This window comes from Desulfovibrio sp. SGI.102 (genome assembly GCF_050314315.1).
In the GTDB taxonomy this organism is placed as follows: domain Bacteria; phylum Desulfobacterota; class Desulfovibrionia; order Desulfovibrionales; family Desulfovibrionaceae; genus Desulfovibrio.
Genome location: NZ_JBNPNC010000001.1, coordinates 1 through 55,059, shown reverse-complemented (window position 1 = coordinate 55,059; position 55,059 = coordinate 1). Strand labels below are relative to the sequence as shown.

General features: G+C 64.7%; 52 protein-coding genes, 4 tRNA genes and 1 pseudogene (1 of these 57 only partly in view). 7 read left to right on the top strand and 50 right to left on the bottom strand.

Annotated features, from left to right (window positions below; all coding sequences use genetic code 11):
- From nusG to ACQRCJ_RS00235, 11 genes are all read right to left on the bottom strand, one after another.
- A protein-coding gene (nusG, locus tag ACQRCJ_RS00285; RefSeq protein ID WP_006003618.1) for a transcription termination/antitermination protein NusG crosses the window boundary here: on the bottom strand, window positions 1-147 show its start. The gene continues 429 nt to the left of window position 1, outside the view; only the first 147 of its 576 coding nucleotides appear in the window; its start codon is at window positions 145-147; the stop codon falls past the left edge of the window.
- 8 nt (window positions 148-155) lie between these two features.
- Window positions 156-392, bottom strand: a complete 237-nt coding sequence (gene secE, locus ACQRCJ_RS00280; protein ID WP_006003620.1) for a preprotein translocase subunit SecE — start codon at window positions 390-392, stop codon at window positions 156-158.
- A gap of 23 nt (window positions 393-415) precedes the next feature.
- A tRNA-Trp gene (locus tag ACQRCJ_RS00275) sits at window positions 416-492 on the bottom strand.
- A 45-nt stretch (window positions 493-537) separates the two neighbouring features.
- On the bottom strand, window positions 538-687 hold the full coding sequence (gene rpmG, locus ACQRCJ_RS00270; RefSeq protein WP_072334080.1) for a 50S ribosomal protein L33: 150 nt from the start codon (window positions 685-687) through the stop codon (window positions 538-540).
- Window positions 688-691: 4 nt separating this feature from the next.
- Window positions 692-1,885, bottom strand: coding sequence for an elongation factor Tu (gene tuf, locus ACQRCJ_RS00265; RefSeq protein ID WP_168935186.1), 1,194 nt, complete (start codon window positions 1,883-1,885; stop codon window positions 692-694).
- Window positions 1,886-2,058: 173 nt separating this feature from the next.
- Window positions 2,059-2,134: transfer RNA gene (locus ACQRCJ_RS00260), tRNA-Gly, on the bottom strand.
- 145 nt (window positions 2,135-2,279) lie between these two features.
- A tRNA-Tyr gene (locus tag ACQRCJ_RS00255) sits at window positions 2,280-2,365 on the bottom strand.
- Between the two features lie 259 nt (window positions 2,366-2,624).
- Window positions 2,625-3,893: a PqqD family peptide modification chaperone gene (locus ACQRCJ_RS00250; RefSeq protein WP_419008837.1), complete on the bottom strand. Its 1,269-nt coding sequence runs from the start codon at window positions 3,891-3,893 to the stop codon at window positions 2,625-2,627.
- Between the two features lie 2 nt (window positions 3,894-3,895).
- Window positions 3,896-4,300, bottom strand: coding sequence for a hypothetical protein (locus ACQRCJ_RS00245; RefSeq protein WP_289615854.1), 405 nt, complete (start codon window positions 4,298-4,300; stop codon window positions 3,896-3,898).
- A gap of 347 nt (window positions 4,301-4,647) precedes the next feature.
- Window positions 4,648-6,084: a sodium:solute symporter family protein gene (locus tag ACQRCJ_RS00240; RefSeq protein WP_427799153.1), complete on the bottom strand. Its 1,437-nt coding sequence runs from the start codon at window positions 6,082-6,084 to the stop codon at window positions 4,648-4,650.
- A gap of 47 nt (window positions 6,085-6,131) precedes the next feature.
- Window positions 6,132-6,569 (bottom strand): MarR family winged helix-turn-helix transcriptional regulator, encoded by a 438-nt coding sequence (locus ACQRCJ_RS00235; RefSeq protein WP_427799152.1) that lies wholly within the window; start codon window positions 6,567-6,569, stop codon window positions 6,132-6,134.
- A gap of 369 nt (window positions 6,570-6,938) precedes the next feature.
- Here ACQRCJ_RS00235 and ACQRCJ_RS00230 point away from each other — a divergent pair, with 369 nt between their 5' ends.
- Both ACQRCJ_RS00230 and ACQRCJ_RS00225 read left to right on the top strand, forming a co-directional pair.
- Window positions 6,939-8,726, top strand: a complete 1,788-nt coding sequence (locus ACQRCJ_RS00230; protein ID WP_427799151.1) for a 3'-5' exonuclease — start codon at window positions 6,939-6,941, stop codon at window positions 8,724-8,726.
- A gap of 117 nt (window positions 8,727-8,843) precedes the next feature.
- Window positions 8,844-8,919, top strand: a tRNA-Thr gene (locus tag ACQRCJ_RS00225).
- A gap of 224 nt (window positions 8,920-9,143) precedes the next feature.
- Here the strand turns inward: ACQRCJ_RS00225 and ACQRCJ_RS00220 are convergent.
- From ACQRCJ_RS00220 to yqeB, 25 genes are all read right to left on the bottom strand, one after another.
- The gene (locus ACQRCJ_RS00220; RefSeq protein ID WP_006003800.1) at window positions 9,144-9,824 is read right to left on the bottom strand and encodes a phosphoribosylaminoimidazolesuccinocarboxamide synthase; all 681 of its coding nucleotides are present in this window, start codon (window positions 9,822-9,824) and stop codon (window positions 9,144-9,146) included.
- 452 nt (window positions 9,825-10,276) lie between these two features.
- Window positions 10,277-11,638 (bottom strand): alanine/glycine:cation symporter family protein, encoded by a 1,362-nt coding sequence (locus ACQRCJ_RS00215; RefSeq protein ID WP_304014807.1) that lies wholly within the window; start codon window positions 11,636-11,638, stop codon window positions 10,277-10,279.
- A gap of 721 nt (window positions 11,639-12,359) precedes the next feature.
- On the bottom strand, window positions 12,360-12,824 hold the full coding sequence (locus ACQRCJ_RS00210) for a hypothetical protein (protein ID WP_168935431.1): 465 nt from the start codon (window positions 12,822-12,824) through the stop codon (window positions 12,360-12,362).
- A 335-nt stretch (window positions 12,825-13,159) separates the two neighbouring features.
- The gene (gene prmC, locus ACQRCJ_RS00205) at window positions 13,160-14,008 is read right to left on the bottom strand and encodes a peptide chain release factor N(5)-glutamine methyltransferase (RefSeq protein ID WP_297138176.1); all 849 of its coding nucleotides are present in this window, start codon (window positions 14,006-14,008) and stop codon (window positions 13,160-13,162) included.
- A 101-nt stretch (window positions 14,009-14,109) separates the two neighbouring features.
- Window positions 14,110-16,578, bottom strand: a complete 2,469-nt coding sequence (gene lon, locus ACQRCJ_RS00200) for an endopeptidase La (protein WP_427799169.1) — start codon at window positions 16,576-16,578, stop codon at window positions 14,110-14,112.
- Window positions 16,579-16,634: 56 nt separating this feature from the next.
- Window positions 16,635-17,327 carry a JAB domain-containing protein gene (locus ACQRCJ_RS00195; protein WP_168935428.1) on the bottom strand — a complete coding sequence of 231 codons (693 nt, stop codon included), beginning with the start codon at window positions 17,325-17,327 and terminating at the stop codon, window positions 16,635-16,637.
- A gap of 164 nt (window positions 17,328-17,491) precedes the next feature.
- Window positions 17,492-18,478, bottom strand: a complete 987-nt coding sequence (gene holA / locus ACQRCJ_RS00190) for a DNA polymerase III subunit delta (protein WP_303930527.1) — start codon at window positions 18,476-18,478, stop codon at window positions 17,492-17,494.
- A 120-nt stretch (window positions 18,479-18,598) separates the two neighbouring features.
- Complete coding sequence (gene leuS / locus ACQRCJ_RS00185) at window positions 18,599-21,112, bottom strand: leucine--tRNA ligase (protein WP_427799150.1); 2,514 nt, start codon at window positions 21,110-21,112, stop codon at window positions 18,599-18,601.
- Window positions 21,113-21,127: 15 nt separating this feature from the next.
- Window positions 21,128-21,601, bottom strand: a complete 474-nt coding sequence (gene nusB, locus ACQRCJ_RS00180) for a transcription antitermination factor NusB (RefSeq protein WP_168935425.1) — start codon at window positions 21,599-21,601, stop codon at window positions 21,128-21,130.
- A 3-nt stretch (window positions 21,602-21,604) separates the two neighbouring features.
- Entirely contained in the window at window positions 21,605-22,075 is a 471-nt protein-coding gene (ribH, locus tag ACQRCJ_RS00175; RefSeq protein WP_006003824.1) for a 6,7-dimethyl-8-ribityllumazine synthase, read from the bottom strand.
- A 9-nt stretch (window positions 22,076-22,084) separates the two neighbouring features.
- Window positions 22,085-22,747, bottom strand: coding sequence for a riboflavin synthase (locus ACQRCJ_RS00170; RefSeq protein ID WP_168935424.1), 663 nt, complete (start codon window positions 22,745-22,747; stop codon window positions 22,085-22,087).
- A 3-nt stretch (window positions 22,748-22,750) separates the two neighbouring features.
- Window positions 22,751-23,893 carry a bifunctional diaminohydroxyphosphoribosylaminopyrimidine deaminase/5-amino-6-(5-phosphoribosylamino)uracil reductase RibD gene (ribD, locus tag ACQRCJ_RS00165; protein WP_204625031.1) on the bottom strand — a complete coding sequence of 381 codons (1,143 nt, stop codon included), beginning with the start codon at window positions 23,891-23,893 and terminating at the stop codon, window positions 22,751-22,753.
- Window positions 23,886-24,365: a deoxycytidylate deaminase gene (locus ACQRCJ_RS00160; protein ID WP_040368923.1), complete on the bottom strand. Its 480-nt coding sequence runs from the start codon at window positions 24,363-24,365 to the stop codon at window positions 23,886-23,888. Before ACQRCJ_RS00160 ends, ribD begins: the two co-directional genes overlap by 8 nt.
- A 247-nt stretch (window positions 24,366-24,612) precedes the next feature.
- Window positions 24,613-25,851 carry a serine hydroxymethyltransferase gene (gene glyA / locus ACQRCJ_RS00155; RefSeq protein ID WP_168935421.1) on the bottom strand — a complete coding sequence of 413 codons (1,239 nt, stop codon included), beginning with the start codon at window positions 25,849-25,851 and terminating at the stop codon, window positions 24,613-24,615.
- Between the two features lie 21 nt (window positions 25,852-25,872).
- Window positions 25,873-27,120, bottom strand: coding sequence for a beta-ketoacyl-ACP synthase II (gene fabF / locus ACQRCJ_RS00150; protein ID WP_168935420.1), 1,248 nt, complete (start codon window positions 27,118-27,120; stop codon window positions 25,873-25,875).
- A gap of 120 nt (window positions 27,121-27,240) precedes the next feature.
- Window positions 27,241-27,477: an acyl carrier protein gene (gene acpP, locus ACQRCJ_RS00145; protein ID WP_006003837.1), complete on the bottom strand. Its 237-nt coding sequence runs from the start codon at window positions 27,475-27,477 to the stop codon at window positions 27,241-27,243.
- A 65-nt stretch (window positions 27,478-27,542) separates the two neighbouring features.
- Window positions 27,543-28,295, bottom strand: coding sequence for a 3-oxoacyl-[acyl-carrier-protein] reductase (fabG, locus tag ACQRCJ_RS00140; protein WP_006003839.1), 753 nt, complete (start codon window positions 28,293-28,295; stop codon window positions 27,543-27,545).
- A gap of 62 nt (window positions 28,296-28,357) precedes the next feature.
- Window positions 28,358-29,344, bottom strand: a complete 987-nt coding sequence (locus ACQRCJ_RS00135) for a beta-ketoacyl-ACP synthase III (protein ID WP_168935419.1) — start codon at window positions 29,342-29,344, stop codon at window positions 28,358-28,360.
- A gap of 15 nt (window positions 29,345-29,359) precedes the next feature.
- Window positions 29,360-30,394: a phosphate acyltransferase PlsX gene (plsX, locus tag ACQRCJ_RS00130; protein ID WP_072334025.1), complete on the bottom strand. Its 1,035-nt coding sequence runs from the start codon at window positions 30,392-30,394 to the stop codon at window positions 29,360-29,362.
- Entirely contained in the window at window positions 30,394-30,576 is a 183-nt protein-coding gene (gene rpmF / locus ACQRCJ_RS00125; protein WP_006003844.1) for a 50S ribosomal protein L32, read from the bottom strand. Before rpmF ends, plsX begins: the two co-directional genes overlap by 1 nt.
- Before the next feature lie 107 nt (window positions 30,577-30,683).
- Entirely contained in the window at window positions 30,684-31,235 is a 552-nt protein-coding gene (locus tag ACQRCJ_RS00120; protein WP_427799149.1) for a YceD family protein, read from the bottom strand.
- An 83-nt stretch (window positions 31,236-31,318) separates the two neighbouring features.
- A complete protein-coding gene (locus ACQRCJ_RS00115) occupies window positions 31,319-31,948 on the bottom strand; it encodes a LysE family translocator (RefSeq protein WP_168935417.1) in 630 nt (209 codons plus the stop codon).
- Window positions 31,924-32,217, bottom strand: a complete 294-nt coding sequence (locus ACQRCJ_RS00110) for a GIY-YIG nuclease family protein (RefSeq protein WP_168935416.1) — start codon at window positions 32,215-32,217, stop codon at window positions 31,924-31,926. Before ACQRCJ_RS00110 ends, ACQRCJ_RS00115 begins: the two co-directional genes overlap by 25 nt.
- Window positions 32,204-32,689, bottom strand: coding sequence for a hypothetical protein (locus tag ACQRCJ_RS00105; RefSeq protein WP_168935415.1), 486 nt, complete (start codon window positions 32,687-32,689; stop codon window positions 32,204-32,206). The genes ACQRCJ_RS00110 and ACQRCJ_RS00105 overlap by 14 nt, the downstream gene beginning before the upstream one ends.
- Before the next feature lie 12 nt (window positions 32,690-32,701).
- A complete protein-coding gene (gene yqeB / locus ACQRCJ_RS00100) occupies window positions 32,702-33,511 on the bottom strand; it encodes a selenium-dependent molybdenum cofactor biosynthesis protein YqeB (RefSeq protein WP_304038251.1) in 810 nt (269 codons plus the stop codon).
- 149 nt (window positions 33,512-33,660) lie between these two features.
- Between yqeB and ACQRCJ_RS00095 the strand changes: the two genes are divergently transcribed.
- Window positions 33,661-34,317, top strand: coding sequence for a tetratricopeptide repeat protein (locus ACQRCJ_RS00095; protein WP_427799148.1), 657 nt, complete (start codon window positions 33,661-33,663; stop codon window positions 34,315-34,317).
- A 425-nt stretch (window positions 34,318-34,742) separates the two neighbouring features.
- On the opposite strand, the gene ACQRCJ_RS00090 is transcribed toward ACQRCJ_RS00095, so the two are convergent.
- The 6 genes from ACQRCJ_RS00090 to ACQRCJ_RS00065 form a co-directional block, all read right to left on the bottom strand.
- Entirely contained in the window at window positions 34,743-35,747 is a 1,005-nt protein-coding gene (locus ACQRCJ_RS00090; RefSeq protein ID WP_168935412.1) for a hypothetical protein, read from the bottom strand.
- Window positions 35,748-36,311: 564 nt separating this feature from the next.
- A complete protein-coding gene (gene recJ / locus ACQRCJ_RS00085; RefSeq protein ID WP_297138663.1) occupies window positions 36,312-38,042 on the bottom strand; it encodes a single-stranded-DNA-specific exonuclease RecJ in 1,731 nt (576 codons plus the stop codon).
- Between the two features lie 105 nt (window positions 38,043-38,147).
- Window positions 38,148-38,840: an orotidine-5'-phosphate decarboxylase gene (pyrF, locus tag ACQRCJ_RS00080; protein WP_006003862.1), complete on the bottom strand. Its 693-nt coding sequence runs from the start codon at window positions 38,838-38,840 to the stop codon at window positions 38,148-38,150.
- 19 nt (window positions 38,841-38,859) lie between these two features.
- A complete protein-coding gene (gene gmk / locus ACQRCJ_RS00075) occupies window positions 38,860-39,477 on the bottom strand; it encodes a guanylate kinase (RefSeq protein WP_168935409.1) in 618 nt (205 codons plus the stop codon).
- Between the two features lie 73 nt (window positions 39,478-39,550).
- Window positions 39,551-40,429, bottom strand: coding sequence for a YicC/YloC family endoribonuclease (locus tag ACQRCJ_RS00070; protein ID WP_204674027.1), 879 nt, complete (start codon window positions 40,427-40,429; stop codon window positions 39,551-39,553).
- 145 nt (window positions 40,430-40,574) lie between these two features.
- The gene (locus ACQRCJ_RS00065) at window positions 40,575-40,871 is read right to left on the bottom strand and encodes an FmdB family zinc ribbon protein (RefSeq protein ID WP_168935407.1); all 297 of its coding nucleotides are present in this window, start codon (window positions 40,869-40,871) and stop codon (window positions 40,575-40,577) included.
- A gap of 204 nt (window positions 40,872-41,075) precedes the next feature.
- Here ACQRCJ_RS00065 and ACQRCJ_RS00060 point away from each other — a divergent pair, with 204 nt between their 5' ends.
- Entirely contained in the window at window positions 41,076-41,657 is a 582-nt protein-coding gene (locus ACQRCJ_RS00060; protein WP_040368924.1) for a DJ-1/PfpI family protein, read from the top strand.
- Window positions 41,658-41,926: 269 nt separating this feature from the next.
- Here the strand turns inward: ACQRCJ_RS00060 and ACQRCJ_RS00055 are convergent, their stop codons facing one another.
- On the bottom strand, window positions 41,927-42,415 hold the full coding sequence (locus ACQRCJ_RS00055; RefSeq protein ID WP_289615836.1) for a hypothetical protein: 489 nt from the start codon (window positions 42,413-42,415) through the stop codon (window positions 41,927-41,929).
- Between the two features lie 380 nt (window positions 42,416-42,795).
- Window positions 42,796-44,142 carry a MiaB/RimO family radical SAM methylthiotransferase gene (locus ACQRCJ_RS00050; protein WP_304026450.1) on the bottom strand — a complete coding sequence of 449 codons (1,347 nt, stop codon included), beginning with the start codon at window positions 44,140-44,142 and terminating at the stop codon, window positions 42,796-42,798.
- Between ACQRCJ_RS00050 and ACQRCJ_RS00045 the strand changes: the two are divergent.
- Window positions 44,133-45,050: pseudogene (locus ACQRCJ_RS00045) on the top strand (M15 family metallopeptidase); the annotation flags it as partial. The gene ACQRCJ_RS00050 and the pseudogene ACQRCJ_RS00045 overlap by 10 nt on opposite strands.
- Before the next feature lie 324 nt (window positions 45,051-45,374).
- On the opposite strand, the gene pgl reads toward ACQRCJ_RS00045, so the two are convergent.
- The 6 genes from pgl to ACQRCJ_RS00015 all read right to left on the bottom strand — a co-directional run bounded on the left by pgl (window position 45,375) and on the right by ACQRCJ_RS00015 (window position 51,081).
- Window positions 45,375-46,124 (bottom strand): 6-phosphogluconolactonase, encoded by a 750-nt coding sequence (gene pgl / locus ACQRCJ_RS00040; RefSeq protein ID WP_168935403.1) that lies wholly within the window; start codon window positions 46,122-46,124, stop codon window positions 45,375-45,377.
- Window positions 46,125-46,336: 212 nt separating this feature from the next.
- Complete coding sequence (locus tag ACQRCJ_RS00035; RefSeq protein ID WP_303931756.1) at window positions 46,337-47,092, bottom strand: class I SAM-dependent methyltransferase; 756 nt, start codon at window positions 47,090-47,092, stop codon at window positions 46,337-46,339.
- Between the two features lie 160 nt (window positions 47,093-47,252).
- Window positions 47,253-48,374: a metallophosphoesterase gene (locus ACQRCJ_RS00030; RefSeq protein WP_303994785.1), complete on the bottom strand. Its 1,122-nt coding sequence runs from the start codon at window positions 48,372-48,374 to the stop codon at window positions 47,253-47,255.
- A gap of 122 nt (window positions 48,375-48,496) precedes the next feature.
- Window positions 48,497-48,877, bottom strand: a complete 381-nt coding sequence (locus ACQRCJ_RS00025) for a RidA family protein (protein ID WP_006003888.1) — start codon at window positions 48,875-48,877, stop codon at window positions 48,497-48,499.
- A gap of 24 nt (window positions 48,878-48,901) precedes the next feature.
- Window positions 48,902-50,128, bottom strand: coding sequence for an aromatic amino acid transporter (locus tag ACQRCJ_RS00020; RefSeq protein ID WP_006003889.1), 1,227 nt, complete (start codon window positions 50,126-50,128; stop codon window positions 48,902-48,904).
- Window positions 50,125-51,081 carry a bile acid:sodium symporter family protein gene (locus ACQRCJ_RS00015; RefSeq protein ID WP_303953471.1) on the bottom strand — a complete coding sequence of 319 codons (957 nt, stop codon included), beginning with the start codon at window positions 51,079-51,081 and terminating at the stop codon, window positions 50,125-50,127. Before ACQRCJ_RS00015 ends, ACQRCJ_RS00020 begins: the two co-directional genes overlap by 4 nt.
- Before the next feature lie 251 nt (window positions 51,082-51,332).
- On the opposite strand from ACQRCJ_RS00015, the gene ettA reads away from it, so the two are divergent.
- Together ettA and ACQRCJ_RS00005 are read left to right on the top strand one after the other, a co-directional pair.
- A complete protein-coding gene (gene ettA / locus ACQRCJ_RS00010) occupies window positions 51,333-53,015 on the top strand; it encodes an energy-dependent translational throttle protein EttA (RefSeq protein ID WP_006003892.1) in 1,683 nt (560 codons plus the stop codon).
- Window positions 53,016-53,311: 296 nt separating this feature from the next.
- The gene (locus ACQRCJ_RS00005; protein ID WP_427799147.1) at window positions 53,312-54,904 is read left to right on the top strand and encodes a DUF4139 domain-containing protein; all 1,593 of its coding nucleotides are present in this window, start codon (window positions 53,312-53,314) and stop codon (window positions 54,902-54,904) included.
- The last annotated feature ends 155 nt before the right edge of the window (window positions 54,905-55,059 follow it).

Sequence of the window (55,059 nt, the reverse complement as noted above, 5' to 3'; positions counted from 1 at the left end):
CTGGATGAGGCCATTGTCCTCGCCGGAATCCATCATCGCCTTAATGGTCTTCTGCACGCGCTGCTCGAAACCGGAGTAGGTGTGCACGATGTACCAGCGAGACTTCTTCCCCAGTTCGGAGTTCTCGTCGATAACGGGAGTGTTCATATGTGCCTTTAGGAGAGGATGCTCTTGATGATGGCCGAAAGCCCCAGATCCACGAGGCCAAGCACGATCGCCATGACGGCAACAAAGCCCAGAACCGCAAACGTCGCTTTGCGCGTTTCCTTGAGCGTAGGCCACGTAACCTTACGCAGTTCGCCGCGAGAATCTTCGATATATTGCGCCAGGCGGGAGATGGGGTTGGGGGTCTGTTCGGTCTTGGAGTCGGCTTGCGCGGATTTCTTTACCATGGTGCTTCCCACAAGATAAAAAATGGCAGGGCAGGAGGGATTCGAACCCCCAACTTGCGGTTTTGGAGACCGCCGCTCTAGCCGTTAGAGCTACTGCCCTGCGTACCGTCAGGGGGGAGGGGTGCTCCCCCCTGCGGAAGTATTGTTACCTGGTTTCTCTGTGAAGCGTGTGCTTCTTGTCCCAGGGACAATATTTTTTCATTTCCAGACGCCCGGTGGTGTTCTTCTTGTTCTTCCGGGTGCTGTAGTTGCGACGCTTGCACTCAGTGCAGGCAAGGATGATATTCACTCTCATGGTACTACTCGATGATTTCGGTCACCACGCCGGAGCCCACGGTACGGCCACCTTCACGGATGGCGAAGCGCAGACCGGCTTCCATGGCGATGGGGGCGATCAGTTCCACCAGGAACTGGCTGTTATCGCCAGGCATGACCATTTCCACACCTTCGGGCAGGTTGATCACACCGGTGATGTCGGTGGTACGGAAGTAGAACTGAGGACGATAGCCGGAGAAGAACGGGGTGTGACGGCCACCTTCTTCCTTGGACAGGACGTACACTTCAGCCTTGAACTTCTTGTGGGGCGTGATGGACTTGGGAGCAGCGAGCACCTGGCCACGTTCCACTTCGTCACGCTTGGTGCCGCGCAGCAGCACACCGATGTTGTCACCAGCTTCGCCCTGGTCCAGCAGCTTGCGGAACATTTCCACGCCGGTGCAGGTGGTCTGGGCGGTGGGCTTGATACCCACGATTTCCACCACGTCGCCGACCTTGATGACGCCGCGTTCCACACGACCGGTCACCACGGTACCGCGGCCGGAGATGGAGAACACGTCTTCGATGGGCATCAGGAAGGGCTTGTCGATGTCGCGTTCGGGATCGGGGATGAAGTCGTCGCAGGCCTGCAGCAGGTCGATGATGCACTTGGCTTCAGGGGCGTCGGCGCTTTCGCATTCCAGGGCCTTCAGGGCGGAGCCGCGGATGACGGGCACGTCATCACCGGGGAAGTCGTAGGAAGACAGCAGTTCGCGCACTTCCAGTTCCACCAGTTCCAGCAGTTCTTCGTCGTCCACCAGGTCGCACTTGTTCAGGAACACGACCAGCTGGGGCACACCCACCTGACGGGCGAGCAGGATGTGCTCACGGGTCTGGGGCATGGGGCCGTCGGTGGCGGCCACCACCAGGATGCCGCCGTCCATCTGGGCGGCGCCGGTGATCATGTTCTTGATGTAGTCGGCGTGGCCGGGGCAGTCCACGTGAGCGTAGTGACGCTTGTCGGTTTCATATTCCACGTGGGCGGTGGCGATGGTGATGCCGCGTTCCTTTTCTTCGGGAGCCTTGTCGATCTCGTCGTAAGAAACGAAGCTGCCTTCGCCCTTCAGACCGGCGATCTTGGTGATGGCGGCGGTCAGAGTGGTCTTACCATGGTCGATGTGGCCGATGGTACCAATGTTAACGTGGGGCTTTTTGCGTTCGTATTTTTCCTTGCCCATTGTACGTCTCCCTGAGGATAAAATTTGTTGCGGTTACTGTACTTTCAACCTTGAGCATGGTTTCGAACGCCTGCTCCCGGTTTCTTGCCACTGCCCGCATAAGTCCCTGTGTTGTTGCCCAGGGAACGTGCTTTGACAGGAAAAAGGATGACTGGAAGGGAAAAATGCAGGAATGGAGCGGGAAACGGGATTCGAACCCGCAACCCTCAGCTTGGAAGGCTGATGCTCTAGCCGTTGAGCTATTCCCGCATCCTCGATGCGCGTTGTTTTGCAGGTCAGCGAACTGGCCCCCGGGTTTCGGCATTGCCCGGTACTGCACCGTAGTTCCCGACAGTCTACCTGTCTCCTACAGCCAAGGCAGTTGTTAGCATGTGCCACACTTCTTATTCAGAAGTGGTGGAGGGGGGTGGATTTGAACCACCGAAGTCTTACGACGACAGATTTACAGTCTGTTCCCTTTGGCCACTCGGGAACCCCTCCACTCTGAGTTGCAAGCGATGTTGGCTTGCAAGATTTTCAGTCTGGCGTGGGCTTGTCCGGCTTTGCTTCCGGTGCCCTGCTGCCCCGTTCGGCTTTCGCTTTCGTGAGGCATTCGTCAGCAGCAAGGATGTGTTTACGGAAAACCGGCCCCTTTGGCAAGCACTTTTTTGCATTTTTTCGATTTTTTTTCGTCAAAAAAATAAAAAGTAAATAAAAACAATATATTATTGGTACGCCTAAAAAGCCCGTTTTCCTTGCTTCAGGGGCTTTTATGGGCTTTTTCGATCAAGCGGGCTTTAAAAAGGGCCTGAAAAAGTTGTTTCAGCTCGTGCCGGATGCGTGTTTTGGGGACGTCAGGGAAGGTCTCGGCCAGCAGGGAAAGAGCCTCGTCACGTGAAAGGGGAGCGGAAAGCAGCTGCCAGACCACGGCTCCGGTGCCATCGAGACGAAAGATGTGGTTACCGTGGCTGTCCGTGAGGAAGATGCTTTGTCCTGCCTGCCGGCAACTCAGGCCCGGGCGCTGCTGCCACAGTGTCCTGCTGTCCCCCGCGTCGCCGACGGGCTCGGCTGCGGGAGGCCGGCCGGCTGAGGGACGAGCACAAGAGGCAGAAGAATCCGTCACAGGAGGAAAATCCGCAGGCAGGAGCGCAGCCGGGGGCAGCAAGGACGCCTGCTGTGCGAGGAGCTCTGCGGCTTCATCCAGGTCATCATAGCGGAGGATACGGCAGGGCAGGGTATCCAGCAGTTGCGAGCCCAGCCTGAGGACCTCCGGTGCACCGCCGTCGGGGATCAGGAAACGGGCCAGCACGTTGTCCATGCCGGTGGCGGCAGGGGCGGGCAGAAGAACAGCCCGGCTGCCGGGTGTGCGTTCCAGCAGGATCACGGCATCCGGGCCGTGGCGTTCGCCCCAGGGCGCCAGATCGTCCGGGGAGGGGGTCAGGTAGCCATAATAGCGATCACGTATGCCCGGACGTTCGTTCATGAAGCGTTTCAGAACTGGGGAAGAGGGCAGGGGCAGGCGCAGGCGGGGAGCTACGCCGAAGGAAAAGATTTTTCCCTGATGGAGACCCAACAGGTCGTCACCGAGCCCCCGGGCTGCATCGGCCATGAGACGGGTGACCAGCGTGCTTTTCCCGGCGCGGTTGTCGCCGCAGAAGATCAGGGTGCGCCCGTGCAGGCACACGGCTGCGGCATGGAGGGAAATCAGGCGGGGGCAGGCATGACAGCAGGCGGCCACCAGCTCGATGGCCAGGCTGCACAGCAGACAGGCCCGGGAGGGCTCGTAGCGGGGAGCGGGCAGCCAGGGAGAGCGCAGACGATAGCCGCGCCCCTGTGGAGTGATGGCCAGCAGGGGCGCAGTTTCGTGCAGGCCGGATGGCAGCGTCCCGGAGATGGTCGGGAGCCCTGCTGGTTGCGGGGCGTGCGGCCAGAGCCGGAAAAAAGCATCCAGTGCGGGTAGCAGGTCTTGGCAGTCATGCAGTCGCACGGCTCCCGGTACACCGGCAAAAAAGACGTCCTGGTGCGCCATGCCTAGTAGCGATCCGGCCGGAAGCCCCCCAGGGCGTCATTAAACGTGTCGCGCAGGCGATCCCCGGCCTCACGGTGCCAGCCTTCATTATAGCGGCCGTCGTAGCGACCGTCGTAACGGTCGTCATAACGGTCACGGTAATCATAGTTGCGGGAGGGGCGGGAATGACGGCGCGAGGGACGGCTGCGGCGGCTGCGCCTGGAGTAGCGGCTGCGCCGGGAATAATGGCTGCCGCGGGTATAGCGGCTACGGCGCCGGTGCGAGGGGCGGGAGTGGGCCTCGGCCTCATTGACGCAGAGCAGGACCGGCGTGGCATAGAGCAGGCCCGTGGCGACCAGACCGGCCAGGAAGGAACGGCGCTTGCTGCGGAGGCTGTCTTCGGAAGGGGCGGACGATTCTGTCTTCATAATGCCCTCCTGCCCGAGAGCGGGTCAGGTAAAAGTATCCTGAATAGCAGACGAAAAACGGCCTGTCAGAGATTGTGCCAGCAAAGCGGGGCCTTGCCAAGGGGGCTCCGCAAGTCTGACGGAGCCAGTCTGCTGCGGCAGGCATGAGCAAAGCGTCAGGGCGTGGCATGGCCGTACGCCCTGTGCCGGCATTTTATCGTCAAGGTATCGTCCGCCAAAGGATGCGGCTTTGCAGGGCATCCTTCCGGTCTGCTTCCATGTGCCGTGGCCGGTGGGGTGCCGGACATATCGCGGTGGCTCCCGCTGCGGGCTGCGTCCCGGCAGGCGCGTCACGGCACGGCATGCCGTCAGCAGGCCTGTTGCCGGGTCCGGGCCAGAAAGGCGTCGGCCTTGTGGTATTCCGGCTCATCCAGCAGGCTGGTCACGGTAAAGACCAGCAGGGAGAGGCAGACGCCCAGGATCACCTGCAGGGCCGACTGCTGCTCCCAGAAGGCGGGCAAGGGCATCCCCAGGAAGATGGTCAGATTGTACAGGCAGTAGGCCAGGCCGCAGAGCATGGAGCACAGGGCGCCCCTGCTGGTGCCGCGCCGCCAGAAAAAGGCCAGGACAAGCGGTACGAACACGCCGGTGGTGATGATGTCCGAGGCTATCCAGGTGATCTCGAAGATGGAACGGATGCGCAGGGAGATGAGGATGCCCACGGCCACGATGACCAGCGTGGCCAGCCGGGACAGGCGCAAGCGGGTCTTTTCGTCGTAGCTGCCGGGGAGCAGGTCCATGACCAGGGTCATGGCGCCGGTGTTGATGAGGGAGTCCATGGTGGACATGATGGCCGCCGAGATGCCCACGAAGACCACCGCCGCCAGCAGGGGCGACATGGAGCTTTCCACCAGGGCGGTGACCACGCCGCCCTTGGGCAGGGTGTCGAACAGGACGATGCCCGCCATGCCGGTAAGGACCACGATCAGGTACAGCGGGATGTAGACGAAAAAGCTCATGACCGTCATGCGCCGGGCGTCCCGCGTGTCGCGTGTGGCCGAGATGCGTTGCCAGACATTGGCCTGGATCATCCACGAGCAGCCGAAGGTGATGACGTACATCAGGTATTTGAGGGCGCCTGCGGTCAGGCTCATGAATTCCGGCCTGCCGCTGCGGGCCGCCGCCTCGGCGATGGGGCCCAGGCCGCCGCATTCCTGCATGGCCACCACGAAGACGGCCAGGGCGGACAGGAGCAGCAGCACGAACTGGATGATGTCCGTGAGCACCACGCCGCGAAAGCCCCCGAACATGGAATAGACCAGCACGATGAGCGTCCCGGCCAGCACGCCGCCCTCATAGCCCATGCCGAGGAAGGTCCCGAAAAAGTCCCCCACGGCCACCATCTGCGAGGCAGCGGAGAACAGCATGAAAAACAGGATCATCAGCGCCAGCAGCCGTGCCACGGGGCGGGAATAGCGGGTCTCCATCATGGCCCCCTGGGTCAGATAGCCCACGCTGCGGATGGCCCGTGCCCCCAGGCCCATGAGCAGGGTGGCCACCAGCACGGGCACGCCGTAGTACCAGAAGGCCCCCATGCCGTCGGCAAAGGCCAGATCCGCCGTGGACAGGGCCGAGCCCCCGCCCCACCATGAGGCGATGAAGGTGATGGACAGGGCCCAGAACGGCAGGCTGCGCCCGGCAAAGAAATAGTCTTCCACGTCGCTGTTCTTTTTTTCCTTGAGGACGACCAGCAACAGGATGACAAAATAGAGGACGAGCCCGATAAGGGAAGCGGTCTTGAGCATGGGATTCCGCGAATGGCTGAAAGTGGCGGGGCGTTGGGGACAGAGGATCAGCGGGCCAGATTGCGCAGGAGGCTGTCCAGCACAGCCATGCAGACGGCCTGATCCGTGGGCGGGATATCCTGCCAGAGCCTGCGGTGCAGTGCCGTGGAGATGTCCGTCTGGACATGGCGCAGGGCCTCGCCCCTGTCGCTCAGGGACACGAGCTGCACCCGTGCGTCCTGCGGCGAGGGACGGCGCCGGCAGTAGCCGCGCTCCTGCAGGGTATCCACCAGGCCCGTGACCGTGTTTTTTTTGCGGCCTATGCGCCGGGCCAGCGTGCTCATGGGCTGGGGGGATTCCTTGAACAGGGCATGGAGCACGGCCCCGTGGGCGGGCAGCAGATCGGTGATGCCGCGCCGGGCAAGTTCGTCGCAGATATGCTGGTTGGCCCGTTCCCGGATACGGGAGAGCAGGTCGATGATGTCATCAGGTGAAGTGGCAGGCATGGGGCCTCCGTGCAGGAATTCGGGCGTTTTTAGTTCGTGGGCGAACTAATGTCAACGGAAGAAGGGCAGCCGTCAGAGCTGCCCGATGGAATGCATCCTTTTCTTTTCCATTTTATGGAGCGGACAAGCGGGATAACAGGCAAAACAAGGAGGTCCTCATGGATAGGAACAGGCCTGTGTTTCCCTGTCCGCATTGCGGTTCCCGCCACACGACGCTGAGCCGGGCAAGCCTGTCTTTTTTGCCGGAATGGCTGCGCCGTCTGTTGCCCATATCCGGGACCTGTCCTGCGCAGGGCAGGATCATCCTCGCTTGCAAGGATTGCGGGAAAAGGTTCGTCATGTATATCATGTAGGGGGAGGGCCCCTGCCATGGCGACCATGTTTCCTGCTGATGTGACGTCGTTCCTGACGACCGGCGAAGAAGCAACGTACAGTTTTCTGCAACGCACGGCCCGGCCGGACGGCAAATTCCTGTGCTGGTACGCGCCGGATATCGAAGAGCGCGAGCCGGACTTCATCCTGCTGTCGCCCGATTGCGGCCTGGTGGTGCTGGAGGTCAAGGACTGGCTCATCGACCAGCTGCTGGAAGTGGACGGCAAAAGCGTGCTCCTGTCGGTCAACGGCCGGGAGGAACGGCGCAAGCAGCCTTTGGCCCAGGCGCGGGAATATGTGGGCAGCCTGCTCACCCTGTTGAACAAGCACGCGCCCCGCATGGCGGACGGCAAACCTTTGCTGCCCTGTCCCGTCACCGGCGGGGCGGTGTTGCCGCACATCAGCCGTGAGGAATTCCGGGCGGCCGGTCTGGGCGAGGTCATGGAGGAGGGCCGGATCATCTTCTGGGATGAACTGCACGAGGAGTCCCCGCTGCGGCGGGATGCCTCGGGCCGCAGTTTCGCGTGCTGGCTCGCGGAGCATTTCCCGCCCCTGTTCCCTTTCCAGCTCTCGGGTTCCCAGATCGACTGGCTGCGGGCCCGGATCTTCCCCGTGGTGCGGCTGGAACTGCCCGTACGCGGCGGGACGCATGCCTCGGCCCAGGACGAGACCATCCGCGCTCTGGACCGCGACCAGGAAAATCTGGCACGCGGCATGGGCGCCGGGAAACAGCTCATCATCGGGCCGTCCGGCAGCGGCAAGACGCTCATTCTGGCGCATCAGGCCTGGAACCTGCCGCGGGTGGACAAAAAGATCCGCCGTGTGCTGGTGACCTGCTTCAATCTGTCGCTGGTGGGCTACATCCGCCGCTTGCTGGCCCGCAAGGGCGCCAGCCTTGGCCCGGACGGGGTAGAGGTGGTGCCGTTTTACAGTGTTTGTGAACGTATCCTGGGCGAACCGCTGACCCATGCCGAGGAGAGCGAGTATTACAACATCATCGTGCAGGAGGCACAGGAGCGCCTGCAAGGGGAGCATCCGCTCAAAGGGCACTGGGATGCCATCCTGGTCGATGAGGGGCAGGATTTTTCCCCGGAGATGGCGCACGTCCTGCTGGCCTTGCTGCCGCCGCATGGGGTGCTGACCGTGGCCCAGGATGAACAGCAATGCCTGTACCAGCCGGAGGACAGCGGCTGGGAGAAAATGGGCATCGCCGGTCTGCGGCTGCGCCGTTTGCAACGCCAGTACCGCAACACACGGGCCATCGCCCGGATGGCCTTGCGTCTGCTGCCGGAAGGTGAGCACGTGCCGGAGCTGGCAGGTGCGGAAGGGGAAGCGCCCTGCTGGCTGCAAAGCGCCGATGCGCCTGCGCTGGTGCGCGACGTGGCGGATGCCGTGGCCACTCTGGTACGGGAGGGTGTGCCCATGAGCGAGATAGCGATCCTCTACGCCCATTCCCGCATGGAAGGGCTGGCGTCCAGCCTGCCGGAAAGCCTGCTGGAAGCGGTGGAGGCCCGGGGCGTCATGGCCCGCTGGGTGGCCCGGGATACGACCAGCAAGCGCTATTTCGACATCACCACGGACAGCGTCTGCATTTCCACCATCCACAGCGCCAAAGGTCTGGATTTTTCCCATGTCTTCCTGCTGGGCATGGATCGCCTCCAGCCGGAGAAGCCCCGCCAGCGGCGTCTGGCTTATGTAGGAATGACGCGCGCCCGGGAGCATCTGACGCTGGCTATTTGCGGCCGGGAAGGGCTCGTCCCCGTGCTGACAGCGGCAGAGCGGTAGGCGCTTGAGAGCCGTCTGCTGTCCTTCATATGCTGAGGCAGGAGAGCCGGCCGGTGAAAAGCCCCCTGTGCGAAAGCCCTTGCCAAGCGGTCAGGATTCATCTAAAAGAGGAGAGATGCTGGTGTGGCTCAATCGGTAGAGCAGCTGATTTGTAATCTGCAGGTTATGGGTTCAAGTCCCTTCACCAGCTCCAGGAAAAAGCAAAAAGCCCTTACGGAAAACTCCGTGAGGGCTTTTTTGTTATGGGCTTGTATATGTATGGGTACGGTTGGGTGGAAAGACGCCTGTTCATGCACGTGGAGGGTAGCCTCCTGTTCTCAGACACAAAAAAGCCCGGCATGGAGCATTCCATACCGGGCGAGCCTTGCAGGCGGATGCCGTCAGCCCGTCAGGCCGCGGCGGGGAGGTTCCTGCCGATTAGGCAAAGAACATCTTGGACAGGGTCATGGGATCGATGTACTTGCCGTCCTTGTAGACGCGCATGTTGCCGGAGGCGATCTCGTCGATGAGGATGACCTTGCCGTCGGCGTCATAGCCATATTCGAACTTGATGTCGTACAGGACCAGGCCCTTTTCCTTCAGGTCGTCGGCCACGATCTGGGTGATCTTCTGGGTCATGTCCTTGATGTCGTCGTACTGCTTGTCGGTCATCACGCCCAGGGCCACCAGGGCGTCCTTGGTGACCAGGGGGTCGCCCAGGGCATCGTTCTTGAAGGTGGTTTCCACATAGGCGGGCAGGTCGGCGCCTTCTTCGATGTAATCACCATAACGGCGGATGAAGCTGCCCACGGCCTTGTGGCGGCAGATCACTTCCAGGCCCTTGCCGAAGGGCTTGGCAGGCAGGACTTCCATGGTGGTGTCGGCCAGGTTGGCGCTCACATAGTGGGTCTTGATGCCGGCGGCATTGATCTTTTCGAAGAAGTAGATGGACATGCGCAGGTTCACGTCGCCCACGCCGTCGATGGTCAGGCCCACGGAGTTCTCGCCGGGATCGAAAACGCCGTCCTTGCCGGTGCAGTCATCTTTGAACTTCAGCAGATAGTTGCCGTTTTCCAGGGCATAGACGTTCTTCGTTTTGCCAGTGTAGATGAGCTCCATTTTCGATACCTCCGTGAAGCTATGGTGGGAGAAAAATTTTGCTTCGGCCCGGCAGGGCCGGTCAGAATCAAAAAATGTCCGGTATGCATATAATTATTATAGTGTGAAATCAAGCAGGGAATATGGGGGATATTTTTTACTGCATAAAGGCAATACATTAAGAAAAAGAGTGAGTAAATTTTTTATTTTTTATCTAATTTTATAAAAAAATCCTGTGCGATGGATGAAAAAAAATTCCATAAATGGCATTATTATGTAGTGTTACATTTGTTTTTTCTGTTTTTTGTTGCAGTATGTTGAAAGCATGATGGCTGCATCGGGACCACGCTTTGATTCCCGTACGCTTTTTTCCCTGATGCATGGCCCTGCGGCTGTCTGCGAGGCCTTGAAAAAAAATGAAAAAAGTCCCCTGGCCACGATGGTCAGGGGACTTTTTGTTTCAGGCAGGGACCCTACTTGTTGTCAGCCAGGTTGGCCTGTTCGAATTCGTCCAGGGCCTTGCTCACGACCTTGGCCAGACCGATGAGGGCGATAAGGTTGGGGAAGGCCATGAGGCCGTTGAACATGTCGGCCAGTTCCCACACCAGGTTCACCTGCAGCAGGGAACCCATGACGATGAAGCACATCACCACCACGCGGTAGGGGGTCACGCCGCGGGTACCGAACAGGTACTTGACGTTCTGCTCACCGAAGAAATACCAGCCCACGATGGTGGAGAAGGCGAAGAACAGCAGGCAGATGGCCACGAACTTGATACCAAAGGCACCCAGACCGGTGGAGAAGGCCTTCTGGGTCAGGGCGATACCGGTGGTGGTACCGTCCAGAGCGCCGGTGACGAAGATGACCAGGGCGGTCATGTTGAGCACGACGAAAGTATCGATGAACACGCTGACGATACCCATCAGGCCCTGCTGGGCGGGGTACTGCACCTTGGCCACGGCATGGGCGTGAGGCGTGGAACCCATACCGGCTTCGTTGGAGAACAGGCCGCGGGCCACACCGTAGCGGATGGCTTCCTTGACACCGGCACCGATGATGCCGCCGGTGGCGGCCGAAGGATCGAAGGCGCCCACAAAGATCATCTTGAAGGCGGGGATGATCTGGTCGGCATTGCTGAGGACCACGAACAGGCCGCCGATGACATACAGCAGGGCCATGAGGGGCACCATCTTTTCGGTCACGGCAGCGATGCGGCCGATGCCGCCGAAGAAGACGAAGGCACCGCAGGCGGCGATGATCAGGCCCATGACCAGGGGCGGCACGTCAAAAGCGGTCCTGAAGGCGTCGGCGATGGAGTTGGACTGCACCATGTTGCCGATGCAGCCCAGGGCGATGATGATGGAGACCGAGAAGAACACGGCCAGCTTGTGGCTGCCGAGACCTTTGGAGATGTAGTAGGCGGGGCCGCCGGTGATGTGGCCGGCGTCGTCGCGGGTGCGGTAGACCTGGGCCAGCACGGCTTCGGCAAAGATGGTGGCCATGCCGAAGAAGGCGGCGATCCACATCCAGAAGATGGCGCCGGGACCACCCATGGCGATGGCGGTGGCGGCACCGGCCAGGTTGCCTGTACCCACCTGGGCGGCGATGGCGGTGGCCACGGACTGGAAGGAGCTCATGCCGTGCTTGTCGGCGCGCTTGCCCTTCAGGGAAAGGTCACCGAAGAGCATGCGCACGGCCTGTCCGAACTTGCGGACCTGGATGAACTTCAGCCGGATGGTGAAGTATATGCCCACACCACATAGCAGCGGGATAAGGCAGTACATGCCCCAGATGAAGCTGTTGATGTTGGAGACAAGTTTCGTCAATTCTTCCATGGTTTCCCCCTCAGGCTATCCGGCCTGCATGTCATCCGGCAGGAGAACCCCGTGTCCGTCCGTCGTCTGGCAAGGCATGTCGAATATGGAATGATGGTGTCATGTTCCCGGCAACCTTCGCGAGATTCATGTATGGATGAATGATCTGCATCCATACGGGGCCAAAAAAACAGCGCGTCCTTTTTTCGTTCCGGGGTGGGCCCGGTACGGATGCCGGTACGGTGGTGTCCGGCGGGCAGGGGCGCTGTCGCTGTTCGCTATGGTTGTCGTCGATTTATCTATGCATGTGCGACATTAAACCGTAACGCGGAAAATGTCCATGCCGGAATTGATTGGGAATCATTTCCCAAGCATCGCGTGGAGAGCAAAAAAATATGCGTGATGCCGGCTTGTTGGCTGCCGTTTCTGGAAAAAGTCCTGCCCCGGGATGAGCGGATGGGAGCGCCCTCGCTCTTGCGGTCCGGAGAGGGACATGCAGCCCGTCAGGGACGGGAAAGACCGGGATCAGGGGCCGGGAGGGCGCGTGCCCCGGTAGTGGCGGACGCCGCAAAAAAGATCGCCGTCAGGGGGAAGGCATGGCAGGGCAGGGAAGGAGAGGCGGACGACAGGCGGACGGGGCTGGCGGATCCCGGTGATGGAAAAAATTGACCTGCATTCCCAAAAGGAAAATCAGCAAGGGAAAAAGAAAAAGGGACCGCACGGATGGCAGTCCCCAATGGCATCAGTCCTCGTCCCGGACGCTGCTGCGGCGTCTGCGGCGGGGCTTTTCTTCTTCCACTTCCTCGGGAAGGTCGGGCGTGGAGAGCTGTTCCCGGATGCGGTCGCGCTCTTCCCGGGGCTTGGCCACCAGGCGCAACTGCTTGACCAGCACCTTGCCGATGACCAGCACTTCTTCCACATCGGCCAGCTGTTCGAAGTCCGGGGCATCGGGGCTGAAATCTTCGGGAGCGTCCCGCAGTTCTCCAGAAGTCATCCTGAAAATATACATGACGTGCCTCCGTGGCAGCAGTTTTGAGTTTTTCGTATCCAGCTGGACAAAGGGCGACGTGCGTAACAGGGCCAGCCGTTCTTCCGTCATGGCGCGACAGGGGAAATGCCGGCAGGCCAGACAGGCCAGCAGGGGCCGCTGATGCCCCTTGAGCGGGCAGCGGATGGCTTTTTCCGTGGGGTCTGCGTATCTTCCCATGACGAACACCTTTGCCTTGCTATAGCAAAGAGTGCCTTCCGGGCCTAGCCGGGAAGAGGGAAATTTTTTCGCCGTGCCCGGCCTCGGCGCGCGCGACGTGCCCGGCGGAAGATACGGAGTGCCGGAGTGCTGCCCCGTCCTTTCCGTACAGGGTCGCTGCGGGGAGAGGAGCCGGAAAAATTTTATCAAGATGTGTGCAGCTCGCGGGCGGCACACATCGCAGGCCTCGCCGGCGGCGATGGCGTGTGCAGCAAGGGGAGCGGTGGTGCCTCTTGGTAGTGCCCTGCCGATGCGGGAGGGCAGGGACGCCCGCTGCTGCTGGTTCCTCCGGCGGATCAGTCCCGGCGGGCCCAGGTGCAGCGGTCCAGACCGGCCAGATCCTGCTCGGTGCGGGGCGCGCCGTAACCGGCCTCCATCAGCAGACGGCGCACGGCCTCGCCCTGGCGGTAACCGTGTTCCATGGCGATAAGGCCGCCCGGTTTCAGGGCCTGCTGTCCGGAACGGATGACGGCGTGCAGGTGGCGCAGACCGTCCTGCTCGGAAAAGAGCGCGCTGTGCGGCTCGTGATGCAGGACTTCCGCCATAACCTCGTCTTCTTCCGCAGCGGCGATGTAGGGCGGATTACTGACCAGCACGTCCAGCCCCTGCGGCAACAGCGGCGGCGTGAACATGTCCCCCCGTACCAGGGCCAGACGGTCAGCGGCCTGCAGGCTGCTGATGTTGCGGGCCGCCACGGGCAGGGCCCCGGCGCTGTATTCCAGCAGCAGGCCCCGGCTGTGCGGCAGCTCCAGAGCCAGCGTAATGCCGATGCAGCCCGTGCCCGTGCCCAGATCCGCAAAGCGCACCTCCCCGTGCCCCTCGCATTCCCGCAGCACGATCTCCAGCAGCAGCTCGGTCTCCGGCCGGGGGATGAGGGTCTGCGGGCTGACCTCGAAATCGCGGCCGAAGAACTCGCGCCGCCCGGTGATGTGGGCCAGCGGTTCACCGGCGCAGCGGCGGGTGGTCAGGGCGCGGATGGCGGCGGCTGCGTCGTCCGCCACAGGGGAGGGCATGGCCAGCATCAGGCCGATGCGGTCAAGGTGCAGCACATGGCCTGCCAGCAGGCGGGCCTCCAGCGCGGGGGCGTCCGTGTCTGCGGCGTGCAGGTCGCGGGTCAGCGAGGTCAGCAGTTCCTGAAGGGTCATATCCTTGTCCTGTGTGCGGCTGGGCAAAGCAAAAAGGCCCGGGGCAACGCCATGTCGTCCCGGGCCATCCGCGTCACCGCCTTGCAGGGGCGACAGCGGCGTTATTTCTTTTCCGTGGCCGGAGCGGCTTTCCTGGCACGCGCGGCCGTCTTTTTGACGGGTTCGAAGGCCAGGGCCAGCACATCATCATAAGTGTGCGCGGGGTGGACCTTGATCTTTTTCAGCAGTTCCTTGGGGACCTCTTCCAGATCCTTGACGTTCTGGCTGGGGATGATGACATGCTTGAGCCCGCGTGCCACACCGGCCAGGATCTTTTCCTTGATGCCGCCCACGGGCAGCACCCGGCCCTGCAGGGTGATCTCGCCGGTCATGCAGGTATCGGCCCGCACGATGCGGCCGCTCAGGGTCGAGATCAGGGCCGAGGTCAGCGTGACACCGGCGGAGGGGCCGTCCTTGGGCACGGCACCGGCAGGCACATGGATGTGGATGTCCTGCGTATCGCTGAAGTCCGCGTCGATGCCCAGGCTGTCGGCCCGGCTGCGGATGTAGCTCATGGCGATGCGGGCGCTTTCCTTCATGACGTCGCCCAGCTGGCCCGTGAGCTGCAGGTTGCCCTTGCCCTTCATGCAGGCGCATTCGATGGTCAGCACCTCGCCGCCGGCCGGGGTCCAGGCCAGGCCCAGAGCCATGCCGGGCATGAGGCGCTTGTCCTTCTCGTCTTCGATGAAGCGCGGCGCGCCCAGCAGTTTTTCCACCATGGCGCTGTCCACGGTGAAGCTGCCCTTCTTGCCTTCGGCACGCTGGCGGGCCAGCTTGCGGCAGATGGAGCCCAGCTCCCGTTCCAGGTTGCGCAGGCCGGCTTCGCGGGTATAGCCGCGGATGACGGCGGTAAGGGCGGTATCGTCCATGATGACGTCACCTTCACGCAGGCCGTTCTCCGTCACCTTCTTGGGCAGCAGGTGGCGTTTGGCGATCTCCACCTTTTCCTGCATGGTGTAGCCGGGCAGGCTGATGACCTCCATACGGTCGCGCAGGGGAGGCGGGATGGTCTCCAGATGGTTGGCCGTACACAGGAACATGACCTTGGAAAGGTCGAAGGGCACGTTCAGGTAGTGGTCGCTGAAGGTATGGTTCTGTTCGGGGTCCAGCACTTCCAGCAGAGCGGACGAGGGGTCGCCCCGGAAATCGGAACCCAGCTTGTCCACTTCGTCCAGCACGATGACCGGGTTGCGGGTACCGGCCTGCTTGATGGCCTGGATGATGCGGCCGGGCATGGCGCCGATATAGGTGCGGCGGTGGCCGCGGATCTCGGCCTCGTCATGCATGCCGCCCAGGGACAGGCGCTGGAAATGACGGCCCAGGGCCCGCGCGATGGAGCGGCCCAGCGAGGTCTTGCCCACGCCTGGAGGGCCGGCGAAGCAGAGGATGGGCCCCTTGGACTGGGGATTGAGCTTGCGCACGCTGAGGAATTCCAGGATGCGGTCCTTGATCTTGTCCAGACCGTAGTGGTCCTCATCCAGGATGGCCTTGGCATGAGCGATGTCCAGACGGTCGCGGGAAAGCTTCTTCCACGGCAGTTCCACCAGCCAGTCGAGATAGGTGCGCACCACGTTGGCCTCGGAAGAATCGGCGTGCATGCCGGACAGGCGGCGCAATTGCTTGTCCGCTTCCTTGCGCACGTCCTTGGGCAGACCGGCCTTGTCCAGGGCCTTGCGCAGCTCGTCCAGCTCTTCTTCGCCTTCGGAGGCCGCATCGCCCAGTTCGTGACGGATGGCCTTGATCTGTTCGCGCAGGAAGTATTCCTTCTGCGCCTTGTCCATGCCTTCGCGGGCCGTGCTCTGGATGTGGGCCTGCATGGTGGCCACTTCCACCTCGCGTTCGAGCTGGATGTTGACCAGCATCAGGCGCTCCACGGGGTTCACGGCTTCGAGGATGCGCTGGGCCTCGGCGGTCTTCATGCGCAGGTTGGCGGCGATGAGGTCGGCCAGACGGCCCGGTTCATCCACGCCTTGGAGCACGGCCAGGATGTCCGGGGAGGCCACGCCACGCAGCTGGAGCACCTTTTCGCTCTGCTCACGGGCGGAGCGCAGCAGGGCTTCTATCTTGGCGTCGCGCGGGGGCGTCTCTTCCTGCAGGACGGTGATGCGGGCTTCCAGATAGGGCTCCACACGGTGGTAGCCTTCCACCTTGGCCCGGCTGGCGCCCTGCACCAGGATCTTGATGCGGCCGTCGGGCATCTTGAGCATGCGCATGACCTGCACCACCGTACCGGCAGTGTAGAGGTCGTTGGGGCCGGGATCTTCGGTGGATTCTTCCTTCTGGGTGCAGACCAGCAGGTGGCGGCCCTTCTTGAGGGCGGCTTCCACGGCTTTGACGGATTTTTCGCGACCGATGAACAGCGGCAGGATCATGTAGTTGAACACTACGACATCCCGAACGGGCAGCACCGGCAGCAGGTCGGAGATCTGCTGTTCGCCGGGGGCCGACGCCTGTTCGTCGCCGCTCGTCCCCTGGTCCTGTCCGGCGGCATCCACCGCCTGGCTCAGGGCATCCTGCAACTGGGACAGCATGTCCTCCAGCGGATGGTCGTTCTTTTTCTGATCAGACATATATACTCCCGGACTGCTTACAGGTGTCTGCACTGGCAGATGCTGTAGCAGCCATTATCGGTGACGATCACATGGTCCAGAAAACGCAGCCCCATGTTGACGGCCAGCTCCCGCACGGTATTGGTGAAGATGAGGTCGGGCTGGGAGGGCCGGGTCTGGCCGCCCGGATGGTTGTGCACCAGGATGATGCCGCTGGCCTTGTAGCGCAGGGCAGGCTCCAGTACATCGCGGGGCAGCAAAGGGACGCTTTCCACATTGCCCTGGCGCAGGCGTTCCCAGGCCACGAGGCGGTTGCCCGCATTGACCATGGCCAGCCAGCATTCTTCCTGCTGGCTGCCGGCCAGACGGGCCCGGGCCATCTCGGCCACTGCCTGGGGCGTTGCCACTTCCACCCCCTGCAACAGGGGCGCGGCCGCATGGCGGGCCAGCACTTCGCGCAGTACCTGCCACATGGAGAGCAGGCCGGGGCCGAAACCCGGCACGGCCAGCAGCTGTTCCGGCGGAGCGTCCAGCACGCCGCGGATATTGTGGAAACGCAGCAGCAGTTCCCGGGCCAGCGGTTTGGTATCCTTGCGCGGCTGCCCGTAGCCCAGCAACAGTTCCAGGATCTCATAATCGGCCACGGCCAGAGGCTCGCGAGCCAGTCGCTGACGCAGGCGGCTGCGGTGGCCGCTATGGGGAGAGGCAGAGGATACAGGCATTGCGGTCATAAGGTAAGATGCTTTTTGGCAAGCGCAAGGGGCAGAAAAGAGATTCATTGAGGGGAGGGGGCCCCTCATCTCTGCTGTCGATGCCCGTTGCGACGGAGAAAGCTGCGGGCGACAGCGGAACAAGGGGGGCTTCCCCCAAAAAATCCGTGTGCTTTCAAAAATCCCTAGCGCCGGGCAGCAGAGAAGAGGGCCACAAGATCGGTGGCCAGCTTGTCCAGGCTTTGCTCAGGCGTGCAGCGGCCGCTCTTGATGGCCAGCTCGGCGTCCATGATCATGCCCAGGCAGCGGGCCAGGGCGGCGGGGCCCAGACGGCGTGCCAGCTGTTGCTTGGCGTTGGCTTCGGAGGGATGGAAGCGGACTTTCTCGCCCGCGCAGGCCTGCCAGAGCTGGCGGAACTCGCGGGCCAGCAGGGAGAGCAGGGGAAAGAGCAGGCCTTCCACGTCCTTGCGGCCCCGGGCCAGCTCTTTCCAGACAGCGGCCAGGTTGCCGGCTTCCATATGGCGGATGCAGGCGAAGATATTGCATTCCGGGGCCCAGGAGCTGGTGGCCAGCATGTCCGTGGTGACGGACCAGGGCATGGCCTGCCCGTCATCCGCCGGGCGCAGGAGCAGGAGCTTTTCCAGTTCGTTCTCCACGGCCTGGGCATCGGGGGGCACGGAGGTACAGAACTGTTCGAAGGCGTCGGCCTCGAAGGGGATGCCCAGGGCCTGGGCGCGGTCGCGGACATATTTCTTGATGCTGCGCTCGCTCAGGCCTTCGCTGCGCCAGATCCAGCCCTGCTGGTCGGCAAAGCCCAGGCAGCGCAGCTTGGCGATGTGGGCCGGGATCTTGGGCTGGCCTTTTTCCCAGGCCACTTCCAGGCAGAAGAAAGGCCAGCACTGTTCCGAGGGCCGGGCCAGAGCGGCGGAGATCTTTTTCCAGACCGCGGCGGGCCAGAGATGGGCCTGACGCACCACCAGCAGGCGCGGCGTACCGAACAGCCCCTGGAGGGTGAGCTGTTCCCAGAAGCGCGGCGAAGGCTCCTCGTCCCCCCAGTGGACGTGCCGTTCCCAGCGGCCGCTGTCGCCCTGGGCGCTCACAAGGGCTTCCAGACGGGCCTGCAAAAGGCGGCTGTCCGGGCAGACGAGAAAGGAAAAACCGGGTCTGGGCATGGTACGTCCTGGGTTCGGGATGGAAAACGACGTTGCGGGGAAAAAAGGCGGACGGCATGTCCGGGCCTTCTTCCCCCGCAACGGTTCAGTTCGGTATTGCGGAGCGGGGCTCCCTGCGGGCTAGTTGGCCACCACGTTGACCAGCTTGCCGGGCACCACCACGACCTTGCGGATGGTCAGGCCGCTGGTGTGACGCTGCACGGCGGCGTCGGCCAGGGCCACTTCTTCCATCCGGGCCTTGTCGGCACCGGCGGGCACTTCGATGGTACCGCGCAGCTTGCCGTTGACCTGCAGGGCGATGGTGACGGTATCCTGCACCAGGGCGCTTTCCTCGCACACGGGCCAGGCTTCTTCCTGCAGGGAAGAGGTGTGGCCCATGCGCTGCCACAGTTCCTCGCACAGGTGCGGGGTGATGGGCGAGAGCAGGGTCAGCACCGTGGCCATGGCCGAAGAGAAGACGCGGTTCTCGGCGTCGCTCTTGCCCAGCTTTTCACGGGACAGGTACATGGCGTTGACCAGTTCCATGACCGCGGAGATGGCGGTGTTGAACTGGAAGCGGTTGCCCATGTCCTCGGTGACCTTCTTGACCGTCAGGTGTTCGCGGCGGCGCAGGTCGCGGGCTTCGGGCGTGGTCACGTCGTCGGCACCGGCGCCGCAGGCCTTGACCGCGGACAGGCGCTCGGCCTCGTCCATGAACAGACGCCAGACGCGGTGCAGGAAGCGCGAGGAGCCTTCGATGCCGCTGTCGGACCAGTCGAAGTCACGCTCCGGCGGCGCGGCGAAGAGGCAGAACAGACGCACGGTGTCCGCGCCGTACTTGGCGATCATGGCCGTGGGGTCCACCACATTGCCCTTGGACTTGGACATCTTGCTGCCGTCCTTGAGCACCATGCCCTGGGTGAGCAGGTTGGTGAAGGGCTCGTCCAGGCCTTCGGGGTAGAAACCCAGGTCGCGCAGGACCTTGGTGAAGAAGCGGGCGTAGAGCAGGTGCAGGATGGCGTGTTCCACACCGCCGATGTACTGGTCCACGGGCAGCCAGTACTTGAGGGCGTCCATATCGAAGGCGCTCTCGGTATTGCGGGCGCCGGTGTAGCGGGCGAAGTACCAGGAGGACTCCACGAAGGTGTCCAGGGTATCGGTCTCGCGACGGGCCTCGCCACCGCAGACGGGGCAGGTGCAGTGCACGAAGGAGTCGGTCTCGGGCAGGGGAGAGCGGCCGTCTTCACGCACATGGGCATCCAGGGGCAGGAGCACGGGCAGGTTCTCTTCCTTCTCGGGCACCACGCCGCACTTGTCGCAGTAGATGACCGGGATGGGGGCGCCCCAGTAGCGCTGGCGCGAGATGTTCCAGTCACGCAGGCGGAACTGCGTGGTGGCCTTGCCCTTGCCTTCCTTTTCCAGACGTTCGGCCACGGCCTTCTTGCCGTCGGTGTTGGGCATGCCGTCGAAGTCGCCGGAATTGACCATCACGCCTTCGGTGGTGAAGGCGGCTTCCATGGTGGCGGGGTCGAGGACCTCGCCTTCGGGGCTGATGACCACCTTGACGGGCAGGCCATACTTGCGGGCGAATTCGAAGTCACGCTGGTCGTGGGCGGGCACGCCCATGACGGCGCCGGTACCGTAGTCGGCCAGGACGAAGTTGCCCAGCCACACGGGCACCTGCTGGCCGGTGAAGGGATGGATCACATAGGCGCCGGTGAAGATGCCTTCTTTTTCCAGATTGTCGGACTGGCGCTCCAGACGGTCCATGTTGCGGATGCGGGTCACGAAGGCGCGCACTTCGTCGGCCTTTTCGTAGCCTTCGATGAGCTTTTCCACCAGCGGATGTTCGGGGGCCAGGGTCAGGAAGGTCACGCCGAACACGGTGTCGGGACGGGTGGTGAAGACTTCCAGATGGTCGACGCCGTCCAGGGGAGCGGGCAGGCCGAAGCGCACGGCCGCACCGGTGGACTTGCCGATCCAGTTGCGCTGCATGGAGAGCACGCGGTCGGGCCAGCCGCCTTCCAGCTTCTGCAGGTCCTGCAGCAGTTCGTCACCATAGGCGGTGATGCGCAGGAACCACTGGGTCAGGTCCTTCTGTTCCACATGGCTGTCGCAGCGCCAGCACAGGCCGTCGATGACCTGTTCGTTGGCCAGCACGGTGTGGCAGGAGGGGCACCAGTTCTGGGGCGCCTTCTTGCGGTAGACCAGGCCCTTTTCCAGCAGGCGCAGGAAGAAGCTCTGCTCCCAGCGGTAGTACTCGGGGCGGCAGGTGGCCACTTCGCGGGACCAGTCATAGGAATAGCCCAGACGGCGCAGCTGCGCGCGCATGTTGTCTATGTTGGCATAGGTCCACTTGGCCGGATGGGTGTTGTGCTTGATGGCGGCATTTTCCGCGGGCAGGCCGAAGGCGTCCCAGCCCATGGGATGCAGCACGTTGAAGCCCTGCATGCGCTTGCAGCGGGCCACCACGTCACCGATGGAATAGTTGCGCACATGGCCCATGTGGATGTTGCCCGAGGGGTAGGGGAACATCTCCAGCACGTAATACTTGGGTTTGTCGCTGTGATGGTCGCAGGCAAAGGCATCCTGCTGCTGCCAGCGCTCCTGCCATTTCTGTTCGATGTCCTGCGGGGAATAACGATCTTGCGTCATGACACTTGTCTGCTTTTAGTTGGTGGAATCCTCTCCGGCGGAGAGGGAACCCTTTTCCAGAGCCTTGGCGGCGGCGTCCAGAATACCGTTGACAAAACTGGTGGCGTTGTCTTCGCCGAACTGGCGGGTCAGCTCCAGGGCCTCGTTGATGGCGACCTTGGCGGGGACGTCCTGGCGGTACAGCAGTTCGTACATGGCCAGGCGCAGCAGGGTCAGCTCCACGCGACCCATGCGGTCCACGCGCCAGTTGCGCGAGAAGCGGCTAATGGTCTTGTCCAGCTCATCGCGCCTGCTCCACACGCCCTGCACCAGATCCCAGGCAAAACCGGAAGGCAGCTCGCCTTCTTCGGTCTCCTGATGGTCGGGGGACTGCAGGAAGGCGCGGCGCACGTCTTCCAGCGAGGTGGCGTCGGCGAAGGACAGCCCGTACAGAACCTGAAAAGCCTGGGCGCGTTCGCCCCGGCGGCTGGCGGATTTACCCTTGCTCATGGATTACAGCTGCTCCAGCACGCGGATGGTTTCCAGCATGGCGGCGGCAGCTTCCACGCCCTTGTTGCCGCCCTTGGAACCGGCGCGTTCGATGGCCTGCTCGATGCTGTCGCAGGTCAGCAGGCCGAAGCCGATGGGGGTCTTGTACTGCAGCATCACCTGGGCGATGCCCTTGCTGGCTTCGTTGCACACGTAGTCGAAGTGGGGGGTGGCACCGCGGATCACGGCGCCCAGGGCCACGATGCCGTCATACTTGCCGCTGGCGGCCAGCTTCTGGCAGACCAGGGGCATCTCGAAAGCACCGGGGATGCGCACGATGGTGATGTTCTTGGCATCGAGGCCGTGGCGTTCCAGGTAGTCCAGGGCGCCGCCGGTCAGGCGGTCCACGATGAAGTCGTTGAAACGGGTGGCCAGGATGGCGATCTTGAGGCCTTTGGCATCAAGCATGCCGCTGATGGTAGTGGGATTGCTCATGGTCTGCTCCTAAAGAAAACCGTTTTGCAGTAAAAATTCCTTGTTGATGCCGCTGCTCTTCTGCGGCGTGGCGGGCCCGTCGGCCTGGCACTGCATGATGCGGCGCACGTACTTGCCGATGAGGTCCGTCTCCATGTTCACGCGGCTGCCCGGGCGCCAGTGCAGCATGGTGGTGCGTTTCTGGGTGTCCGGGATGACGTTGACGGTCAGGAAATCCTTGCCGCAGGCATTGATGGTCAGGCTGATGCCGTCCAGCGTGACGGAGCCCTTTTCGATGACTTCCGCCGCGAAGGCCGGCGGGAAGGCCAGCGTGCAGCGCAGGGAAGAACCGGCCTGTTCCACGGAACGCACCGTGGCCACGCAGTCCACATGGCCGCTGACCAGATGCCCGCCCAGGCGGTCGCCCAGGGCCAGGGCCCGTTCCAGATTGACCAGGTCGCCCTTGCGCAGGTCGCCCAGGGTGGTGCGGGAAAGGCTCTCGCCCGAAGCATAGACAGTGAAGGTGGAACCGCTGTGCCGTTCCACGGACAGGCAGGCGCCGTTATGGGCGATGGACTCCCCGTCCACGATATTTTCCAGAGGGAAGAGGGGACGCACTTCCATGCGGCACTCCTGGCCGCTGCGGCGCAGGCCCACGATCTCGCCCTGTCCCTGGATGATGCCGGTAAACATGGTCTACTCCTGAGGAATGGCCGGTCGCAGCTGCAGGTGGACGTCGCCGTCGCACAGGGAGGTGCGGCAGACGCGCAGGTCCAGGGCCTCGGCCATGGTGAGGGGGCTGCGGCCGTCGAACAGGGGCGCGGCCTCGTTGTCGCCCAGGATGCGCGGCGCCAGATGCAGCAGGAATTCGTCGGCAAAGCCCGCTTCCAGCAGGGAAAGGGCCAGATGCCCGCCGCCTTCGCAAAGCACGTAGGGGCAGTGCAGGTCCTCGTACAGCATGTGGAACATGGCCGGGAAGTCCGGGCAGCCGCGCTGCCCGGGGCCAAGGGCCAGCACGCGCACGCCCATCTGGCGCAGGGCGTGGGCCGCCGTGGAGGCCGCCGCCGCAGGCGAGCAGAGGAAGACCGCCTGATGGGGACGCTCCTTGAGCAGATGGATGTCGCCCGCGGGATTGGGCAGGCGCGAGGTCAGCACACAGGCCAGCGGCTGCTGTTCCACCGTCTCACCGGGGATGCGGGCCGTGAGGCAGGGGTTGTCGGCCCGGAAGGTGCCGCCGCCCACCAGCACGGCGCCCCCGGCACGGCCGATACCGGCACGCAGGCGATGCACCAGAGCGCGCGAACCTTCGCTGCTGACCCAGCGGGAGTGGCCGGTACGGGTGGCGATGCGCCCGTCCATGGTGGCGGCCATCTTGAGGATCACATAGGGGCGGCCCTGCTGCCAGGCCAGGAAATCGGCCACCTGGTCGCGGCATTCCCGCTCGCAGACCGGGCCGATGACTTCCACACCGGCGGCACGCAGGCGTTCGGCACCGCCGGCCGCCTTGGGGGTGGGGTCGTACAGGCCGATGACCACGCGCTTGATGCCCGCGGCCAGCACGGCTTCGCTGCAGGGCGGGGTCTTGCCGTAATGGTTGCAGGGCTCCAGCGTGACCACCAGGGTGCACTGGGCGGGGTCGATGCCCTGACGCTGCGCGTCGCGCAGGCATTCCACCTCGGCGTGGGGCTGCCCGGCGGCATGGTGCCAGCCGCGCGCCACCACCTGACCGTCGCGCACCAGCACGGCGCCCACCGTGGGATTGGGACAGGCGCTCCAGCGGCCGTTCTCGGCCAGGGCCAGGGCCTCACGCATGAAGGGGGCGAAAATGTTCTCAGACATGCTGCGGTCCTTTGAGCATGTCGGGCGAGAAGGGGATCTGCTCGAAGGTCACACCGGCCTCGCTGAGCATGGCCAGTCCCAGCTCGTCGGGATAATGCTCGCTGTACCAGATATGTTTGATGCCGCAATTGATGAGCATCTTGCTGCACATGGCGCAGGGAAAGGTGGTGCAGTACAGCTCCGCCCCGGCGATGCTCACGCCGTGCACGGCGGCCTGGATGATGACGTTCTGTTCGGCGTGCAGGCCGCGGCAGATCTCGTGGCGCTGCCCGGAAGGGATGCCCATCTGTTCGCGCAGGCAGCCCGTCTCCAGACAATGGCGCACGCCGGAGGGCGCACCGTTGTAACCGGTGGCCAGGATGTGCCTGTCCTTGACGGCGATGGCGCCCACCTTGCGGCGCAGGCAGGTGGAGCGCTCGCGCACCAGATAGGTGATGCTCATGAAATAATCGGGCCAGGGCATTCGTTGCATGACAGTACTCGCAATAAAAAGTTGGACTACCTTACACGCAGCCGGGGCAAAAGCCAAGCCCGCCGGTGGCAGGGACCACGGACGGAAAAGGCCGCCAGAGGCGGCCTTTCCAAAAGGGGGGCTTTCCGCAAGGCACCATCAGCAGCAGCGACCGGCAGGTCGGGGCCGCCGGCAGGCGCGGCGGAAAAAAAGAGGGAGGGACCCCATCCCGTACGGGACGGGGCCTCCTCCCTCCTGTCGTGCATGGTTACCAGGTGAACAGGGGATAGGCGCGGGCGAATTCCTCCACGCGGCTGCGGATGGCGGCCAGGGAGGCAGGCTCGTTGCGCTTTTCGATGGCTTCCACGATGAAGGCCGCCACCTGGCGCATCTCGTCTTCCTTCATGCCGCGGGTGGTCAGGGCAGCGGTGCCCAGACGCACGCCGGAGGTCACGAAGGGCGAGCGGGTCTCGAAGGGGATGGTGTTCTTGTTGACCGTGATGCCGGCGGCATCGAGGGCATGTTCGGCATCCTTGCCGGTCACGTCCTTGTTGGTCAGGTCCACCAGCATGAGGTGGTTGTCCGTACCGCCGGACACCAGCCGGAAGTCCGCATCGGTCAGGCACTGGGCCAGCACGGCGGCGTTCTTGACGATCTGCTGGCTGTAGGTCTTGAAGCCGGGGCGCAGGGCCTCGCCAAAGGCCACGGCCTTGGCGGCGATGACGTGCATCAGCGGGCCGCCCTGGATGCCGGGGAAGATCTGGCTGTTGAGGCTCTTGCCGCGGGTCTCGTCGGAGAGGATCATGCCGCCGCGGGGACCGCGCAGGGTCTTGTGCGTGGTCGTGGTGGTGATGTGGGCGTACGGGATGGGGCTCTCGTGCAGACCGGCAGCCACCAGGCCCGCGATGTGGGCCATGTCCACCATGAGGACGGCACCCACTTCGTCGGCGATGGCGCGGAAGCGGGCGAAGTCGATCTTGCGGGGATAGGCGCTGGCACCGGCCACGATGGCGGCGGGCTTGTGCTCACGGGCGATACGGGCCACTTCGTCATAGTCGATGCAGCCGGTCTCGCGGTTCACGCCGTAGAAAACGTTGTTGAACAGCTTGCCCGAGAAGTTGACGGGGCTGCCGTGGGTCAGATGGCCGCCGTGGCTCAGATCCATGCCCAGGATGGTGTCGCCGGGCTTGAGGAAGGAGAAGTAGGCGCCCATGTTGGCTTGGGAACCGGAGTGGGGCTGCACGTTGGCGTATTCGCAGCCAAAGAGCTTCTTGGCGCGTTCGATGGCCAGGTTCTCGGCGATGTCCACGTATTCGCAGCCGCCGTAGTAGCGCTTGCCCGGATAGCCTTCGGCGTACTTGTGGGTCATCACGCTGCCCTGGGCCTCACGCACGGCCGGGGAAACAAAGTTTTCCGAAGCGATCAGTTCCAGTTTGGTGACCTGGCGCTGGGATTCCAGGATGATGGCCTGGGCCAGTTCCGGGTCCTGAAGCAAGATTTCATCCATTCTACCGCTCTCCCTTTGGGGCTAGTCGTTCCACTTCTTCAGGATCAGGCTGGCATTGGTGCCGCCGAAACCGAAGGAATTGCACATGGCGTATTCACAGGGGATATGGGCGGAACCGCCGGCCATGTAATCCAGATCGCAGTTGGGATCGGGATTTTCCAGATTGATGGTGCCGGGCAGCCAGCCGGTATGCAGGGCCATGGCGGTGAACACGCTCTCCACACCGCCCGCGGCACCCAGCAGGTGACCGGTCATGGACTTGGTGGCAGAGATCTTGATCTTGGAAGCGTGCTCGCCGAACACCAGTTTGATGCCCTTGGTCTCGGTCTTGTCGTTGAGCTGGGTGGAGGTGGCGTGGGCATTGATGTGCCCGATGGCCTCGGGGGCCAGACCGGCGTCGCGCAGGGCGTTCTGCATGGCGCGGGCCATGCCTTCGCCGGAATCGGCGGGAGCGGTCATGTGGAAAGCGTCGTCGGAGGCGCCGTAGCCCACCACTTCGGCGTAGATCTTGGCGCCGCGGGCCTTGGCGTGTTCCAGTTCTTCCAGCTGCAGCAGGCCGGCGCCTTCACCGATGACGAAGCCGTCGCGGTTGCCGTCGAAGGGACGGGAGGCCTTGGCAGGCTCATCATTGTAATGGCTGGAAAGGGCCTTCAGGGCCGTGAAGCCGGCCACGCCCAGAGGCGTCACCGTGGCTTCCACACCGCCGGTGATGGCCGTGCTGATGCGGCCCAGCAGGATCTCGCTGAAGGCGGTGCCGATGCCGTGGATGGCGGAAGCACAGGCGGTGGTGGTCACGATGTTGGGACCCTTGGCGCCGGTGAAAATGGCGATCTGGCCGGGGCCCATGTTGGAGATGAGCATGGGGATCAGGAAGGGAGAAACCTTGCCGGGACCACCCTGCAGCAGCTTGGCGTGATAGGTCTCGATGGTCTTCAGGCCACCCAGGCCGATGCCCAGGATGACGCCCACGTCGTAGGCGTTGTCGTCATTGATGACCAGGCCGGAGTCTTTGAGGAGCTGCTGGGCGGCCACCACGGCGAACTGGGTGAAGCGGTCCATGCGGCGGGCCTGTTTGGCCGGGATGAAATCTTCGGCAACGAAGTCTTTCACTTCGCCGGCAACGCGCGAGTCATAGTCGGTGGCATCGAAAAGGGTGATGGGGCCGATACCGGATTCGCCGGCAAGCAGGCGCTTCCAGGTAGTTTCAAGGTCATTGCCCAGAGGGGTGATGGCGGAAAGACCAGTGATGACAACGCGCGGACGACTCATGGATACTCCTTGGACAGGCGGGGCTTGTGCCTGGAAAAAATACTCGAGTTGAGGCCGGAAGGGGAAAAACGCACCGGGCAAGCCCGGTGCGTTCCAATTTTCCGGCAGACAGGGAAAAACTTAGCCCTGCTTGCTTTCGATGTAGCTGATGGCGTCCTGCACCTTCAGGATCTTCTGGGCGTCGTCATCGGCGATTTCGATGTCGAATTCTTCTTCCATGGCCATGATCAGTTCGGTCAGGTCCAGGGAGTCAGCGCCCAGGTCTTCCACGAAGGAAGCTTCGGGCTTCACTTCTTCAGCGCTCACACCCAGCTGGTCCACGATGATTTTGGTCACTTTGGCTGCAACTTCAGACATGGTTATCCTCCAACTCGCTTTGTGTTTTCCGGTAGCGGGAGCGGCAGCATGCGCGGCCGCAGTTTTTAGCAGTACATGCCGCCGTTGACGGCCAGCACCTGGCCGGTGATGTAGGCAGCCTTGTCCGAAGCCAGGAAGGCCACGGCATCGGCGATCTCCTGGGCGGTGCCCATGCGTTTCAGCGGGATGGCGGCTTCATAGGAGGCGCGCACATCGTCGCTCAGGGCGGCGGTCATGTCGGTTTCGATAAATCCGGGGGCCACGGCATTGACCGTGATCTGGCGCGCGGCCAGTTCCTTGGCGCAGGACTTGGTCAGACCCAGCAGGCCGGCCTTGGCGGCGCTGTAGTTGGCCTGTCCGGCGTTGCCCATCTGGCCCACGACGGAAGAGATGTTCACGATGCGGCCGTGACGGGCCTTGGTCATGATCTTGGCGGCTTCGCGGGTGCAGATGAAGGCACCGCGCAGGTTGATGGTGATGACGCGGTCGAAGTCATCGTCCTTCATGCGGACCAGGAAGCCGTCCTTGGTGATGCCGGCATTGTTGACCAGCACGGCCAGATTGACCTTGCCTTTGATATGTTCGGCAAAAAAGGCAGCCACGGCTTCGCCGTCGCCCACGTTGAGGGGCAGGGCCAGGGCACGGCCGCCGGCAGCCTCGATCTCCGCCACGGTCTTGTCGGCTTCTTCGGGACGGCTCACGTAGGTGAGGATGACCTGATAGCCGTCACGGGCCAGGGTCAGGGCAACGGCGCGACCGATGCCGCGGGAACCGCCGGTAACCAGCGCGGTAGGAGTGGTGGAATCAAGATTGCTCATGATGCTGCCTCAATGGATTTTATGATATAGCAGAAAAGGGCCGAGTTCAACGCCGCGGCAGCCTAGAACTGCAGCAGGGCCGCGCCCCAGGTCAGGCCGCTGCCGAAGGCGGTCACCAGCACACGGTCCCCGGCCTTGATGCGGCCCTGGGCCATGGCTTCCACCAGGGCCAGCGGCACGGAGGCGGAAGAGGTGTTGCCGTATTCGGCCACGTTGGTGAACACGTGATCCAGACCGATCTTCAGGCGGCTGCCCACGGCCTCGATGATGCGCATGTTGGCCTGGTGGGGCACGAAAAGATCGACGTCAGCGGCCGTGAGGCCGTTGCGCTCCAGCAGTTCCTGGCAGATGCCGGACATCTGGCGCACGGCATGCTTGTAGACTTCACGGCCCTGCATGGAGATGAAAAAGTCGTCGCCCACGGGATCGCCGGGCTTGTACTGGCAGCTGGTGCCGCCGCCCACGATGATGAGGTCGTGCAGGCTGCCGTCGCTCTTGCAGATGCTGTCCTGCACGCGGGCCAGGGCGTTCTCGGGATCGCTGTTCAGGATGCAGGCGCCGGCGCCGTCGCCGAAGAGCACGCAGGTGCTGCGGTCGCTCCAGTTGACGCGGCGGGTAAGGGCCTCGGTGCAGACGAAAAGGATCTGGGAAGCCGGATCCTGGCAGAGCAGGGCGTCCGCCAGATGCAGGCCGTACAGGAAGCCGGAGCAGGCGGAGCCGAAGTCGAAGGACATGGCCGGGCCGGCACCGATGTTGCCGCCGATGATGCAGGAAAGCGAGGGGCTGAGATGGTCCGGCGTACAGGTGGCCGTGAGGATGTGGGTCAGCTTGGCAGCATCGAGACCGGCATCTTCCAGAGCCTTGCGGGCGGCATGGGTCCCGAGGTCGGAGGCATTCTCTTCCTGGGGCAGGCGGTGACGACGCTTGATGCCGGTACGGGTGGTGATCCACTCGTCGTTGGTCTCCACCAGTTTGCTCAGGTCATCGTTGGTCAGGACCTCGGCGGGAACGTAGCTGCTGAGGGCGTGCAGATAGCAGTTTGGCTTCATAGAAATACCCGTGGCTTAAATGGCGCGTGAGAAGCGGGTGAGTTCCTCGTTGGCCAGGATGGTTTCGGCAAGACGGTCGTTGGTGCCCTTGCGTACGAAGGTACCGGCCATCTTGATGGCGTTCTGCATGGCGCGGGCGCTGGAACGGCCGTGGCAGACGATGGCCAGGCCCTGCAGGCCCAGAAGGGGGGCGCCGCCGTATTCGGCGTAGTCGATGGTGGTGGCGAACTTTTTGAAGGCGCCCTTGGCCAGCATGCCGCCCAGGGCGGGCAGGAAACCGGAGGTGAACAGGCGCTTGAGCATGCGGACCAGGGCCGAGGCCAGGCCTTCGCTCATCTTGACCACCACGTTGCCCACAAAACCGTCGCAGACCACGACATCGATATCGCCCGTAAAGATGTCGCGGCCTTCGGCATTGCCCACGAAGTTGAGATTCTGGGCGAGTTTGAGCAGTTCGTAGGCTTCCTTGACCTGGCTGTTGCCCTTGCCTTCCTCTTCGCCGATGCTCAGCAGGCTGACACGCGGGGCCGCATAGCCCAGCAGGTCACGCGCGAAGGCGTCGCCCATGAGGCCGAACTGGAAAAGATGATAGGGCCGGCAGTCCACGTTGGCGCCGGCGTCCAGCACGACCACGGGATTCTTTTCCGTGGGCAGCAGGGCAGCCAGCGCCGGGCGTTCGACGCCCGGCAGCCGACCCATGATGAACATGCCGCACGCGACAGTGGCGCCGGAATGACCGGCGCTGACCACGGCATCGGCCTTGCCGTCCTTGACGAGACGGCAGGCCACCTGGATAGAAGCGTTTTTCTTGCGGCGAAGGATGTCCGAAGGCTTTTCATTCATGTGCACCACATCATCAGCCTGGACGATGTCGAAATGCACGTTGGCAAGGTCGAGCTTGGCGAGTTCCGCTTCCACCTTGGGGGTATCCCCCACAAGGAGGACGTGCAAGTCATGAAGCCTGGCGGCGTCGATGGCACCAGGAACAACCACGGAGGGGCCAAAGTCCCCTCCCATGGCATCAACGGCTATGATGGGGCGCGCGTTCATTACTCAGCTTCGGTCTTGGCGATCACCTGACGGCCCTTGTAAGCGCCGCAGTTGGGGCACACGCTATGGGGCACGGTGGGCTCGCCGCAGGAGCAGTAGATGACGGTGGGGGTGGCCACGCGGTCGTGGGAACGACGCATGCCCTTGCGGGAACGGGACTTTTTGTTTTGCTGGACAGCCATGATGTTCTCCTTCTCCGAGAGATCGGAAATGATATGCTTTTTGGGCGTGAGTGACCCTATGGGCCAAGCTCAAGAGGCAAGAGCCTAGCAGAAAAAAAATTTGATGTCTAGTTTTTGCGCAATTTCAGCCCGCGCAGGACGGCCATGCGCGGGTCGCCCTCTTCCGGGGCGCACTGGCAGGGGCCGTCATTGAGGTTGGCGCCGCACTGGGGGCACAGGCCTTTGCAGTCAGGGCGGCACAGGGGATTGACCGGCAGGGCCAGGACGAATTCTTCCCAGCAGATGGCGCCCAGATCGAGATACGACACGCCATTCTCCACGACGACGCGACTTTCCAGCAGGTCTTCACCGGTGGTCGCGGCCTCTTCGTCTTCGGGTTCGGCGGCGGTCTCCTCAAAATTTTCGAAATGCGAATCCACGGTCACGGTCACGTCTTCGGCGCAACGGTTGCAGGGCAGCACCACGGTACCGGTGATGCTCCCGCGCACCAGATAGCCGCCTTCCAGGGGTATGATGCCGAGCTCGGCTTTCAGGGGATCGATGATGCGGCAGTCCATCTGGAACTCGGCCAGCGGTCCCTGCCAGATGGCGGGATCGTCCAGCGTCATGTCCTTGCCGGAAGGGGAAATCTCACTGAGCGGGATACGATAGTTCTGCATGGTCACCTCAATGCGGCCTTCTTACTCGGCGCTCAAGCCTGTGTCAAGCCCGGAAGGGGCGGCGTCACAGGCCTTTGCGCGGCTCAGGCCACGCAGGAAAAGATCAGCATCACGGCCAGGGCCACGAAGACAAGACCGGCCACGCGGTGCATGAGCATCTGGCCGCGCGGCGAGCTGTTGAACCAGTGGGCCAGGCGGCCGCCCAGGGCCGAGACGGCCGTGAAGACGAGGAAGGCCGCCAGCATGAAGAGCAGGCCCAGTTCCATGACCTGCAGGGCCACGCTGCCGCGTTCCGGCGCGCAGAACTGCGGCAGGAAGGCCAGGAAGAAGAGCGTCACCTTGGGGTTGGTGATGTTCATGATGACCCCGCGGCGGTACAGGCCCCAGTAGCCCAGGAACCGGCTTTCCTGCAGATGGGCCATGCTGGCCCCGGCCCGGAAGGAGAGCCAGGCCAGGTAGAGCAGGTAGGCCGCCCCGACGACGGTCAGCAGGGTGAAGGCCAGCGGCGAGGTCATGAAGATGCCCGCCACGCCCACGGCTACTATTGTTGTATGGAAGCACAGGCCGGAGATGAGCCCCAGGGTGGTGGCCACACCGGCCCGCATGCCGTAAAGGGCGGACTGGGTGAGGACGAAGATGATGTCCGGTCCCGGGGCAAGGGCCAGCATGAGGGCAGTCACGAAAAACGTCAGGACAGTATCCAGGGGCAGCATTGGGGAAACTCTTTCAGGGCCTGTTCCTTGCGGGAGCGGGGCAGTCGTTTGATATGATATTCCAGGCGCAGGGCCTCCTGCCGGGACGTACAGGCCCGGGAGAGCAGCAGGGCCACGGGCCTGCGCGGGCGCGTATAGCGGGCCCCGCCGGCCAGACGGCCGTTGTGCTGGGCCAGACGCCGGTCAAGGTCGGTGGTCACGCCGCAGTACAGGGTGTCATCGGCGCAGCGCAACAGATAGACATGCCATGTGGCATCACTGGAAGCCACCGGAGAGCCAGCCTACCAGCAAAAAGCTGATGGTCCAGCTGAGGATGCGGCCGGGCCACGGGTTGGGGGGATTGCCCGCCAGCATGGAGCGCATCTCGCGCATGGAGTTGAGGACAGAGCCGATGGCATGGAAGACCATGAAGCCGATACTGGCCAGCAGACCGAACTGGATCCCGGCGATGATGATCAGGGCCAGGGTGATGCCGGGCGCCAGACCGGCCTGCCGGCTGCTGCCCGAGGTCCAGATGGTCTGGAAATGGAGGCCGCCGTTCCAGGGGCTGCGGCTGCCGCGGAACTGTTCCTGGCCGTAACCGCCCCGGCAGGAGCGGCCGTAAGGCCCCTGGCCCCTGCCGTCGTCACAGCCGTCGTGGATGATCTCGGCCTCGATGACGCGTTCGTCATCGCGGGACTGACCGCTGTCGCTCCGGGGAGAGGGGTATCTGTTCTGGGGATCGGGATTGAAGGGGGACATGATACTCCTGTATCAGGTAGAAAGGTTATAGCGGGCGGCTATGGCCCGCAGCACGCCCCTGCCCAGGCAGCGGGCGCGTGAGGAAACTTTGTCCAGGGGCACGTGGTCCAGCGGCTCGATGTCGCACACCTTGGCCCCTGCACGCACCGGAAGGCCGGAGCGCAACAGGCCGCGCAAACGGCCGGACAGGGGAGCCGGGACGGGAACACCGTCCACCCGGCCCACTTCCTGCCCCTGAAGGACATGGCTGCCCAGAGGCAGGGGGCTTGCGAAGACACCGGCACACGGGGCACGGCCCACGCGCTGTTCGGAGCGGCCATGCTCGCAGGGGATGCCGGTATTGGCCAGGGCCTGTCCCTGCCGGAGGCAGCGGCCCATGTCCGGGCCGAAACTTTCGATGACGCAGTGGACGTCCCGCCCGGCTTCGATGCCCGGGCCAAGGGCGATGACCAGATCCGCCATGTCCGGGGAAAGGCCGCGGGCCTTCTTGCTCATGGTGGCGTCCACGAAGACCTGCGGACAGAGCTCGCGCAGGCTCGCGCCATCTTCGTCCACCAGCAGGGGCAGGGCCTCTCCGGTCTGCCAGAGGGCACGGCAGGCGGCCGTATCGGGGCACAGTCGGGCTTCGAGTCCTTCCACCCGGGCCTTGCCTTCGAAGACCGCCTCGGAAAAGACCACCAGACGGCGGATGGCACGCGGCCGGGCGCACTCCAGCAGCACGAGCCTGTGCAGGCCCGCGTGCCACAGCTCCAGGGCCACACCGGTGCCCATGTCTCCGGCACCCCGGATGACGATAAGGGGACAGAATCCTTTTTGCATCATGACAAAAATGCATCTTGCCGGGCCAGTCGTCAAGGGCCGGGGGACGCGCGGACAGGATGCTTGTGTCCCGTCCCGGGGCGGCGTATGGTGGCCTGCACGCGTGTCCCCGGCCTGATGCCGGAAGAGGAAACGACACGCAAGGAGAGATCATGAACAAGATACTCGCGACAGGCCTGCTGGGCCTTGCCCTGGTGAGCGTCATCCCTGCCGTGGCCGCGGACAGCAAGGCGGACAAGACCTGGCAGGAAGCCTGGACGGCCTACAATATCGGCCAGTACAAAAAAACGCTGCGCCTGCTGCAGCCCCTGGCCTCGGACGGCGATGCCCGCTCGCAGGTGCTGCTGGGCCGCTGCTACGAGAACGGCCTGGGCGTCCCGCAGGATCTGGCAACGGCTTTCAAATGGTATATGCTGGCGGCGGAACAGAACGATGCCGAAGCCCAGACCCTGGTGGCCTATATGCTGCGTTCCGGTGCGGGCGTGCCGCGCGACACCAATGGCTATCTGCAGTGGATGCAGCGTGCGGCCCAGAGCGGTTATGCCGAGGCCCAGTTCAACATGGCGCTGATCTGCGCCGACGGTGAACTGGTGACCAAGGACCCCGAACAGAGCTTCGACTGGGCCAAGCGTGCCGCCGAACAGGGCAATGGCCAGGCCCAGCGCTTCCTGGGCGCCTGCTATGAAGTGGGCTTCGGCGTGCCGCAGGATGCCACGGAGTCCGCCCTCTGGTATGCCAAGGCCGCCCAGCAGGGACTGGAACGGGACGGCAGCATCTTCTCTCATATCCGCCAGTATCCCAAGCCGTAGACCGTGCCTATCCGTCACTGCGGCACGTCCGGTACCGCATCTGACGGACAGATAAAAAAACAGGGCCAGTCTCCCTTGTGTGGGGACTGGCCCTGTTGCGCAGGCGGTCCAAAAAAACGATAGCCGGCAACATATCGTATGGTGCGCCGGAAGGGGGCCGCCCAAACTGTCCGGCCGTGTCGCGTAGGGCATCCCATGCGCGGCGGCAAGGCGATGCATCTCTTTCCGGGGCACCCCCATTCTTTGCCTTCATGCCGGACCTTGTCTTTCTCCCGCATCATGCCGGGGGACGGTGAGTCGCGCACAGCCTGCGCGACACGAGGCCTTGCCGGTGATCCGGTCAAAAGTTTTTGGCAGGGATGGGGGAGTTTGAGGGGGAAGGGGAGACCTTTTTTCAAAAAGGGGCCCCCTTCCCCCTCATCCTTTTATTCCTGCTCTTCAGCTTCCATATCGGCCAGCAGCTGGCGGATGCCGTCCAGGCGGGCGGCCGCCGTGTCCTTGAGACCCGCATGGAGCTCATTGCCGACGATGCCTTCCAGGGTATCGGCCAGCCAGGGGAAGAGGCTGTCGGCCAGGGCTTCGGCCTGCGTCACCGAAGAAAGGCCGCTCAGGGCCTGACGCTGCATGCGGATGTAGATCTCTTCCGCCGTGGCCAGGTTACGATGACGGGCAGTGAACAGATCGCCCAGGCAGGGCGTGGTGCAATCCTGCGCGGCGGCTTCCAGCGACTGGCGCTGGGCCTGCATGGTCTGGCGGAAACCGTCTTCGGGCAGACCGTCCTTGTCTTTTTTGTTTTGGGCGTAGGTCTGGGCAGCGGCGGCATAGGCCTGGGCGTCACAGACCAGGGGCAGGAGCTCGGCGGCCTGTTCCAGGCTCTCGCGCTGGCGTTCCAGGCTGTGGATGATCTTGCGGGCAAAGGCGGCCATCTTGCAGGCTCCGGGCTGCCCGGCGGCGTGACCGGCCTCGGCGGCTTCGGCCTCCTGCATGGCCAGGTTCAGGTCTTCGGCCACATGCAGGATCTCCAGCCCCAGCATGGCCTGGAGGTTGTTCTCGGCACGGGCCTGCTCCAGCAGCAGGATGTCCAGACGGGTCTCCTGCTCCAGATCGAGATATTCGGGCGACATGCGGCAGACCTGATCCATGACCAGGGCCACGTGTTCTTCCCAGACCTGTTGCAGCACGCTCTGGTCAGGCTCCTTGGCGTGTTTCTGCTGGGCGGGCAGAGCGGCCACGTCGATGCCGTCCAGATTGAAATTCTCCAAGCCCTTGGGGCCGTAGCAGCGGGCCAGACGGGCGGCCAGGGCCTGATCCAGCGGGTACTGGCTGATGAGGGCGGTGATGGCGTTCTCGTCAGCGCCCACGCGCTGGGCCTGGGCGATGTCCTGCAGGACGCTTTCCTTGTACGCGGACAGCTCTTCGGGCTGCTTCATGACGAACTCCTGAAAAGCCGGATGATCCCGGCGTGTGATCTGTTGAAGGTGAGGGCGCGGCGCAGTCCCCTTGTCTCGTGGGGGGAGGGTGCCGCAGGCAGCCGTGGCCGCGGGCCTGTCCCGGACCGCCTGCCGGAGCAGGGATACGGGCGGGAGGGCCGGGCCGGACGGCGATGGCACGGGCGCGGGAAGCGCTCCCGGCGCTGCCGTTGGGGCTGCCGTGTTCAAAGGGTAAGCCTCAAATGGCATCTGTGAAGGATGCGGAAGGAAATTTCCGGGATTTTGTGGCCGCAGACAGGGCGCGCAGATACGGGGGATGCCATCCGCCCGGGGAGAAGAGGAGGTACGTCCCTGCACGGCGCGGCCCGGCGGTACCGCAGGGACATGGCTGACGGCAGCCTGGGGAGTGGCAGCAGGGCGATGGCTGCCCGGAACCTGCCGGCTGTGCGGGACGGCATCAGCTGGTGAAGAACGGAGATGCGTCCAGCGCTCCGCCAGAGGAGAAAGCAAAAGGGCCGCTTCCGTACGGGAAGAAGGCCCTTCAACGATCCTTATTTGCGCGGGCTAGTCGGCCACGGGCTGCCAGTCCTTGATGCCCACGTCGATGGAGGCCACGCCCCGGTAGTAGTCCAGGCGCGGCGTATAGGCCACACGGATGCGCGAGCCCACGGAAGAGGGCGGGAAGGCCGTGGCCATGTTCCAGCCCTTGGCCATGAGGGTGATGCCGCTGGCGCTGTCCTTCAGGCGCAGGCGCACATGGTCGCCGCTGTAGCCCAGCGGGCTGCGGTCCACCACCGTGAGTTCCGGGGAGGCGAAGACCGGTTCGGCATTGCCTGCCCCAAAGGGCTGCATGAGTTCCAGCTCCTGCAAGAAGGCGGAATCCGAAGCCTGCTGGAAATCCAGCTCGCATTCCAGCAGCAGGGCCGGGGTCAGGGGTTGCTCGCCCAGCTCGTCCGCCACGACCCGTTCGAAGGCCTCGCGGAAGCGTTCCAGCTGATTGGGTTCCAGGCGCACGCCCGCGGCCAGCTTGTGGCCGCCGAAGCCCGCCAGCACATGGGCCGTCTTCTGGAGCCCGGCGTAAAGGTCGAACTCGCGGATGGAGCGGCCCGAGCCCTTCATCATATTGTTGTCGTCGCAAAGGATGATGGTGGGCCGGTAGAATTCTTCCACGATGCGCGAGGCCACGATGCCCACGATGCCGGGGTGCCAGTCGCCGCCGTAGAGCACCAGGGCCGGGCGCTGGCGCTGCTCCAGCTGGCGGTGGGCCTGCTCGCGGGCGGCGGCCCAGATGCGCTCCTCTTCCTCGCGGCGCTGGGTGTTGAGGGCATCCAGATGCTGGGCCAGGCGGAGGGCCTCCACATGGTCCTTGCTGCGCAACAGCTGGAGGGCGGTGTCGGCCGCGCCCATGCGTCCGGCGGCATTGATGCGCGGCGCCAGACGGAAGACCACCTGCCCGGCGTTGAGGCGGGCGGCCGCGTCGGAACCGCTCACGGTCTTGAGGGCGGCGATGCCGGGACGGGCGGCCTCGGCCAGCTTGTCCAGCCCGCCGCGCACGAGGATGCGGTTCTGCCCGCCCAGGCGCATGACGTCGGCCAGCGTGCCCAGGGCCACCAGATCCAGCACCTTGTCCATCTTGAAGCGGCGGCCCGTGTGCGGGGCCAGGGCCGCGTTGACGGCGGCCATGAGGAAGAAGGCCACGCCCACACCGGCCAGATGGGGGCAGGGCATGTCGTCTTCCGGGCCCAGACGGGGATTGCAGATGGCGTCGGCCGGGGGCAGTTCCGGCGGCGGCAGGTGGTGGTCGGAGATGACCACGGTCATGCCCAGCTCGCGGGCGCGGGCCACGGCCGCCATGTCGGAGATGCCGCAGTCCACGGTGAGCAGGATGCCGCAGCCCTGCGCGGCCAGTTCTTCGATGGCCGGGATGTTCAGGCCGTAGCCTTCGCTGCGGCGGTCGGGCACATGCCACAGGGCTTCCAGGCCGTGGGCTTCCAGCACGTCCAGCACCAGCGTGGAGGACGTGATGCCGTCCACGTCGTAGTCGCCCCAGACGGCCAGCTTCTTGCCGTCCAGCAGAGCCTTGCTGATGACCTCGGCCGCCTGCGGGAACTGGGGCCAGCGGGACGGCGGCACCAGATCGGGCAGACGCGCGGAAAGATAGGCGTCCAGCTCTTCGGGGCTGTCCAGGCCGCGCCGCCAGAGGATGTCCAGCAGCAGGGGAGAGATGGAGAGCTCACGGGCCAGACCGCGCGGCGGCGAACCGGCGGGGGGCTCACGGAACAGCCAGCGCTTCATGCCGCCACCTCCCTGACAGGCCCGCGACGCCGGACGCTGCGGCGACGGGGCGTGCTTGAGGTGCGGAAAAGGGCAAGAGGGGCGCTGGCTGTCATGCGGTCTCCTTTAGACGGCGGCTTTCATCTCGGCCTGGATGGCACGGGCGGCCTCGGCGGGCGAGGGGGCCTTGAGGATGGGACGTCCCACCACCAGGAAGTCGGCACCGGCCTGCACGGCACGGGCGGGCGTCATGATGCGCTGCTGGTCGTCGGTATCGGCACCCGCGGGACGGATGCCGGGGCACAGGCAGCGCAGGCCCTGACAGGAGGCCTTGATGCGGGCGGCCTCATGGCCGGAGCAGACCACGCCGTCCAGGCCCCAGCCGCGGGCCTTGCCGGCCAGCTCCAGGGCAAAGTCCGAAGGATCGGCGCTGATGCCGGGCATCTCGCCGGGGCCGAAGCTGGTCAGGGCCGTGACGCCGAAAAGCTGGGGAGCCTTGCTGCCGTAGCTGTCGGCGGCAATACGGGCCTCGCTGCACATGCGCTCGCCGCCCTGGCAGTGCAGGGTCAGCAGTTCCGCACCGGCGGCGGCAGCGGCCTTGACGGCCTGGGCCACGGTGTGGGGGATGTCGTAGAATTTCATGTCCAGGAAGACATGGAAGCCAAGGTCGTGCAGTTCGCGGATGATGTCCGGGCCGGCCAGGGTGAACAGTTCCATGCCCACCTTGCACCAGGGCACGGCGCCTTGCAGTTCGCGGGCCAGGACGAGAGCGTCTTCCTTGCGGGGCAGATCCAGAGCGACAATGAGTTGGGCAGCCATCGTTCTTCTTCTTCTTCCTTTAAAGGAGGTGTCCGTTGTTCAGGGCCTCCACCAGCCCGGGGCGGCAGTGGGGAGCCAGGGTCGCGGCCAGGTAGGCGGCGCGCAGGTGGTCGTAAGCCGTGTCCAGGTCGTCATTGACGATGAGGGCATCATAGTGGGGCGCTTCCTGCATCTCGGCGCGGGCATTGGCCAGGCGGCGCAGGATGACGTCCTCGCTGTCCAGGCCGCGGCCGCGCAGGCGGCGTTCCAGTTCTTCCATGGAGGGCGGCAGGATGAAGAGGAAGCGGGCATCGGGCATGTTCTTGCGCAGCTGGGCGGCGCCCTGCACGTCGATGTCGAACAGGATGTCCTGGCCTTTGGCCAGCATCTCGCGCACAGGGGGCAGGGGCGTGCCGTAGAAGTTGCCGTGCACCTCGGCCCATTCGGCAAAATGGCCCTGGTCGCGCAGCTCCACGAAGCGTTCGCGGCTCAGGAAGTGATAGTCCTTGCCGTCCACTTCGCCCTCGCGGGGGGCGCGGGTGGTGCAGGAGATGGAATAGCCGAAGTTGGGGAATTCCTTGCGCAGGCGTTTGATGAGCGTGGTCTTCCCCGTGCCGGAGGGCGCGCTGATGACCAGCGCGATGCCGAGTCTGTTCATGATGTCAAAATCTCCTTCCGCAGGCAGGGCCCGCGGAGCTCAGTGTCGGACGACCGTGACGGGAACCCGCCGGCTATTCGAGGTTCTGTACCTGCTCGCGGCACTTTTCCAGTTCGTTCTTGAAATCGACCACCATGCGCGAAAGCTGCACATCGGGGATCTTGTTGCCGCAGGTGTTGATCTCGCGGAAGCATTCCTGCAGCGTGAAGTCCAGGCGGCGGCCGGCATCCTTGCCAGCATCCAGCAGTTCGTGCAGGCGGGCAAGGTGGGTGTGCAGGCGGGTCAGCTCTTCGGTGACGTCCAGACGGTCGGCCAGGATGGTGACCTCCTGCAGGAAGCGGTTCTCGTCCAGGCCGTTGACGGCTTCCAGCGCCTCGTTGAGGCGTTCGCGCATGACGGCGGCGCGCTCTTCCTTGATCTCGGGCGCGCGTTCGGCGATGAGGCCGGTCCATTCTTCCATGCGCAGGATGCGGGAATGCATGTCGCGGGCCAGGGCGCGGCCCTCGGCGGCGCGGGCGTCGTTCCAGTCTTCCAGGGCCAGGGACAGGCCTTCTTCCAGGGCCAGGGTCAGGCTCTCGTCCACTTCGTCACCGGCATCGCCCCACAGGCCGGGCAGGGCGAGCAGGGCATTGTAGTCGGGGGTGAAGGGCTCGCCACGGCGGGCAGCCAGTTCTTTCAGGCTGTCCAGCATGGCTTCGGCCTGCATGGCGTCAAAGCGCGGCGCGGGGCCGGTGCCGCCGGTGTACTGGAGGGTCAGGCTGATGTCCACGCGACCGCGGGAGGCGAAGCGGCGCACCACTTTTTCCAGGCGCGGCTCAAGGCTGCGCACGCTCATGGGCAGGCGCCATTTGAGGTCCAGATGGCGGCTGTTGACGCTTTTGACTTCCCATTGCTGGGTGAAGCCTTCGCTCTCTACCAGGCAGCGGCCGAAGCCGGTCATACTGCGCAGCATAATATCCCCCTGAAGTGAAAATATTCCAAAAGAATAGGCCAAGCAGCTCCATAATGCAAGGAACGCGCCCGCGCGGCTGGATACATGCCGCGGAAGGCGCGTCCCCAAAATGAACGTATCCTGCCAGGATACGGGGAGCCTAGGCTCAGGAGAACTTGCCGTTGCCGCCGCAGGCGGAGCCGGAGCTGGGCGCGGCGGGGGTGCTGCCGCCGCAGCCGCCGGCCTGGCCGCAACCGGCAAGGCCCTTGCCCATCTTGGAGGCCAGCGGATGCACCGGGCCGGGCTTGAAGGGGAAGGCGCCGGTCTTGAGCGGGCTGGGCACGCTCATCTGGCGCTGGGTCTCGGCATGGCCGCACTGGGGACAGGCGGGCGTCTCGTCACCGAACGCCAGCTCTTCGAACTGGGCCCCGCAGGCGGGGCAGACAAAATCATACAGGGGCATGGAGCACTCCTTGCCATGTTTTGGGCCGCAGCCGGGGCCGCGGGACAGTGGGGTGTATCGGCAGGCAGCCGCCGGGACGGAAAAGCTCCGGCTTGCCTCTTGTCTGTAACGTTCCGCTGCTTATATAAGCAGTATATGAGCGATGGCAAGTGCGGGCCCGGCTTCTTTGTTCCGGACGGGCGCCTTGCCGCACAGGAGTATACGATGAAAAAGATTCTGCTGCTGGCCGGCGATTATGTGGAAGATTACGAAGTGATGGTGCCTTTCCAGATGCTGCTGATGCTGGGCTACGAAGTCCATGCCGTCTGCCCGGGCAAGAAGGCCGGTGATTTCGTGCGCACGGCCATCCATGACTTCGAGGGCGACCAGACCTACAGCGAGAAGCGCGGCCACAACTTCGCCATCAACTATGACTTCGACAAGGTCGATGTGGCCGACTACGCCGGTCTGGTGGTGCCCGGCGGACGCGCTCCCGAATACCTGCGCCTCAACGAGCGCGTGCTGGAGATTGTGCGTGAATTCGACGCCGCCGGCAAACCCATCGCCGCCATCTGCCACGGCCCCCAGCTGCTGGTGAGCGCGGGCATCCTCAAGGGCCGCACCTGCACCTGCTACGCTGCGGTCAAGCCCGATGTGGTGGCCGCGGGCGCCACCTGGCATGACTTCAACGCCACGGCCAGCAACGCGGTGGTGGACGGCAATCTGGTCACGGCTCCGGCCTGGCCTGCGCATCCGGCCTGGATCGCCGCCTTCGTCAAGCTGCTGGGCGCCCAGATCAGCATCTAGCCAGCGAATAACAATATCCCCTGACAGAAGAGGAGGGAGCCTGCCCTGCGGCACGGCTCCCTCTTTGTGTATGGATTCGTCTGTTGAGCCCCGAGGCGCGAAACCAAAGGCATGCGCCATACGGGTGGGGCGTATGGGGATGGCCGGGGATGCAGGCACAGCGCTGTCCGGCCCATCCGGCATGTGCCTGCCCCGGTAGCCGACAGGAAGATCCTGGGCTGCCGGTGCGGGCCTGTCTTCTTTCTCCGGCGGGGAAGAGGGTTGCCTCTCTACCTCGTGCGGGCAAGGAAGACGGCGTCATTGCGGTAACGCACCGCAGGCTGCGTGGACGGGCCGCCCAGGTTCCCGCTGTTGTCCTCGGCAAAGATGCCGCGCTGGCCGATGCGCGAGACGAAGCCGGGATGCGCCTGGTAGTGGGGCTTTTCCGGCTGCTGGGGGATGGGCGTCACGCTCTGGAGCACGAGGCAGGCTCCCACACGGCCCGCCTGGGCGACGGCATCGTCGGCGGATGCGGGGACGGCGCTTTCCCATGTGGCCCGGCCCAGACGGACATAGCCGTCAGCAAGGGCCGCGGCAAGGCGTTTTTCCATAACGGATGACGGGAGCTGTTCCACGCGGGGCGCGCTACAGGATTCAAGGGTATCCACGGGGCGGACATGGTCGTCCGCCGCCTGATAATGACGGGAAAAACCGCCGGCACAGCCGGATGCCAGCAGGGTGAGGCCCAAAAGGGCGGGGAGAGCATAGCGGCAGGACATGGCATTTCCTCTCTTGGTTACAGGGATGCGGCCGGAAAGGAGGGAAGGGAGAGCGTTCGCTCCAGTCATGCATGCCGTGGCACGGGGCGGTGGCGGGCAGATCTTGTTGTCGGGAGCGGGACTTTCCCGTCCGGCCGTTGGGACGGGGAGCAAGAAACATATTTTGTTGCTATGTTTTATTTCAGGAATCGGAACTTTTAGCAAGTTCTTTCCGGCAACCATCCCGCCGTATCACGCGGTATCTTGAGAGGATGGAGCCGGAGGAGGCGCTGGCCGCTGCTGCCACTGTCCTGAGTGCCTTGCGGGCATGCCCGGCAGGGCTTCGGACATCGACAGCGGCGGACGACAACGCCCCTCCCCGGGCTCCGGAACAACGAGACCTAGTCCGCCAGCGGCTCCACCAGCAGGCCCTTGTCCGTGACGGACAGGGGACGCACGGCCAGCAGTTCGCGACCGGGATGGGCCCCGGCGGGCAGGATGCAGGGCACATAGAATTCATTGACGCCCTTGATGGCTTTGCGACGGCGGGCAGGGGCCTGGTCGGGGGCGGGGCTGTCGGCGGCCAGCAGCATGCGCGGCAGGGCCAGCTGTGCCTGCCAGAAAGCCTGACGGCGTTCTTCCACGGCGGCGCGGACGCGGGCGGCCCGCTCCTGCTTGACCTGCTGGGGCAGGTGGCCGTCAAAGCGGTCGGCGGCAGTGCCGGGGCGACGGGAATAGGGGAAGACGTGGGCATAGCTGAAGGGCGTCTCGCGCACGAAATCCAGCAGGCAGGCCACATCTTCCTCACGCTCGCCCGGGAAGCCCGCGATGATGTCCGCCCCCAGCCCCATGACGGGCCAGTGGGCGTGCAGGCGTTCCACGGCACGCTGGAGCATTTCTGCCGTGTAGTGGCCGCGGCCCATGCGACGCAGCACGGGCTGGCTGGCATGCTGCAGCGAGATGTGCAGCTGCGGGCAGAGCATGCGGCAGGCCATAAGGGTCTCCACCCCTTCGTCATCGAGCTGCGACGGCTCCAGGGAGCTGATGCGGAAGCGGCCGCGTCCGGCGAATTCCGGGGCCAGGGCGGCATCCAGACGGCGGAGCAGGCTCCAGAAATCACCGAAATCAGCGTTGTCCCGGCCATACTGGCGCAGATTGATGCCGGAGATCATGATCTCGGCATGTCCGGCCAGCAGCAGGCGCCGGGCCTCGGCGATGACGTCTTCCGGCGGGCGGCTCAGGCAGCGGCCGCGGGTGAGGGGCACGATGCAGTAGGTGCAGCGGTGCTGGCAGCCGTCCTGCACCTTGAGCACGGGGCGGGCGCGCCGGAAGCCGCTGATGGCAAAGGGCGGGTAGGAAGGGGCCTGCGCTTCTCCTGCCGGAGCCTGGGCTTCTTCCGTCCAGGGCCCGGCCAGCAGCAGGCGCTTGTCGCCCTGGGGCAGGACGAGGTCCGGCTGCACGCAGTCCTCGTGGCCGTGCCGGCGAAAGTCCTCGAACAGGCGGGCCGCACAACCGGTCAGGATCAGGCGGGCAGCGGGGGCCGCACGGCGCAGACGGAACACGGCATTGCGGGCATCGCGCTCCCCTCGGGCCGTGATGGCGCAACTGTTGACGCAGACCACGTCCGCCTGGGCGGGGTCGTCGCATTCCACGCCGCCACGGGCCTGCCAGGCCTCGCGCAGGGATTGCGTTTCGTACTGGTTCACCTTACAGCCAAAGGTAATGAAGTAGAATTTCCATGCTTGCATGGCTGCTATGTAGGGCAAAGGCCGTCCCCTTGACAAGAGGCGGCCGGACCCGCTGGAGATGGATGATGAAAGGATGTGTGTGGCGGCATCCCTCCCGCTGGGGCGGGCTGCTGTTGTGGCTGTTGCTGTTGCCGCTGTGCTGTACGGCGGAGACGGCTGCCGGCGAACGTGGCGGCGAGCTCTCCGGGCTGTCCGCCGAGGACCGTATCAATCTGCTGTGCCTGCGTTCGGCCTACCCGCAGATCAGGGCGGTGGAATCCGGGCCTGACGGGATCTGGCTGCGCCTGGAAGGGGAGCGGCGGGTGCTCTATGCCTCGGCAGCGGAGCTGGCGGCCCATCCTTATGATGATGCGACTCTGCTGGACAGGGAACAGCGCCTGGCCCGGCGTCTCGATCCCGCACGCATGGATGTCTCGCTGCGTGCCAGCATGCACTTGCCCTATCTGCCGGACCCGGAACGGGCGGCCACGCCGCGGGGCTATTCGCCCGGCCGCTGGCGCAGCTATGCCTTTTTGGAGGCCCTGTACGGTGCGGATGCGGCCACGGTCCGCCGGGGCCTGGGCGTGACGTCCCTGCAGGGGCGCAAGGTGCGGATGAGCGGGGCCGCCGTGCGGGCGCTGGCCGCCGTGGACGGCCGCCTGCGCGAGGCCGTGCGGCAGCGGCCGGAGCTCAAGCCCTGGCTGGTCTCGGCCGGAGGCTTTTTGTGGCGCCCCATTGCCGGAGAGCAGCGCCTGAGCCCGCATTCCTTCGGTATCGCCATCGACCTGAGCCCGCAGCGGGCGCCGTACTGGCGCTGGGCCAGGATGGAGCGCCATCCCCTGCAACAGTCCTACGACAGCGAGATCGTCCGGGCCTTCGAGGCCGAGGGCTTCATCTGGGGCGGCAAATGGCACGAATACGATCTGATGCACTTCGAATACCGGCCCGAGATCATGGCCAAGGCCCGTGTGCTGCACCAGCTGGAGACGGCGGGCGGGAGCGGGCTCGAAGGTCTTCCCGGCGGGGCCGAGCGGGACGGCGGGACAGTCGCGTCCCCTCATGACCTGTCGGGAGTGGGGGCGGCAGGAGGGGAGCAACGGCTGAGAGGCATCTGTCCCGACGGCCGTCCCTGGCGGGCAGCGAGCCGGGGCGGGGATGATGTGTCGTCGCGAACGTGTCGGGCAGGCAGAACCCGCAAAAAAAGGAGGGGTCCCGGTGGGGCCCCTCCTTTGTCATTCGTATGGCGGGACGGCCTAGTCCTGACCGGTGGCCGCGGCCTCGTCCACGACCCAGATCAGGTCGCCCACGCTGGGGCGCACCATCTGGGCAGGCAGGGTGGGCTCGGCCAGCAGATCCAGCACCTGGCCCAGCACCTGATGCTTTTCCTTGCCCGTGACCAGGAACATGCAGCAGCGGGAGTTGTTGATGACCGGCAGGGTCAGGGTCAGGCGGTCGGCCTTGCGTTCGGGCACATACTGGTCGATGACCAGACGCTTGCGTTCGGCCAGGGCCGGAGAGTTGGGGAAGATGGAACCGGTGTGGCCGTCATCGCCCATGCCCAGGATCATGAAGTCGAAGCGGGGCAGGTCGTTGGGACCGATATTGAAGTCCTGACGGATCTGCTGCTCGTATTTGACGGCAGCTTCCACAGGGTCGATGTCGCCGCGCATGCGGTAGAAGTGGGTGGCAGGCACATGGCTCAGCAGTTCGCGGCGGGCAAGGCCGTAGTTGCTGTCAGGATGGTCGGGACCCACGCAGCGTTCGTCCACCCAGAAAAAGTTCATCTTGTCCCAGGGCAGGCGGTCGGCCCAGTCACTGGCCGCCAGCAGACGGAACAGGGGGATGGGCGTCTGGCCGCCGGAAAGGGCGATGCGGAACACGCCGCGTTCGGCCACGGCTTCTTCACAGGCGGCGGCCAGGATATGGGCGGCGCGCTCGGCCATGGCGGCAGGATCTTTATGGATATGCACGGAAAGATGGATGGATCTGCTGCGCGCTTTCATGATGATCTCCTTATTGTGGACTGCGCAATAAAAACGGCGCGGCACAGGATACCGCCCGTGTTGCTGTCATTTCCTTCAGGACGTACCACCATAATGCAGGGCGGTGCCGGCGGCAAGCCCCCTGAGGCTTGTCTGCCGCTGCGGGCGGGAGAGGAATGCCGAAAATCCCCTGCGCTGTGGTCTCCGGGAACAGAAAAAATTTTTCCTGTGATTCAGGGATGCTGTTTTTGTGCCGGGGGCTGGCCGGTGGTACGCAGGGAGTCGTACTCCATGACGGGGCGGGCGGTATCCAGACGGGGGCGCAGACGCAGGGGCAGGGGGGTGCCCGTACGGCGGGGCGACATGTCCAGACGCAGGACGCACCAGGCCCCGAAGGGCAGGCGGGAAAGGGCCGCGGCATGGACGTGCGTCCCGTGATGCCAGCGGCAGGCGGGCCGCCAGAGGCAGCTTGCCGCGTGCAGTCGTCCCGGGCGGGCGGCCAGCAGGCGCCAAGCGGTCCAGAAGGGCAGGCAGTGCCCGGGCCAGGCATGGCGACGCCCGTGCAGCCGCCAGGTCAGCCAGGGCAGGGAGGCGCTGTTCCAGAAGGTGAGGGCCAGACCGCAGGCCGCCACGCGGCAGGCCTCGCCCAAGGCCGCAGGCAGGGCGGCGGGCGGCAGTTCGTCGGCCCGCAGCAGTACCCAGTCGAAACTGTTGTCGGCAAAGGGCAGCCAGTCCGGGGACGCGGCTTCTATCTCCACGCCTTGCGGGGCCCTGCGCCGGGCCTGTTCCCGCAGGGCCGGAGAGGTCTCGCAGGCGCTCAGGTCAAAGCCGCTCTGCCAGAGCGGAGGCAGGACATGCCCCGCCCCGCAGCCGATGACCAGCAATTCTCTGCCCCGGCGCGGCCAGGGGGCCAGCATGGAGAGCAGCAGGGCTGTCCTTTCCGGCAGGGCGATGTGCTGATGGAACGGGCTGGGGGGCGGGAGGGGCATGCAGGCTCCTTGAAGGTGAGGGTTCTCTATCCTGCTAATGTAGGGCCTGCCGGAGCGGCAGGCAAGAGGGATGCGGGATGAAGTCCCGATGCTCCAGGGGATGTCCGGCCTGCGGGAGCGGGAAAAAAGGCGGGCAGACGGGCTCCGGGAGGGCGATGCGTCATCGCGGCGCGCGCAGGACCAGCAGCAGGATCTCGGAAGGCACGCCCAGGCGCAGGGGAAAACCGCCCCACAGGCCGCTGCCGGGGCCCACATACAGGCGGGCGTCGTCCCGGGCATACCAGCCGCGCACGAAACCGCCGTTGAACAGGGCCACGCCCTGATCCAGCAGCAGGGCCAGCCCGCCGTGGGTATGGCCGGAAAGCTGCAGGTCGATTTCCGGGGCCGTCTCATGGAAGAGCTCCGGCTTGTGGGCCATGAGGATGCGCGGTCGCGGCGTCCCCTCCAGGGCCCTGTGCGGATCGGGGCCGGGCAGGCCGAAGCGACCGGCCACATTGTCGGTGACACCGGCCACGGTCAGGTGGCTGCCCCGCACCGGCAGCACCGCGGCCTCGTTCTCCAGCAGGGTGATGCCGTGAGCGCGCAGGACGGGCCGCCAGGCAGGCAGGTCGGAGTAATATTCATGGTTGCCCGGGCAGGCGAAGACGCCCAGCGGCGCCCGCAGGTCGGCCATGGGCGCGAAGTCCTCGCACCGCAGGGCGGGGCTGCCGTCCATAAGGTCCCCCGTGAGCAGGATGATGTCCGGCCTGAGGGCATTGGTCCTGTCCACCACGGCCCGGGTCCACTCGGCGGGGAAGTTGCGGCTGATGTGCAGGTCCGTGAGCTGGGCCACGCGCAGGCCGTCCAGGGCGGGAGGCAGGCCGGGCAGGACGATCTCCTGCGTGCGGACATCGGGGATGCGCAGTGCCGCGGGCACGGCCATGACGGTCATCACCAGGGCCACCAGCAGCAGGGCGGCCATCTGCCGGTTGCTGCCGGGCAGGGCCGGAAGACCCGGACGCAGGCGGCGCGCCAGCCACCAGATGAGGCAGACGCCGTCCCGAAGCAGCGAGAGCAGGGCCAGCAGGAAGAAAAGCACATGCGGCACGCCCGTGCTGACCAGCACCCAGCGCGGCAGCTCGGGATTGAAGGTGGCGTAGAGCAGGGAAAAAATGTGCAGGCGGAAGCCCACCAGCAGCACCAGCAGGGCCAGCAGCATCTTGAGCGGCCGCTTGCAGCGCAGGGGCAGCACGCAGCGGACCAGCATGTAGACGCAAAGGATGGTCGTGACGATCTTGAGCATAGGCAGGGAGCGGAGGAAGGCGCGGCTCCGGGACAGGCGGCAGGAAGCCGGCCGGGGGAACGCAGGGAGCCGGATGGAAAAAGGAGGGGCATCCCTTTGCAGGACGCCCCTCCCGGACAGGCTTAGAGGGCGGCGATGGCTTCCACTTCCACCTGGGCGCCCAGAGGCAGGCTCTTGATGGCCACGCAGGAACGGGCGGGGAAGGGTTCGCAGAAGTATTTCTTGTAGACTTCGTTGACCTTGGGGAAGTCGTTCATGTCGGCGATGAACACGGTGGTCTTGACCACGTTGGCGGTGGTCAGGCCCTGGGATTCCAGCAGGGCCACCACGTTCTTGCAGCACTGCTCGGCCTGGGCGCAGATGTCGCCTTCCACCAGCTTGCCGGTGGCGGGATCCAGCGGGATCTGGCCGGAGAGGAAGAAAATGTCGCCCACGCGGATGCCCTGGCTGTAGGGGCCCACGGCGGCAGGAGCGTTGGGGGTGCTGATGACGTCCTTGTTCATGAGGAACTCCTTGCGTATTGGCTGCTACTTGAAGACAGGCAGCAGGTTGAAGACATACAGGGTATGGCAGACGGCCACGATGATGCCGTAGACCAGCAGCAGGGGCACGGTGGTGGAACCGCCGGGCACGCGGTACAGGCTGGCCTGGAACTTGCGGCGGCTGGCGCGCAGCAGCAGGGCGGGCACGATGACCGACCAGATGGAGGCCGCCAGACCGGCCCAGCCGATGGCGGGCAGGAAGCCGTCGGGCCAGATGATGCCGCCGATCATGGGCGGCACGAAGGTGATGAGCATGGTCTTGGTGCGGCCCAGGCGGCTGTTGTCGAAGCCGCACAGGTCGGCCATGTAGTCGAACAGGCCAAGGCCCGCGCCCAGGAAGGACGTGGCGATGGCGAACAGGGCAAAGGCCTCCAGCATCTTGAGGATGATGCCGCCCAGGCTGGTGCCGGAAGCGGCCACCAGATCGCCCACGTTGGTGATGTGCTTGAAGTCGTCACGCGGGATGATGCCGTCGGCGGCGGCGATCCAGACCACGTAGCAGAGCAGGGCGATGACCGTACCGATGCGCAGGCAGCTGTTGATGGTGCGGGCGTCCTTGCCCAGATATTTGATGAGGCTGGGCACCGAGGCGTGGAAGCAGAAGGAGGTCAGGTAGGTGGAGGCCGCGCCGAAGATGAAGATGAATTCGCCGCTCTGGCCGTCCAGGCCCAGCATGGAATCCAGGCGGGCCTGACCGATCATGCCGCCGATGGACAGCAGGAAGGTGATGACCATGCCGCCCATGAGGATGGCGGACAGACGGTCCACAGCCTTGGAGCTCCACCAGACACAGGCCGTGAGCAGGATGGTGAAGATCAGGCTGGTGAGGACACGGGGCGGCGTGATGCCCCAGCTGGACTGCAGGGCATGCTGGACCACGGAGCCGCCGCTGCTGACGTAGGCATAGACCAGCGTGTAGAGCACGAAGGCCACGGAAAAGCCGTTGAGCACGCTCCAGAAGGAACCCAGCGTGTTCTGCACCAGGGTGTGCAGGCTGTCGCCGGGCTCGAACAGCAGGTTGACTTCAAGGATGGCCTGGCTGGCGCGCAGCATGCAGAACCAGGAAAGCAGCATGAGCACCATGGACCAGTTGAACCACATGCCGGCCGAGGTCATGGGCAGGGCCAGCATGCCCGCGCCGATGGCCGTACCGGCCACCATCATGGAACCGCCCAGAGTGCGTTGGAAACCCTCACCGAAAATGAACTTCATGAATCCTTCTCCCCGGAATCAGACGTTACGGGACGCGTTGCCCAGAAGTTGGAGAGCAGCGCGCCGGAAATGTTCTGCCAGACGCTGAACAGGGCGCCGGCAATGGCGGCGGCAGGCGTAAAGTGCGCCAGCGCCAGGGCTGTGGCCAGCCCGGAATTCTGTGTGCCTATCTCTATGGCCAGGGCGCGGCGGCGCGGCGGCGCAAAGCGCAGCCGGCAGGCGGCGAACCAGCCCACGGCCAGGCCAAGGAGGTTGTGGGCGATGACCGCCGCGAAGATGGCGGGCCCGGCCGAAAGGATGTTCTGCGCATTGACGGCGATGATGCCGGCGATGACCAGGGTGATGACCAGGGCCGAGGCCAGCGGCAGGAAGGGCATGAGCCTGTCCACCAGGCCGCGCTGGAAATGGTGCAGCAGCAGCCCCAGCAGCACGGGCACCAGCACGATCTTGACGATGGACCAGAAAAGGCCGCCCATGTCCACCGGCACCCACACACCGCCCAGCAGCCAGGTCAGCGGCGGGGTCAGCAGCAGCGAGACCAGGGTGGCCGCTGCCGTCATGGCCACGGAAAAAGCCACGTCGCCGCGGGCGATGAAGGTCAGCACGTTGGAGGCCGTCCCGCCCGGGGCCGTGCCCACCAGGATCATGCCCATGGCCAGTTCCGGCGGCAGGGCGAACACATGGCACAGGGCAAAGGCCAGCAGCGGCATGCAGCCGAACTGCACCACCAGTCCCAGCCCCAGATCGCGGGGATGCCGCAGCACATGGCTGAAGTCCTGCCAGTGCAGGGTCATGCCCATGCCCAGCATGATGATGCCCAGCATGGCGGAAATATGCGGCGCCACCCAGGAAAAGATCCAGGGTTGCCACAGGGCCAGCGCCGAGAAGGCGATGATGATGACACCCATGAAGCGGGTCAGGGCAACACTGAGCCTGCGCAGAACCGACAGCATACGACCTCCTCCTTTGCGGACATGATGAACCATGCATCTTGGCAGACTCAGGGCGGCAAATCAAGCCGTTCATCCGGCCGCGGGAACAGACAAAATCCCCGGCCGGGGACGTGGGCAAAGGGAGGTCGCTCACGCATCCCTGACGCCGGGCATGTTCCCGTGGCTGCGGCGCGTGCTTGAAATGTGGCGCAAGCCCGGCTAGACTGTACGCCCTGCCGGCCCGGCCGGCACACATCACTTTTGAGGATACTATGAGCAACGAACCGGACAAGATCATTTATTCCATGATCCGCGTGTCCAAGCGCCACGGCCAGAAAGAAGTGCTGAAGGACATCTCCCTTTCGTACTTCTACGGGGCCAAGATCGGCGTTTTGGGCCTCAACGGCGCGGGCAAGTCCAGCCTGCTGAAGATCCTGGCCGGTGTGGACGAAGCCTTTGACGGCAAGACCGTGCTGGCTCCCGGCTACACCATCGGCTACCTGGAACAGGAACCCCTGGCCGGGGAGACCCGCACCGTGCGCGAGGTGGTGGAAGAGGGTGTGAGCGAACTCATGGCCATCGCCAAGGAGTTCGAGGAAATCAATGCCCGTTTCGCCGAACCCATGGAACCTGAGGAGATGGACGCCCTCATCGAGCGTCAGGCCCAGGTGCAGGAACTGATGGACCACAAGGGCGTGTGGGATCTGGACGCCCGTCTGGAAATGGCCATGGACGCCCTGCGCTGCCCGCCGGCCGACATGACCGTGGACAAGATCTCCGGTGGCGAACGCCGCCGCGTGGCCCTGTGCCGCCTGCTGCTGCAGGCCCCGGACATCCTGCTGCTGGACGAACCCACCAACCATCTGGATGCCGAATCCGTGGCCTGGCTGGAGCGTTACCTCTCCACCTTCCCCGGTACGGTCATCGCCGTGACCCACGACCGCTACTTCCTGGACAACGTGGCCGGCTGGATCCTGGAACTGGACCGCGGCCGGGGCATCCCGTGGAAGGGCAACTACTCCTCCTGGCTGGAACAGAAGCAGAAGCGCCTGGCCAATGAGGAAAAGGCCGAAGCCGACCGCCAGAAGACCCTGGCCCGCGAACTGGAGTGGATCCGCATGTCGCCCAAGGGCCGCCACGCCAAGGGCAAGGCCCGCATCAACGCCTACGAGGCCATGCTCTCCCACGAGAGCGAGAAGCGCGCCCCGGATCTGGAGATCTACATCCCGCCGGGACCGCGTCTGGGCAAGAGCGTCATCGAGCTCACCGGCGTCAGCAAGAGCATGGGCGACCGTGTGCTGATGGAAGATGTCAACGCCATCATCCCGGCCGGTGCCATCGTGGGCATCATCGGCCCCAACGGCGCGGGCAAGACCACGCTCTTCAAGATGCTGGTGGGGCAGGAACAGCCCGATACCGGCACCGTGAAGGTGGGCGATACCGTGCAGTTCGCCTATGTGGACCAGGGCCGCGAGTCCCTGGAACCGGGCAAGAGCGTGTACGACATCATCAGCGAAGGCCACGACACCATCAAGCTGGGCAGCCGCGAAGTCAACGCCCGTGCCTACTGCACGCGCTTCAACTTCCACGGTGCCGACCAGCAGAAGAAGGTGGACGTGCTTTCCGGTGGCGAGCGCAACCGTCTGCACCTGGCCCGGATGCTGAAATCCGGCGCCAACGTGCTGCTGCTCGACGAACCCACCAACGATATCGACGTCAACACCATGCGCGCCCTGGAAGACGCCCTGGACAACTTCGCCGGCTGCGTGCTGGTGGTGAGCCACGACCGCTGGTTCCTGGACCGCATCGCCACGCACATCATGGCCTTCGAGGGCGACTCCAGCGTCATCTTCTTCGAGGGCAACTTCAGCGAATACGAGGAAGACCGCAAGAAGCGTCTGGGCAAGGAAGCGGAGACCCCGCACCGGCCCAAGTTCCGCAAGCTGACCCGCTGATGTTCGCCGCGGCTGTCCCGTCGCTCCGTGCCCTTGCCGGCATGGGCGCGACGGGGCGGCCCGGCCCCGCCTTTCCTGCCTGCCCCCGGGACGACCCGGCAGGCAGGGCTTTCCCGGAGGCACGGCATGGTGCCGTGTCCCCGTCCCGGCCGGGACGTCTTTCCCGGCTTTCCCCTACGCCTTCCTGTCCGGGGCGCCCGCCCCGGGATCCTTTTCCTCTTCCCGGCCTGGGCACAGGCCACCTGCCGGTTCCGGACAGGGCGGTATTACTGACCTGAAAAGTCAGGAACAGGATGATGAAACAAAAGACAACTGGACACCGTCGTATCCCTTCCCGCCTGCTGGGAGTCTCGCTCCTGCTGGCGGGCATGAGCCTTGTCCCCGTATCCGGGCCGGTCTGGGCCCGCGAAGGCGCCACCGCGGCCACGTTCGGCCTGGTGGACGAAGCGCCGCATACCTTCCTGCGCCCGAAGCAGGTCTCCCTCTTCCCCACCCACGCGCTGGTGCAGGGGGAGGAAGAGCTGGAGGTCCGTGTGCGGGACGGCGTGGGGCGTGTGGAACTTTTCGTGCCCGAGAACGCCCGCAACCTGCAGTTCGACCTGGGGGACGTGCGTCTTGCCAGCTGGCGCAGCCGGGTGGCCCCGGCCGCCGTGGCCGACGGTGACGCCCGCCGCCGCCAGGATCTGCTGGCCCGCAAGCGTGCCGTGGAAGGCGAGCTGGAAGCCGTCTCGGCCCGTCTTGGCCTGTGGACGGCCCATGCCGGGGAACGGAGCCTGGAAGCTCTGGAAAAGCTGGATGCCCGCATGGCCGAAGTCATCCCCCGCCTGCGTGAGCGTCAGGCCGCCCTGCAGCGCGAGCTGAAGACCATCAGCAATGTGCTGGCCAGCCTGCCGCGCGTGACGGAGAGCGGCCAGCTGGTGATCCTGCTGCTGGACGGCGCACCGGCCGGGAAGGTCCGCGTACGCTACGCCTACACGCTGGACAACAGCGGCTGGGATCCCGTCTATGATCTGGATGCCCGGCCGGAAGAAGGCACCATCCGCGTGCTCCTGACGGCCCGGTTGCGCCAGAACTCGGGCATGGACTGGCGCGGGTGTGACCTGTCCATCGTCTGGCAGGACGCCCGTCCGCTGGATGCGCCCGCCCTGCCTGTCTGGCGGGTGGACGATGGCCCGGTGCCGCGTCCTTACGCCCGGGCCGCTGCGGAATTCAAGGCCGCCCCTGTGGTGCTGGCCGCCCGGGCCGACAGCGCGCCCAACGCTCCCGCCGCTCCTGTGCCGGTGCTGGACAAGGGAACCTATGCCCGCTGGGATCTGGGCCGCGTGACCCTGCCGCAGGGGCAGGAACGCCTTGTGCTGCGGCAGGAAGAATGGAAGGCCCCCCTGCAGTGGGTGGCCCGTCCTGACGAGCAGGGCAGCCCGGTGTGGCTGATGGTGGAACGGGCGCTGGACAGCACTCCCTGGCCTTCGGCCCAGGCCGAGTTCTCCGTGGACGGCCTGCCGGTGGGATCGGGGCGTTTCGTGCCCGAAGGCAATAAGGTGCGCCTCTATTTCGGGGTGGATCCCCGCGTGTCGGTGACCACCACCACGGACGACAAACGTCGCGGTGAGACCGGGATCATCGGCAAGCGCCAGACCTGGAGCTGGAACTGGACCTACACGGTGCACAACGCGCGTGCCCAGGCCGTGACGGTGCGTGTGGAGCGGCCCGAGCCCCTGCCCGTCAACAAGTCCGTGGAAGTGTCGCTGGACGGCACCCGGGCGCAGAAGGGCGAGGATCACAGCCTGTTCTGGAAGGTGGAGGTGCCCGCGGGCGAGAGCCGCAGCATCAGCCACGGCGTGAACGTCAGCGCACCAGCCGAGCTGGGCCTGAGCCCTGTGGCGCCGTAAAACGTTTTTTTTGTTGTGAGGTCCCTTCCGTCGCCTGACGGCGGGAGGGACTGGAGGCCGGACAAGGGCGGGACATCCCGCCCTTTTTTCGTCTCTTCGCAGGCTGGTCGCCGGGCAGGGATGGCGGGAAGAAGAGACTCGGTACTTGTCTGAAG

Excerpts from the sequence above, each read along its gene's own strand:
- secE (WP_006003620.1), bottom strand. The coding sequence starts at position 392 with ATGGTAAAGAAATCCGCGCAAGCCGACTCCAAGACCGAACAGACCCCC.
- rpmG (WP_072334080.1), bottom strand. The coding sequence starts at position 687 with ATGAGAGTGAATATCATCCTTGCCTGCACTGAGTGCAAGCGTCGCAAC.
- tuf (WP_168935186.1), bottom strand. The coding sequence starts at position 1,885 with ATGGGCAAGGAAAAATACGAACGCAAAAAGCCCCACGTTAACATTGGT.
- ACQRCJ_RS00250 (WP_419008837.1), bottom strand. The coding sequence starts at position 3,893 with ATGGCGCACCAGGACGTCTTTTTTGCCGGTGTACCGGGAGCCGTGCGA.
- ACQRCJ_RS00245 (WP_289615854.1), bottom strand. The coding sequence starts at position 4,300 with ATGAAGACAGAATCGTCCGCCCCTTCCGAAGACAGCCTCCGCAGCAAG.
- ACQRCJ_RS00240 (WP_427799153.1), bottom strand. The coding sequence starts at position 6,084 with ATGCTCAAGACCGCTTCCCTTATCGGGCTCGTCCTCTATTTTGTCATC.
- ACQRCJ_RS00235 (WP_427799152.1), bottom strand. The coding sequence starts at position 6,569 with ATGCCTGCCACTTCACCTGATGACATCATCGACCTGCTCTCCCGTATC.
- ACQRCJ_RS00230 (WP_427799151.1), top strand. The coding sequence starts at position 6,939 with ATGGCGACCATGTTTCCTGCTGATGTGACGTCGTTCCTGACGACCGGC.
- ACQRCJ_RS00220 (WP_006003800.1), bottom strand. The coding sequence starts at position 9,824 with ATGGAGCTCATCTACACTGGCAAAACGAAGAACGTCTATGCCCTGGAA.
- ACQRCJ_RS00215 (WP_304014807.1), bottom strand. The coding sequence starts at position 11,638 with ATGGAAGAATTGACGAAACTTGTCTCCAACATCAACAGCTTCATCTGG.
- ACQRCJ_RS00210 (WP_168935431.1), bottom strand. The coding sequence starts at position 12,824 with ATGGGAAGATACGCAGACCCCACGGAAAAAGCCATCCGCTGCCCGCTC.
- prmC (WP_297138176.1), bottom strand. The coding sequence starts at position 14,008 with ATGACCCTTCAGGAACTGCTGACCTCGCTGACCCGCGACCTGCACGCC.
- lon (WP_427799169.1), bottom strand. The coding sequence starts at position 16,578 with ATGCTGTCCCAGTTGCAGGATGCCCTGAGCCAGGCGGTGGATGCCGCC.
- ACQRCJ_RS00195 (WP_168935428.1), bottom strand. The coding sequence starts at position 17,327 with ATGACCGCAATGCCTGTATCCTCTGCCTCTCCCCATAGCGGCCACCGC.
- holA (WP_303930527.1), bottom strand. The coding sequence starts at position 18,478 with ATGCCCAGACCCGGTTTTTCCTTTCTCGTCTGCCCGGACAGCCGCCTT.
- leuS (WP_427799150.1), bottom strand. The coding sequence starts at position 21,112 with ATGACGCAAGATCGTTATTCCCCGCAGGACATCGAACAGAAATGGCAG.
- nusB (WP_168935425.1), bottom strand. The coding sequence starts at position 21,601 with ATGAGCAAGGGTAAATCCGCCAGCCGCCGGGGCGAACGCGCCCAGGCT.
- ribH (WP_006003824.1), bottom strand. The coding sequence starts at position 22,075 with ATGAGCAATCCCACTACCATCAGCGGCATGCTTGATGCCAAAGGCCTC.
- ACQRCJ_RS00170 (WP_168935424.1), bottom strand. The coding sequence starts at position 22,747 with ATGTTTACCGGCATCATCCAGGGACAGGGCGAGATCGTGGGCCTGCGC.
- ribD (WP_204625031.1), bottom strand. The coding sequence starts at position 23,893 with ATGTCTGAGAACATTTTCGCCCCCTTCATGCGTGAGGCCCTGGCCCTG.
- ACQRCJ_RS00160 (WP_040368923.1), bottom strand. The coding sequence starts at position 24,365 with ATGCAACGAATGCCCTGGCCCGATTATTTCATGAGCATCACCTATCTG.
- glyA (WP_168935421.1), bottom strand. The coding sequence starts at position 25,851 with ATGGATGAAATCTTGCTTCAGGACCCGGAACTGGCCCAGGCCATCATC.
- fabF (WP_168935420.1), bottom strand. The coding sequence starts at position 27,120 with ATGAGTCGTCCGCGCGTTGTCATCACTGGTCTTTCCGCCATCACCCCT.
- acpP (WP_006003837.1), bottom strand. The coding sequence starts at position 27,477 with ATGTCTGAAGTTGCAGCCAAAGTGACCAAAATCATCGTGGACCAGCTG.
- fabG (WP_006003839.1), bottom strand. The coding sequence starts at position 28,295 with ATGAGCAATCTTGATTCCACCACTCCTACCGCGCTGGTTACCGGCGGT.
- ACQRCJ_RS00135 (WP_168935419.1), bottom strand. The coding sequence starts at position 29,344 with ATGAAGCCAAACTGCTATCTGCACGCCCTCAGCAGCTACGTTCCCGCC.
- plsX (WP_072334025.1), bottom strand. The coding sequence starts at position 30,394 with ATGAACGCGCGCCCCATCATAGCCGTTGATGCCATGGGAGGGGACTTT.
- rpmF (WP_006003844.1), bottom strand. The coding sequence starts at position 30,576 with ATGGCTGTCCAGCAAAACAAAAAGTCCCGTTCCCGCAAGGGCATGCGT.
- ACQRCJ_RS00120 (WP_427799149.1), bottom strand. The coding sequence starts at position 31,235 with ATGCAGAACTATCGTATCCCGCTCAGTGAGATTTCCCCTTCCGGCAAG.
- ACQRCJ_RS00115 (WP_168935417.1), bottom strand. The coding sequence starts at position 31,948 with ATGCTGCCCCTGGATACTGTCCTGACGTTTTTCGTGACTGCCCTCATG.
- ACQRCJ_RS00105 (WP_168935415.1), bottom strand. The coding sequence starts at position 32,689 with ATGTCCCCCTTCAATCCCGATCCCCAGAACAGATACCCCTCTCCCCGG.
- yqeB (WP_304038251.1), bottom strand. The coding sequence starts at position 33,511 with ATGATGCAAAAAGGATTCTGTCCCCTTATCGTCATCCGGGGTGCCGGA.
- ACQRCJ_RS00095 (WP_427799148.1), top strand. The coding sequence starts at position 33,661 with ATGAACAAGATACTCGCGACAGGCCTGCTGGGCCTTGCCCTGGTGAGC.
- ACQRCJ_RS00090 (WP_168935412.1), bottom strand. The coding sequence starts at position 35,747 with ATGAAGCAGCCCGAAGAGCTGTCCGCGTACAAGGAAAGCGTCCTGCAG.
- recJ (WP_297138663.1), bottom strand. The coding sequence starts at position 38,042 with ATGAAGCGCTGGCTGTTCCGTGAGCCCCCCGCCGGTTCGCCGCCGCGC.
- pyrF (WP_006003862.1), bottom strand. The coding sequence starts at position 38,840 with ATGGCTGCCCAACTCATTGTCGCTCTGGATCTGCCCCGCAAGGAAGAC.
- gmk (WP_168935409.1), bottom strand. The coding sequence starts at position 39,477 with ATGAACAGACTCGGCATCGCGCTGGTCATCAGCGCGCCCTCCGGCACG.
- ACQRCJ_RS00070 (WP_204674027.1), bottom strand. The coding sequence starts at position 40,429 with ATGCTGCGCAGTATGACCGGCTTCGGCCGCTGCCTGGTAGAGAGCGAA.
- ACQRCJ_RS00065 (WP_168935407.1), bottom strand. The coding sequence starts at position 40,871 with ATGCCCCTGTATGATTTTGTCTGCCCCGCCTGCGGGGCCCAGTTCGAA.
- ACQRCJ_RS00060 (WP_040368924.1), top strand. The coding sequence starts at position 41,076 with ATGAAAAAGATTCTGCTGCTGGCCGGCGATTATGTGGAAGATTACGAA.
- ACQRCJ_RS00055 (WP_289615836.1), bottom strand. The coding sequence starts at position 42,415 with ATGTCCTGCCGCTATGCTCTCCCCGCCCTTTTGGGCCTCACCCTGCTG.
- ACQRCJ_RS00050 (WP_304026450.1), bottom strand. The coding sequence starts at position 44,142 with ATGCAAGCATGGAAATTCTACTTCATTACCTTTGGCTGTAAGGTGAAC.
- pgl (WP_168935403.1), bottom strand. The coding sequence starts at position 46,124 with ATGAAAGCGCGCAGCAGATCCATCCATCTTTCCGTGCATATCCATAAA.
- ACQRCJ_RS00035 (WP_303931756.1), bottom strand. The coding sequence starts at position 47,092 with ATGCCCCTCCCGCCCCCCAGCCCGTTCCATCAGCACATCGCCCTGCCG.
- ACQRCJ_RS00030 (WP_303994785.1), bottom strand. The coding sequence starts at position 48,374 with ATGCTCAAGATCGTCACGACCATCCTTTGCGTCTACATGCTGGTCCGC.
- ACQRCJ_RS00025 (WP_006003888.1), bottom strand. The coding sequence starts at position 48,877 with ATGAACAAGGACGTCATCAGCACCCCCAACGCTCCTGCCGCCGTGGGC.
- ACQRCJ_RS00020 (WP_006003889.1), bottom strand. The coding sequence starts at position 50,128 with ATGAAGTTCATTTTCGGTGAGGGTTTCCAACGCACTCTGGGCGGTTCC.
- ACQRCJ_RS00015 (WP_303953471.1), bottom strand. The coding sequence starts at position 51,081 with ATGCTGTCGGTTCTGCGCAGGCTCAGTGTTGCCCTGACCCGCTTCATG.
- ettA (WP_006003892.1), top strand. The coding sequence starts at position 51,333 with ATGAGCAACGAACCGGACAAGATCATTTATTCCATGATCCGCGTGTCC.
- ACQRCJ_RS00005 (WP_427799147.1), top strand. The coding sequence starts at position 53,312 with ATGAAACAAAAGACAACTGGACACCGTCGTATCCCTTCCCGCCTGCTG.